General features: G+C 41.6%; 45 protein-coding genes and 1 pseudogene (2 of these 46 only partly in view). 13 read left to right on the top strand and 33 right to left on the bottom strand.

The features are described from left to right. The 6 genes and pseudogenes from MHI15_RS22360 to MHI15_RS22385 form a co-directional block, all read right to left on the bottom strand. Nucleotides 1-1,437: the 5' portion of a cache domain-containing sensor histidine kinase gene (locus MHI15_RS22360; RefSeq protein ID WP_341164899.1), read on the bottom strand. 330 nt of this gene lie to the left of the window's left edge; 1,437 of the gene's 1,767 nt are visible here — the first part of the coding sequence; the start codon lies at nt 1,435-1,437; the stop codon falls past the left edge of the window. Between the two features lie 104 nt (nt 1,438-1,541). After that, nucleotides 1,542-2,381: a carbohydrate ABC transporter permease gene (locus tag MHI15_RS22365; protein ID WP_341144302.1), complete on the bottom strand. Its 840-nt coding sequence runs from the start codon at nt 2,379-2,381 to the stop codon at nt 1,542-1,544. Further along, nucleotides 2,381-3,280: a carbohydrate ABC transporter permease gene (locus MHI15_RS22370; RefSeq protein WP_341144301.1), complete on the bottom strand. Its 900-nt coding sequence runs from the start codon at nt 3,278-3,280 to the stop codon at nt 2,381-2,383. The genes MHI15_RS22365 and MHI15_RS22370 overlap by 1 nt, the downstream gene beginning before the upstream one ends. Nucleotides 3,281-3,337: 57 nt before the next feature. After that, nucleotides 3,338-4,693: an ABC transporter substrate-binding protein gene (locus tag MHI15_RS22375; protein WP_340950914.1), complete on the bottom strand. Its 1,356-nt coding sequence runs from the start codon at nt 4,691-4,693 to the stop codon at nt 3,338-3,340. Between the two features lie 219 nt (nt 4,694-4,912). Then, nucleotides 4,913-5,242 (bottom strand): hypothetical protein, encoded by a 330-nt coding sequence (locus MHI15_RS22380; protein WP_341164900.1) that lies wholly within the window; start codon nt 5,240-5,242, stop codon nt 4,913-4,915. A 113-nt stretch (nt 5,243-5,355) separates the two neighbouring features. After that, nucleotides 5,356-5,562, bottom strand: a pseudogene (locus MHI15_RS22385) (formylglycine-generating enzyme family protein); the annotation flags it as partial. A gap of 154 nt (nt 5,563-5,716) precedes the next feature. Between MHI15_RS22385 and MHI15_RS22390 the strand changes: the two are divergent. Then, complete coding sequence (locus tag MHI15_RS22390) at nt 5,717-6,163, top strand: OsmC family protein (RefSeq protein ID WP_076125698.1); 447 nt, start codon at nt 5,717-5,719, stop codon at nt 6,161-6,163. A 134-nt stretch (nt 6,164-6,297) separates the two neighbouring features. After that, entirely contained in the window at nt 6,298-8,190 is a 1,893-nt protein-coding gene (shc, locus tag MHI15_RS22395; RefSeq protein ID WP_341164901.1) for a squalene--hopene cyclase, read from the top strand. Nucleotides 8,191-9,328: 1,138 nt separating this feature from the next. Here shc and spoVB read toward each other — a convergent pair. Both spoVB and MHI15_RS22405 read right to left on the bottom strand, forming a co-directional pair. Beyond that, a complete protein-coding gene (gene spoVB / locus MHI15_RS22400; RefSeq protein WP_341164902.1) occupies nt 9,329-10,879 on the bottom strand; it encodes a stage V sporulation protein B in 1,551 nt (516 codons plus the stop codon). A 46-nt stretch (nt 10,880-10,925) separates the two neighbouring features. Next, nucleotides 10,926-11,096 (bottom strand): hypothetical protein, encoded by a 171-nt coding sequence (locus tag MHI15_RS22405; protein WP_341164903.1) that lies wholly within the window; start codon nt 11,094-11,096, stop codon nt 10,926-10,928. 259 nt (nt 11,097-11,355) lie between these two features. On the opposite strand from MHI15_RS22405, the gene MHI15_RS22410 reads away from it, so the two are divergent. From MHI15_RS22410 to MHI15_RS22430, 5 genes are all read left to right on the top strand, one after another. Beyond that, complete coding sequence (locus MHI15_RS22410) at nt 11,356-14,835, top strand: sugar-binding domain-containing protein (protein ID WP_341164904.1); 3,480 nt, start codon at nt 11,356-11,358, stop codon at nt 14,833-14,835. Between the two features lie 493 nt (nt 14,836-15,328). Next, a complete protein-coding gene (locus tag MHI15_RS22415) occupies nt 15,329-16,015 on the top strand; it encodes a response regulator transcription factor (protein WP_076278442.1) in 687 nt (228 codons plus the stop codon). Continuing rightward, nucleotides 16,002-16,991: a sensor histidine kinase gene (locus MHI15_RS22420; protein ID WP_076280659.1), complete on the top strand. Its 990-nt coding sequence runs from the start codon at nt 16,002-16,004 to the stop codon at nt 16,989-16,991. Before MHI15_RS22415 ends, MHI15_RS22420 begins: the two co-directional genes overlap by 14 nt. Nucleotides 16,992-17,073: 82 nt before the next feature. Then, entirely contained in the window at nt 17,074-17,760 is a 687-nt protein-coding gene (locus tag MHI15_RS22425; RefSeq protein WP_076125710.1) for an ABC transporter ATP-binding protein, read from the top strand. Beyond that, complete coding sequence (locus MHI15_RS22430) at nt 17,757-20,345, top strand: ABC transporter permease (protein ID WP_076306443.1); 2,589 nt, start codon at nt 17,757-17,759, stop codon at nt 20,343-20,345. The genes MHI15_RS22425 and MHI15_RS22430 overlap by 4 nt, the downstream gene beginning before the upstream one ends. Nucleotides 20,346-20,574: 229 nt before the next feature. Here MHI15_RS22430 and MHI15_RS22435 read toward each other — a convergent pair whose 3' ends face one another. From MHI15_RS22435 to MHI15_RS22470, 8 genes are all read right to left on the bottom strand, one after another. Continuing rightward, nucleotides 20,575-23,364 carry a glycoside hydrolase family 3 C-terminal domain-containing protein gene (locus MHI15_RS22435; RefSeq protein WP_341164905.1) on the bottom strand — a complete coding sequence of 930 codons (2,790 nt, stop codon included), beginning with the start codon at nt 23,362-23,364 and terminating at the stop codon, nt 20,575-20,577. A gap of 180 nt (nt 23,365-23,544) precedes the next feature. Beyond that, nucleotides 23,545-25,026, bottom strand: a complete 1,482-nt coding sequence (locus tag MHI15_RS22440) for an Lsa family ABC-F type ribosomal protection protein (protein WP_076222543.1) — start codon at nt 25,024-25,026, stop codon at nt 23,545-23,547. Nucleotides 25,027-25,327: 301 nt separating this feature from the next. After that, the gene (locus MHI15_RS22445; RefSeq protein WP_341164906.1) at nt 25,328-26,236 is read right to left on the bottom strand and encodes an NAD(P)/FAD-dependent oxidoreductase; all 909 of its coding nucleotides are present in this window, start codon (nt 26,234-26,236) and stop codon (nt 25,328-25,330) included. Nucleotides 26,237-26,515: 279 nt separating this feature from the next. Next, nucleotides 26,516-27,028: a DinB family protein gene (locus MHI15_RS22450; RefSeq protein WP_076125721.1), complete on the bottom strand. Its 513-nt coding sequence runs from the start codon at nt 27,026-27,028 to the stop codon at nt 26,516-26,518. Between the two features lie 413 nt (nt 27,029-27,441). After that, entirely contained in the window at nt 27,442-27,987 is a 546-nt protein-coding gene (locus tag MHI15_RS22455; protein ID WP_341164907.1) for a CueP family metal-binding protein, read from the bottom strand. 212 nt (nt 27,988-28,199) lie between these two features. Then, a complete protein-coding gene (locus tag MHI15_RS22460; RefSeq protein ID WP_076184560.1) occupies nt 28,200-29,066 on the bottom strand; it encodes an SDR family oxidoreductase in 867 nt (288 codons plus the stop codon). Nucleotides 29,067-29,261: 195 nt separating this feature from the next. Beyond that, nucleotides 29,262-31,013 (bottom strand): sensor histidine kinase, encoded by a 1,752-nt coding sequence (locus tag MHI15_RS22465; protein ID WP_076309395.1) that lies wholly within the window; start codon nt 31,011-31,013, stop codon nt 29,262-29,264. After that, complete coding sequence (locus tag MHI15_RS22470; RefSeq protein WP_076217551.1) at nt 31,010-31,765, bottom strand: response regulator transcription factor; 756 nt, start codon at nt 31,763-31,765, stop codon at nt 31,010-31,012. The genes MHI15_RS22465 and MHI15_RS22470 overlap by 4 nt, the downstream gene beginning before the upstream one ends. 191 nt (nt 31,766-31,956) lie before the next feature. Here MHI15_RS22470 and MHI15_RS22475 point away from each other — a divergent pair, with 191 nt between their 5' ends. Continuing rightward, on the top strand, nt 31,957-32,988 hold the full coding sequence (locus MHI15_RS22475; protein ID WP_341164908.1) for a M23 family metallopeptidase: 1,032 nt from the start codon (nt 31,957-31,959) through the stop codon (nt 32,986-32,988). Nucleotides 32,989-33,188: 200 nt separating this feature from the next. Beyond that, nucleotides 33,189-34,064 (top strand): deoxyribonuclease IV, encoded by an 876-nt coding sequence (locus MHI15_RS22480; protein WP_076190399.1) that lies wholly within the window; start codon nt 33,189-33,191, stop codon nt 34,062-34,064. Nucleotides 34,065-34,108: 44 nt separating this feature from the next. Here the strand turns inward: MHI15_RS22480 and MHI15_RS22485 are convergent, their stop codons facing one another. The 10 genes from MHI15_RS22485 to MHI15_RS22530 all read right to left on the bottom strand — a co-directional run bounded on the left by MHI15_RS22485 (nt 34,109) and on the right by MHI15_RS22530 (nt 45,349). Beyond that, the gene (locus tag MHI15_RS22485; protein WP_036677934.1) at nt 34,109-34,432 is read right to left on the bottom strand and encodes a hypothetical protein; all 324 of its coding nucleotides are present in this window, start codon (nt 34,430-34,432) and stop codon (nt 34,109-34,111) included. Between the two features lie 84 nt (nt 34,433-34,516). Next, nucleotides 34,517-35,737 (bottom strand): GNAT family N-acetyltransferase, encoded by a 1,221-nt coding sequence (locus MHI15_RS22490; RefSeq protein WP_076184556.1) that lies wholly within the window; start codon nt 35,735-35,737, stop codon nt 34,517-34,519. A gap of 94 nt (nt 35,738-35,831) precedes the next feature. Continuing rightward, a complete protein-coding gene (nhaC, locus tag MHI15_RS22495) occupies nt 35,832-37,199 on the bottom strand; it encodes a Na+/H+ antiporter NhaC (protein WP_341164909.1) in 1,368 nt (455 codons plus the stop codon). 223 nt (nt 37,200-37,422) lie between these two features. Next, nucleotides 37,423-38,049 (bottom strand): HAD family hydrolase, encoded by a 627-nt coding sequence (locus MHI15_RS22500; RefSeq protein ID WP_076184554.1) that lies wholly within the window; start codon nt 38,047-38,049, stop codon nt 37,423-37,425. A 58-nt stretch (nt 38,050-38,107) separates the two neighbouring features. Beyond that, a complete protein-coding gene (locus MHI15_RS22505; protein WP_339174176.1) occupies nt 38,108-39,589 on the bottom strand; it encodes a DUF4179 domain-containing protein in 1,482 nt (493 codons plus the stop codon). A 17-nt stretch (nt 39,590-39,606) separates the two neighbouring features. Then, nucleotides 39,607-40,104 carry an RNA polymerase sigma factor gene (locus tag MHI15_RS22510; RefSeq protein WP_076125874.1) on the bottom strand — a complete coding sequence of 166 codons (498 nt, stop codon included), beginning with the start codon at nt 40,102-40,104 and terminating at the stop codon, nt 39,607-39,609. A 166-nt stretch (nt 40,105-40,270) separates the two neighbouring features. Then, nucleotides 40,271-42,655 carry a polyprenyl synthetase family protein gene (locus MHI15_RS22515; protein WP_339174174.1) on the bottom strand — a complete coding sequence of 795 codons (2,385 nt, stop codon included), beginning with the start codon at nt 42,653-42,655 and terminating at the stop codon, nt 40,271-40,273. 76 nt (nt 42,656-42,731) lie between these two features. Next, entirely contained in the window at nt 42,732-43,502 is a 771-nt protein-coding gene (locus MHI15_RS22520; RefSeq protein ID WP_076184551.1) for a flavodoxin family protein, read from the bottom strand. A gap of 165 nt (nt 43,503-43,667) precedes the next feature. Continuing rightward, the gene (cysC, locus tag MHI15_RS22525) at nt 43,668-44,234 is read right to left on the bottom strand and encodes an adenylyl-sulfate kinase (protein WP_076274453.1); all 567 of its coding nucleotides are present in this window, start codon (nt 44,232-44,234) and stop codon (nt 43,668-43,670) included. 35 nt (nt 44,235-44,269) lie between these two features. Then, the gene (locus MHI15_RS22530; RefSeq protein ID WP_341164910.1) at nt 44,270-45,349 is read right to left on the bottom strand and encodes a saccharopine dehydrogenase family protein; all 1,080 of its coding nucleotides are present in this window, start codon (nt 45,347-45,349) and stop codon (nt 44,270-44,272) included. 128 nt (nt 45,350-45,477) lie between these two features. Here MHI15_RS22530 and MHI15_RS22535 point away from each other — a divergent pair, with 128 nt between their 5' ends. Then, complete coding sequence (locus MHI15_RS22535; RefSeq protein ID WP_076190407.1) at nt 45,478-46,563, top strand: helix-turn-helix transcriptional regulator; 1,086 nt, start codon at nt 45,478-45,480, stop codon at nt 46,561-46,563. A gap of 79 nt (nt 46,564-46,642) precedes the next feature. On the opposite strand, the gene MHI15_RS22540 is transcribed toward MHI15_RS22535, so the two are convergent. Next, nucleotides 46,643-48,166: an MDR family MFS transporter gene (locus MHI15_RS22540; protein ID WP_340034517.1), complete on the bottom strand. Its 1,524-nt coding sequence runs from the start codon at nt 48,164-48,166 to the stop codon at nt 46,643-46,645. Between the two features lie 276 nt (nt 48,167-48,442). Here MHI15_RS22540 and MHI15_RS22545 point away from each other — a divergent pair, with 276 nt between their 5' ends. After that, nucleotides 48,443-48,865, top strand: a complete 423-nt coding sequence (locus MHI15_RS22545; RefSeq protein WP_248548335.1) for a MarR family winged helix-turn-helix transcriptional regulator — start codon at nt 48,443-48,445, stop codon at nt 48,863-48,865. Nucleotides 48,866-48,945: 80 nt separating this feature from the next. Here MHI15_RS22545 and MHI15_RS22550 read toward each other — a convergent pair whose 3' ends face one another. From MHI15_RS22550 to MHI15_RS22575, 6 genes are all read right to left on the bottom strand, one after another. After that, nucleotides 48,946-49,287, bottom strand: coding sequence for a DUF1801 domain-containing protein (locus MHI15_RS22550; protein ID WP_036677965.1), 342 nt, complete (start codon nt 49,285-49,287; stop codon nt 48,946-48,948). Between the two features lie 292 nt (nt 49,288-49,579). Beyond that, nucleotides 49,580-53,074 carry a discoidin domain-containing protein gene (locus MHI15_RS22555; protein ID WP_341164911.1) on the bottom strand — a complete coding sequence of 1,165 codons (3,495 nt, stop codon included), beginning with the start codon at nt 53,072-53,074 and terminating at the stop codon, nt 49,580-49,582. A gap of 290 nt (nt 53,075-53,364) precedes the next feature. After that, complete coding sequence (locus MHI15_RS22560; RefSeq protein WP_076217536.1) at nt 53,365-53,724, bottom strand: DMT family transporter; 360 nt, start codon at nt 53,722-53,724, stop codon at nt 53,365-53,367. Between the two features lie 17 nt (nt 53,725-53,741). Further along, complete coding sequence (locus tag MHI15_RS22565) at nt 53,742-54,068, bottom strand: DMT family transporter (protein ID WP_036677974.1); 327 nt, start codon at nt 54,066-54,068, stop codon at nt 53,742-53,744. 13 nt (nt 54,069-54,081) lie between these two features. Then, the gene (locus tag MHI15_RS22570; RefSeq protein ID WP_143759822.1) at nt 54,082-54,615 is read right to left on the bottom strand and encodes a TetR/AcrR family transcriptional regulator; all 534 of its coding nucleotides are present in this window, start codon (nt 54,613-54,615) and stop codon (nt 54,082-54,084) included. A gap of 117 nt (nt 54,616-54,732) precedes the next feature. Next, complete coding sequence (locus tag MHI15_RS22575; RefSeq protein WP_312149516.1) at nt 54,733-55,209, bottom strand: GNAT family N-acetyltransferase; 477 nt, start codon at nt 55,207-55,209, stop codon at nt 54,733-54,735. Nucleotides 55,210-55,332: 123 nt separating this feature from the next. Here MHI15_RS22575 and MHI15_RS22580 point away from each other — a divergent pair, with 123 nt between their 5' ends. Then, nucleotides 55,333-57,000 (top strand): ribonuclease J, encoded by a 1,668-nt coding sequence (locus MHI15_RS22580; RefSeq protein WP_254847604.1) that lies wholly within the window; start codon nt 55,333-55,335, stop codon nt 56,998-57,000. 231 nt (nt 57,001-57,231) lie between these two features. Next, nucleotides 57,232-57,671, top strand: partial view of a helix-turn-helix domain-containing protein gene (locus tag MHI15_RS22585; protein WP_340034514.1) — the 5' portion only. 427 nt of this gene lie beyond the right edge of the window; only the first 440 of its 867 coding nucleotides appear in the window; it begins with the start codon at nt 57,232-57,234; its stop codon lies off the right edge, out of view.

Here is a 57,671-nt window from a genome sequence, read left to right on the forward strand (position 1 = left end):
CGTCAATTTGGGTATCCGAACATACTCAGCTTCTTCCGACACCTCAATTTCACTGATGAAAATTTCTGGATAGCGAATATTTTGTATACTCAGATAACTTTTAGTGATCTCTACTTCTTCTCTTAACGTTACTACATCACTGCCCTTACTAAGACTCTGACGATAGAAGGCTGCAAGCTCAGAAATAATCTGGTACGCCTCATTATTATTTCCTGACAAAGTTAAATAGCCAGCTGATTCTAACGTGTTATATAAAAAATGTGGTTTAATTTGCTGCTGCAAAATATCCAATTCGAGTTTCCGAATCAATTTCTGTTCTTCTTTCTCCCGCTTAAGCGCTTGCTCAATGGTCATAATCATATTGTTATACCTATCTTTCAACTGGTTCAGCTCATCCGTTCTCGCCTCGTACCGAACCAAACTGAACTCTCCAATCTCCACTTTTTTCATGGATCGCAGCATATGTAAAATAGGTGTAGTAATGAATCTAGAAATCCAGACGGAACCTAAAAATATAGAAATGAAATTAAACAACATAATCATTAACAGCATCAGATTAAATTGACGATAGGGGCTTTCCCATTCCCCCAAAGGCTGAGCGCTAGTAAACCTCCAACCACGATCCATTGAAACCAGAGAAGAGATCAGATAATTATGATCTTTGATCTTTACGATTTTGCTACTGCCGAGCGGCACATCAAGCATAGAAGAGTTTGTATAAGTCGATAATTCAGGCCGTGTAAAATCAAGGAGTGTCTCATATCCAGTTTCGATCATTAAATCAGGTTTATTATCGTTGATCGAACGTTCATAGCTTTTTTTTAGCTCCTGAACTGTAATGTTCACGACTAATACTCCTATTTTCTTAGAAGTGTTCATGTCGTTTACGATGCGAATCAGAGAAATATATTGTGGATCCTGCTGGGGTTCCTTCGTCTCAAAATTGAAGATACCTCCGGCATTTTTCCTCCAAATTACTTTTCCGTCTAAGGCGACCGCCTCGGAGTACCATTCCGCTGACTCGATCCCATCCGTTCTGATCGGTTTTGCTGACTGCAAATCAATCGCAAACTTACGTCCTGCATTATCGAATAGATAGACAGAAGAGATAGAGGGCTCTGCGAGCATAAAATCTGAAAGAGCCACCTCTAGCTTGTAAGTTAAAATTCCGATGTCGTTACCCGCCAGATCACTGCCCAAAATTTCCTGAACCGCATTGTTCGACACGATCATCTTGGAATAATTATTCGTGCTGTCAAGAAGTGATTCGATTCCGGAATTCATGGCGTTCAAGGTTTGAAGCGATACCTCACCTACCTTTTCCTCGGTGAATTTCTCATTGATTCGTTGGTACATAATACCGCTTGCAATCATGGAAACCACTAATAAGGCCAAGTAGTAAAAAACGATTTGTGATCGGATACGTGCAAACCTCATCGGTAACCTCCTGGCCGACAATTAAGCGAATACGGACTTTTATTTATAGCTTCTTCAATACGACACTAGTATAGCATTTTTCGAAGGATTCCTATCCCATTGCTTTAACCCTTAACTGCCCCGGCAATAATGCTTTTTTGGACTTGGTTACTTAGGAACAAGTAGATAATGATCATGGGTAGTGTAGCCACAACCATTCCTGCGAACATAGGTCCAAATTCTGTGGCATAGGCACTTTTAAACGAATTGATGGCGACGGTAATTGTTGCTAAGTCAGGATCATTAATGAATGTATTGGCAAACATCAGTTCGTTCCAAGCGGATAAAAAAGTAAAGATGGAAGTGGTTACGATAGCCGGCTTTACAAGCGGAAGCATAATACGGAAAAAAACCTGATAAATATTGCAGCCGTCTACAACGCTGGCTTCTTCCAACTCCCCTGGCAGCGCTCTAAAGAAACCAATCATGATATAGATTGTAGTAGGAAGTGCACTAACGGTATAAGGAATGATTAAGGCCCAAGGCGTATTCAGCAAGCTTGTCATTTTTAACATCTGAAAGACAGGTAGCAGCGTAGCATGAACGGGGATCATCAATCCCAGCATGAAGAAAGTAAGCACCACATTATTAAGCTTCCACTTCATTCTTGCGACAGCAAAAGAAACCATTGCCGATAACAGAGCAGAAATAATGACAGTTACCGTTGTATACATAAGGCTGTTCAAAAAGTTACGTGCGATATTCGCCTTAAAAAGTGCGTAGTCGTAGTTCGCCCACCGCCACTCATTAGGCAAGCCCATCACATTTGAGCCTGTAATTTCTATGTTTGTTTTAAAGGAGGAAAATACAAGCCACACGAGCGGATACAGTTGAATAACTGCGAAGATTAGAAACGCAATCTGCAAAACAACCTTTGGCCAGCGGCGGTTATGTGTTGTTGTCATTAGCTCTCCTCCTTATCATCGTAGGTTCTGATCAGTTTTTGTAAAACTAAGTAGAAAAAGAGACATTCCACAACCATAAACACGGCCATCGCGCTGCCGTACCCATACATATTGCGATTAAAAATCGACGAATACATCAATGTACTTGGAACACTAGTTTCCGGTGTAGGGTAGCCATTGGTCATAATGAAGACTAAATCGAAAAACTTCAATGATCCCAAAACAGCAAATATGACGCATACCTTCAGGATCGGTGAAATAAGTGGAATAGTGATAGAGAAGGCGGTTCTTATACTTGATGCTCCGTCAATTTTCGCAGCCTCGTACAAATCTTCAGGAATCCCTTTGATGGCAGCGTACATTAGAAGCATATGGTAGCCGATATATTGCCAAACGATTGGAATCATAACACTTATTAGTGCAGTTCCGCTTTCCGTTAACCAATCATGTGTCCAGGAGGACAAGCCTAGTTGATTGAGTATCGTATTCAGCATGCCATATTCAGGCTGATAGATTTTCAGAAACATAACCCCGATGACAGAGGAGGATACCAAGACTGGAATGAAATACAAAGTACGATACAGCTTTTCACCCCACACCCCTCTGGCAAGAACCAGAGCGAGCACCAGAGCTATCGGAAGTTGCATGAAAACAGAAAGAACTGCCAGATACAACGTATTAAGTATCGAATGATTAAAATCCATGCCGTACGTATCTGCAAAAAATAAATCCTTATAAGAAGCTAAACCAATAAATTTAGCCGGTTGTATCCCATCCCAGTCCAGCAGACTGTAATACATAGACTGAAGGATCGGGAAAAAACCAACAAGAATGTATAAAATCAAAGCAGGAACAACAAATACGGCGATAGCCTTTTTGTTTCCGAATACTTGATGCATGCTTCACTCCACCTTAAATCGATCAGGCGGCGAACAATTCTCGCCGCCTGACGCAGATTATTGTCCTTGATTAACCTTGCTCTGTAGTTCTTTCGTGTAGTCTTCAGGTGTTGTTTTTCCGGCGACGAATTTCATCAGCGAACCGAACATAGATTCAGTGTCATTACCATTCAGCATTTGATCCCACCAGTAGGAGAAACCAGTTGCTGATGAGGACAATTCACCAATTTGCAGAGCCAGTGGATTCATTTGAGAAGTGTCACCTACATCAACTTTCCATGCTGAGGAGCCTGAACCAGCCAGAAATACTTCTTTAGACATGGTCTCAATAAAGAACTTGTATACTTCCCATATTCTTTCCTTGTTTTTCAGATCGGCATTGAGCACGAATGTTTCACCCGAACCTCCGAACCACTCGTCAGCATTTCCTTTCCCCCCTGGAATGGTTGGAAATTTAATCGGTACCACTTTACCTTTGACCAGAGAGTTATCATCTTCAATCTGTCCGTTGACCCAAGCGCCCATGAACATCATAGCTGCTTTGCCTGATAGGAACATATTTGTCGCGTCATCATAAGAAGTTCCAACAAAATGTTTGCCGAAGGAGTCCGCATCAATCAATTGTTTGTATTTCGCAGCAGCTTCTGTGAATTCAGCTGTGTCGAATGATCCTGTTTTCGTTAAAGCGGCATTTACAGCATCCACGCCTGCCATCCGGATGGCTAGAATCGCGTTCCATTGCATTGCTGGCCATCTGTCTTTAGCCCCAAGTGCAATCGGCTGAATGCCTTTTGCTTTTAGTGCTTCAATCGCAGCAACAAGCTCATCCCATGTTTCCGGAATTTTCGCTCCTGCTTGCTCAAATAGTTCTTTATTGACGTACATTTGAGCAGTAGCTATATTGATCGGCAGACCGTAAAGCTTGCTATCGAAGATGAAATTGTCTGTCGTACCTGGTACAATTTGGTCCAGCGTTCCATCTTTTGCGAGATCATCAATGGACAAAATCCGGTTCCCCGCTATAAATGGCTCAGAGAATCCGCCACCCCAGGTGTAAAAAATGTCGGGCAGCTCATTGGCGGCTGAAGCCGCTTTCACTTTCGTTTTATAAGATTCGCCTCCAACACCTACATGCTCGATTTCTACATTAGGGAATTTAGCCTTGGTTGCCTCAAGTGCTTTATAAAAACCAACAAACCCGCCGTCTTTAGAATTTGGATCCGCGAATTGGGACCACATGGTAATCTTGAGCTTCTCTTCCGACACAGGTGTTTTTCCCGTATTGCCTGCGTTTGCATTAGCCTCAGAATTCACTTTATTCCCGTTGTTCCCACCACAAGCAGTGATAAGCATGGACATAGCCATCAACACTGTTAAAGTTAGGTTAATCCTTTTTTTGTTGACTTTTTTCATTCTTTTTCGCCCCCCTTTTTATATTACTTACAGGACTAATTATATAAATCAATTTATCGAGTGAACATGAAAGCGTTTTACTTAATGATGTATTCTCTTTACATTAGACATTTTTCTTTATTAGCTACACATAAAGAAGACCTCTGATTTCTTCAGAAGTCTTCTTTTTTCATTCATATCAAAACCTAGGGCATGAACACCTCTATATAGCTGAGTGGCTTAGGTTCTATCTTCTCTATTATCAGAAGTTATCTCATGAATCTGAAACATATGTATGAACTCATCGATGATCGCTTCCGTAGCTTTTAGTTCACCACTAATGACTTGTTTTGTCGTTTCAATCTCTGACTCTTTTAGCTGCTGCTGCAACGCCGAACGATTAATCATTAGCTTGTCCAAAAATGCGATAGCCCTAGCACGACGAAAGGTCTGAGCGCTTTTGTGATGATGCTCCGAACCCTCCTTGACTCCATTTATATTCATTTCTCCATGCTCTCCGTATTCTCGATGCTCGTTATAACCGTGCTTATCTATGTGCCCTTCGCACATAATTATTCCCTCCTCTAATTCCACTTACAAATCCATAACTCATTAATAAGACCGGGCAAGATGGAAGCCGTCTGACTCCTTATCCCAAGTAATGTATATACCATCTTCACCTATATATTCACAACCGGCTTTAGATCTCCATGTGATGAGTTATTAATTATAGCATTGTATAGATCCTCAGTTACAGGATAGGGTGCAAGAAGAAACGGTTTGATTTCTGCTTTCCATCTACGCTTTATCCGATCGTCTCTTAATTCTATTTCTCCCCCTAAAATTTGCAACCTAGGATAGTCCAAATAGCTCTCAATTTCGGTCGACACTCTAGTTGCCTCCTAACTATTATTTTAATCATGTATTGACGGGTATACAGAATAGAACTATAATCTATACAATTCCTAGAAACATACTATGAATTACAAAAAATAAGAAACATTAAATCATCCTTAGTTTGTCCACAAGAAGGAGTGTAAACACATGCCAAATGTTCAAACTTTCAAAGCAACTGCTCATTTGCAAGACGGCGTAAAGGTCGTTACTAATGCAAGACAATTCGAGCTGGTCATCGATGAACCGACAAGTCTAGGGGGCACGGATACAGGAATGAATCCTGTTGAAGCTTTGCTCGCTTCTTTGGGTGCCTGCCAATCCATTGTAGCTCGGGTCTACGCCTCTAAATTTGAGGTGGAGCTTGAAGATTTCAGAGTAGATGTGGAAGGTGACTTGGATCTCGACGGATTCTTCAACCGCTCTGAAGTACGTCCTGGCTATTCCGATATTCGGTATACATTCTACATAAAGACTCCATCCCCTGCTGAGAAGGTCGAACAGTTCGTACAATTTCTGGAGAGCAAATGCCCTGTAGGTGACACCATTGCTGCTCCGGTTAATCTCAAGCTAAATCGTATTGTGATTGAAAATTAACCGTTTTATAATGCTAAGAGGGAATGTAAAAAGGGCTGCAAAGTTGCTTAAAAGCGACTAAGCAGCTCTTTTTCATGTCCTGTTCTCCGACTTCATATAATGTTAAAAATGATGACTTCGGAGGAACCCAAAACATGACGGATATACTAAGTAAAGTAGATGAAGAAATCGAACGTTTGACAACGTTCTTGCTACAACAGCAGAAGGATGACGGCTCATGGCATTTTTGTTTTGAGAACGGAATTGTGATCGATGCTTATATGATAATTCTCTTTAGAGTGTTGAACCTTCAGAATGAAACGCTCATTCGGCAACTACATGATCGCATTCTTGATGCACAACAGCGAGAGGGTTGCTGGCAGCTATATAAGGACGAAGAAGCTGGGAACTTATCCACATCAGTCGAAGCTTATTATGCCCTGCTCTACTCTGGGTACAGTAAGATAACAGACGAGCCAATACTGCGGGCTAAGCGTTATATACTGTCTAAAGGTGGATTAGGCAAAGTCACAAGTATCTTAACTAGAGTCATTCTCGCTGCAACGGGTCAAAGCAAGTGGCCTCTAGCAATTTCTTCGATTCCACTGGAGGTGCTTTTGTTTCCCTCTTACTTCCCTATTAACTATTTCGAATTCTCTGGCTACTCTAGGGTACACCTCACTCCTATGCTCATTATGGCCGATCGGCGATTTTCGATCACTACAGCCCATGCTCCTGATCTGTCAGATCTTATAGAGACACGATTGGATACAGATGAATCGCCTACCCGTGGATATCAGGAAATGCAGGATGTTATTCAAATGGGTTTGAGCAGATTACTCGGGAGTCCACACTACATACATGAAGCTGCCAAAAACAAAGCGGAGCAATATATGCTCCAGCGAATCGAATCCGACGGTACCTTTTACAGCTATGCCAGCAGTACAATTCTTATGGTTTTTGCCCTGCTTGCTCTCGATTATGATCGGCAGCATCCAATAATTACACAGGCCATTCAAGGTCTCACCGCACTGCAATGCCAATCAAATCATAATACTACAATTCAAAACTCTCCATCTACAATATGGGATACAGCGTTAATCTCCTATACTTTACAAGAGGCTCAAATTCCGGTTGATCACAAAGGAATAAAACACGCTGCATCTTATCTTCTGGATAAACAGCATCATAAACCTGCTGATTGGAGCATCCATAATCCGGATACAGTTCCCGGTGGATGGGGATTCTCTGAGACTAATACAATCAATCCGGACGTAGATGATACAACGGCAGCCTTGCGAGCCATCCGAAGGTTATCAACCATTCACCCTTCATATCTGGAATCATGGAATCGCGGACTGAATTGGGTCCTATCGATGCAAAATAACGACGGCGGCTGGCCGGCATTCGAAAAAAACACCAATAAAGAAATGCTCACATGGCTCGCTATCGATGGTGCTAAATCTGCAGCCATTGATCCTTCGGAAGCAGATCTTACCGGACGAACTTTGGAGTTTCTCGGAAACTTCGCTGGTTTAAATACACAACACGAGTTCATTAAAAGGGGTACGAAATGGCTGCTTCAACATCAGGAGAAGGATGGTTCGTGGTACGGAAGATGGGGTGTTTGTTATATTTATGGCACTTGGGCATCATTAACAGGCCTGCAGGCTGTTGGGCTCCCTATAAATCATGATACATTGCAAAAAGGAGTGAAGTGGCTCCTAAGCATTCAGAACCCGGACGGTGGTTGGGGGGAGTCTTGTCACAGCGACCGGCTTCTACAATATGTTCCTTTAGGAGAAAGCACACCTTCACAAACCGCCTGGGCACTTGATGCGATTATCACCGTTCAGCCAGAGCCAACAGCTGCGGTGGAAAAAGGAATTCAAAGACTAATCACGTCTATTCATGAAGAGGATTGGAAAACTTCTTATCCCACTGGCGCTGGTCTCCCCGGTAATTTCTATTCCAATTATCATAGTTATCGGTATATCTGGCCACTACTCACACTGAGTCATTACAGAAAAAAATACGGTCAAGGATAATACTCGGTAATACTCGGTAATAACTAGCGTTGTCCTATTCCACTTCTTAACTATCTCGTAAAGACTTGAATCGCGCCATTTGCCGTCCTTTACGACAAACTCTCCTTATCAGTACTTACTTAATAGTATACATCTCCATTATATCAGCTCCCCTACCCTCTCCAATAACTTGCTCCAGTACGTATTCATCTGTTCAAACTAAACTACATGTTTTCTTTCCATAAAGACCGCCTACTATTTCTTTTAGTAAAAAACAGCAGAGCAGCGATCATCCGTTATAGGAGAATTGTTGCTTTGCTGTTATGAACCGGGGGTCGAATGCTTTTATCCGTTGCACCTACCTAAATCACCCAGTCTTAATTAAGATTAGAGCTTTCGGACTCAGAAGACGCTATTTGCTTGTTTTTAGGCTTTTGAGTTAGGTTACGGACTCCAGTGCAATTATTCCTTAAAAAGAGAGCCATTTTTGGTGTTTTTCATGGTAATAACTGCGATGGGGTCCGTTAAAATTCCAAATGTAAGCTAAATCTGCTCTTAAGCTCAGCTGTGTCCGATAGCAAATACGTGTGCGCAAAATGTTACCTAATCAATCCAATTTGCTATTTGGAGCAGCCCTATAGAAATCACTTAGATTACTTATGAGATAGACTCCATTTTTGCATTGAGTCAATTGAGCGTAGTTCACACATAGTCAATCAGGCGCAATCTCCGATAATCAAGGATCGCTGACTGATATTTAGGATCACTGGCGTTTTGCCTGAGCAAATTATGACTGTAACTTCTGATATCCCCACTCCGTATATTTGTAGCGCAAGATTTTAACGCAATCTGATGAAATAACTGCATTTTATACACTTAATCCATATTGCTAGGGAATAACTCCGACTTTAACTGCATTCTATACAATTAAAATCAAGAGACATCACCTAATAGGCTTTAACTCGTGAGAATAGTTGTAAGAAATACAGCTATTTTCAATGCACAACTATTTTGAACGATTATAGCTGCACAAAATACAGTTAAACACCTCGCTGCTCCCCATCCATTACCTTCATCCGCCTCCATACTGTTACACAGAGGGTTGCATAATCAGTCAATTTACTTTTTGGAGCACGGTACCGGAATATCCCCTCCTCTTTCAAGAAACAGGTGTAATCGTTGGTGGTTTCGGTGCCCTTTCCCACGCATGGGTTACCTGCAATGTTGCTGCATAGGTGATTAACGAAACAAGCAACGCTCCGAACAGTTGAATAATCTGCCCCAGGTCCAATCGCTCCAGAATTCCGTGAGCCGCCAACCCGCTAAGCGCCATGACAATTCCTCCTGCTCCCACCTTGAATACAATACGAAAGTCAAAATAAAACCCGATCGTTCCTGCCACAGATAAAAAATTCAACAGTGTCAGCAGCAAGAGCCCCAGTCCGAATCCCATGGCCACCCCTTCGATTCCAATATTAGAACCTAGAACAAAGATCGCAATCACTTCAAAAATATTCGTAAGAATATGATTCCACATAACGGTTGATGCTTTCCCCAAACCAAGCAAAATCGCTTGCAGTGGCGCTCCGAAATAATAAAGAAAAAATAAGGGTGCAATTAACCTTAGCAGCTCGCCCGCTTCTGGCGAATGATAGATCATAGTTGTTAAGGGTACAGCCCATAAGTACAGTATGATTGTACATGGGAAACCTACTATAAGCGCGGATCGCATAGCCATATCCATCCGATTATGCATAAGCTTGCTATTGTTGCTCACACTTGCTTCGCTGATCGCCGGAATTAATGCAGTCGACAACGATTGTGTGAAGAAGCTGGGGAGAAACAACATGGGAAGAGCATAACCCGCCAGAAGTCCGAATTGCTTGGTCGCCATCTCAACACCCACACCAAACAGTACTAGACTTTTCGTAATCAGCAGTGGTAGAAAGGCATGATAGAGAGAATGAATAAAACCGCTGCCTGTCATCGGTAAGCCGATGCGCAGCAAATCTCTCAACGTACTGTCTCCTTTAAGTGAAATTCTTGACGTAGGTGGTGGAGAGGTTTTGACCTTACCTCGATTTGCCCATTTGAAAACAGCAAACAAATAGAGCAAACCAAAACCTTCCCCAACAACGGAGGCAGCCATTGCGCCAGCAGCCGCATAGGCAATACCGTAGGGCAACAATACGTTGACAACACCGATAATGACAATGATTTGCGCCAGATTCTCAATAATATCGGAAAAGGCAAGTGGGTTCATGTTCTGTTTTCCACGAAAATAACCTTTCAGTACAGCAGACATCGCAATAATTGGAATGATCGGCGTAATAGCAACCATAGCATAATACGCCCGCTGATCGGCCAAAAAAATCGATGCGATCCATTTGGAGCCAAATAGAGCCACTAAAGTTAATATAATACTCAACGTACCCGTAATGCTTAAGGATACTGTGAGAATACGCTTTACTCGGGCTTCATCCTGCTTAACCTCAGCTTCCGATACAAGCTTTGAAATCGCAACAGGAAGCCCCAGCTCTGTTAGCGTAATAAATAAGGGAAGCAGTGGATGAGCAATCATAAGCAGCCCTACTCCCTCTGCTCCCAAAAAACGTGCCAGCAAGACTCCGTTCAAAAAACCAAGCCCTTTTGTGAAAAATGACGACACGGTTAATATGAACGTGCCACGAATAAAACTTTGTTTACGCATCCCCATTTATACGCATCTCCACCTATGGTTTGTCCTGTCCTTCTTTCTAACTTATTCGAACAAACGCAAGTACATGCAGACAAGTATTTGTAAAGTATTTAATCAGCAATAAGCCCGACACATCTAAGACGGTATACCAGGCATTTTCCTCACTTTCATTAGCTTCTGTAGCAATAACATCTTTCATAGACCAGAGATACTTCTCTGTATTGTTCATTAGTACTGTTTTTGTATAAATTTCATCCTCCGCAATAAAAGATATATTAAGAAATAAATAGATAATTTACCAATGGCATGTTATCATTTTGAATGCGATTTCAATAGCTTTGTTATTACAGTTTTTTTACTCTTCTTCGTGAATGTCTTTTTGCAAAATCTTTGATATGATAAAAAAGAGTACAAAAGTCTTTACGGAAATCATTCACATCGTTAATAACCACTTCTAAATTTTCCAAAGATAAAGGAGAACTTCATTCATGAGTCAGAAAACAAGATTAAATAATGACTGGTTATTCAGCAAACAGCCGCTTAAGTCCACTTTAGAATCGGTGATAGCAGCTGATTCGGAGTGGATCGACGTAACCTTACCCCATGACTGGCTAATTTTTGATACACATAATCTATATGAAAGCGGAGAAGGCTGGTACCGTAAAAGCATAATTATAGATGAGAAAGTGCCAAATAGTCGTGTCTCGCTTCGTTTTGAAGGCGTATACATGGACTCCACTCTCTATGTGAACGGCCATATCGCAGGCGTCTGGAAAAATGGATACTCCACTTTTGAAATAGATATCACGCCATACATTATTGAAGGTATCAACGAAATCTATGTTCAAGTGGTTCATGAGTCTCCTAATTCACGCTGGTATTCCGGTGCGGGCATCTATCGCAGTGTATGGCTGAAGACGTATCCAGGGACACATATTGTGCCTGATGGTATTTATATCTCTACTCACAAAAAAGAGGATTCCTGGAATGTTGAGGTAGATACCGAAGTCTTGTGCAATGATCTATTGCAAAGCGCAAAGCACTACATAATTCGTCACAGTATACTGGACGCTTCAGGTATCTGTATCTCTCATGCAGAAAATGAAAGTCCAGTACAAGTCGGGTCTGCTGTATCCAGCTCTGCCCTCTTATCCGTCAATAATCCAATGCTCTGGGATATTAACCAGCCTTACTGCTATTCCCTAAAAACTGAACTGCTGGAGAATGATCAGGTAATTGAAGAAGAAATCCAAACCTTCGGATTCCGTACGATGGAGTTTGACAGCCAACAAGGTTTCTTTTTGAATGGCCGAAAGGTGAAGATTCATGGCGTATGCCAACATCATGATTTGGGATGTTTGGGGGCTGCGGTGAATAAGGCAGCTCTAAAAAGACAGATTATCCTCCTGCAGGAGATGGGCGTAAACGCTATTCGTACGGCCCACAATATGCCAGCCGTTGAACTGATGGAATTAGCGGATGAGATGGGCGTGCTCATAGTTTCCGAAGCATTCGATATGTGGGAACGCAGTAAAACTCCTTTTGACTACGCCAGATTTTATCCGGATTGGTGGAAACAAGATATTGCCAGCTGGGTACGCCGGGATAGAAATCGCCCCTCCATGCTCATGTGGAGTATCGGAAATGAAATATACGACACCCATGCCGATGAACGCGGCCAAGAGTTAACCATAGAATTACGTGATCTGGTGCAGGTTCATGACCCTAAAGGAAATGCAGTGGTTACTATCGGTTCCAACTATATGCCATGGGAGAATGCACAGAAATGCGCAGATCTAGTGAAGTTCGCAGGGTATAACTATGCCGAAAAATACTATGACCAGCATCATGAGGAACATCCCGACTGGATTATTTATGGTAGTGAAACTTCGTCTACTGTACAGAGCAGAGGCATCTACCACTTCCCTTATGCTCAGTCTGTATTGTCTGACGATGATGAACAATGCTCAGCCTTAGGGAACAGTTCTACTAGCTGGGGTGCCAAAAACACAGAAGCTTGCATCATCGCAGATCGTGATGCGACCTACTCACCTGGACAATTTATTTGGACTGGATTTGACTATATTGGGGAGCCGACTCCGTACTTCACTAAAAACTCGTATTTCGGTCAACTGGATACCGCAGGATTCAAAAAGGATTCCTATTATATTTATCAAGCAGAATGGACGGATTACAAGGTCGCCCCGATGATTCATATTTTTCCGTACTGGGATTTTTCTGAAGGGCAGCTTATTGATGTGCGAGTATGCTCCAACGCACCACAAATCGAATTGTTCTTTAATGATCAATCCATGGGCACGGTTAACATTGACCATAAACATGGTAAAAAGCTGCTTGGGGAATGGCAGCTCCCCTATAGCAAAGGTACTCTCCGAGCAGTCGCTTATGATGAACACGGAGTACAGATCGCTGATGATACGGTAACTTCTTTCGGAGATTCGGCCACTGTGGTCATGAATCCTGATAAAACTCAGATGACTGCTGACGGATCGGACTTGGTATTTGTGGAGATCTCGACCCTCGATCAAGAAGGACGTCCCGTGGAGAACGCCAATAATCGTATTCAAATCTCTGTAGAAGGACCGGGGCGTCTTGTTGGTTTGGATAATGGTGACAGCACTGACTACGATTCATATAAAGGAACAAGTCGCCGGATGTTCAGCGGCAAATTGCTTGCGGTCATTGCCTCTTCATTGGAGTCAGGTACAATCGTTGTACGTGCATCTTCCCATGGCTTACAGTCTGCTGAGCTTACACTGACTTCGGAAGCACGAGAGCTAGATCATTCTAAGGACGAAGAGCTTGTACTTTATCAACACTCATCACAATCACTATCGGATGTGAGCGAGTTATCCCAAAACTATTTATCAGATGAAATTCCCGTTCGCAAGCTGGAAATCATATGCCCGCAAGGAAATCAACTAACGAAGGACACCCGTTCACTTCCGGTTCGTGTGCAAATTCATCCAGAGAACGCAACCTATCAGGAAATTGAATGGCGAGTTACGAATGCTGCCGGTATTGACGCTAATATAGCCGTTCTTGAGGCAAATGGGCATGAAGCAGTAATTTCGGCTTTGGGAGACGGAGACGTCTATGTACGGTGTGCAACGAAAAACGGTGCAGATCAAGTGCGCCTGTATTCGCTTATGGAATTCCATATTCGAGATATGGGAGCTGCCTTTTTGAATCCTTATGAGTTTGTTTCCGCTGGTTATCATAGCAATACGAGCCGGAACTTAACAAATGGGAATGAACGCGGAGTGGCTACTGCAAGAGAAGGAGAAAGCTGGATCTGTTTTGACAACATCGATTTCGGTGATTATGGAGCTACTGAACTTACCCTTCCTATCTTCGCGCTAGATAACGATAAATATACGATTGATATATGGAAAGGTACACCGGATGCTCCAAACGCAGCTCTGCTGACACAGGTAACCTATCAAAAACCATCCATATGGAATGTATATCAAGAGGAGACCTACCCATTACCTGAGCGAATAAAAGGTGTCACCACCCTTTGTTTTGTTCTTCATAAAAAGATTCATCTCAAGGGCTTTCAGTTTAACAAGCCTTTAAAAGCGTACGAACAACTTAACGTTCTGGAATACAATCAGATTTATGGGGATTCCTTTACGCTGACAGATGGACAAATCAAAAATATTGGTAACAACGTCTCTCTCATCTTTAAAGATATGGACTTCGGTCATACTGGAAGCACTAAACTAACCTTATGCGGGCATTCGCCTATCGATAAAAATACTCTGCATATTCTATTTAGCGGACCAGAGGGTGAAAAGAGACAGCTTGTGGAGTTTACACAGTCAAGTGATTATTGCGAAAGAGAATTTGTATTGGAGCGCATAACCGGTCCGCAAACTGTCACCTTTATATTTCTACCGGGGAGCCAGTTTGATTTTAAGTGGTTCCAGTTCCAAGCAGAGTAAGGTATTTTCAACTTTAAACTAGATGGATAGCTTTATTACAGAACAAATCCCCTGCGCATTTGTCACGGTTCAATAAGGATGTTTTCGGCTTTTGAGATTTGCCGTAGGATTATCAAGTCCTACGGCTTTTTTCTTGTTTTAAACCTTTTATCAGACATTGCTTTTGAAATTCATCCTTAATTTGCAGACTCTTTTCTTTCGAGAGATTTCTTCCTGTTACATTTAGCTTCATACTATTTAACCCTATTACATTTTAGCGTTCATATCTCTGCCTTTAATATAAGTTTACACACCCTTTATTTTTTGTTTATACCTCGGACTGTATGTTTCTGTCAAAAGAAATATAATAGATCTAAGGAGGTGTTATGCATAGATTATATAACGACAAAGGAATCAGCGAAAAAATGGGAAATACTTGCCTTGTTCCAATTGACGCTAAAAACCCGGCTAACGGACGATATAGTTGCAGTAAAGTAAAGGACGGTGCAAATAAATGAACCAGATATTTTTGGTTGAGGACGATAAGACAATCGCTAAAAACCTTGTGCTTCTGCTCCGCTCAGAGGGATTTACAGTCTCTCATGTCCCTACGCGGAGTGAAGCCCTTACCGCGCTTGCCGGAAATAAATTTGACTTGGCGTTGATTGATATTTCTTTGCCTGATGGAAATGGCTTTGCGGTTTGCACGGAAATCAAAAAAACGCAAGATATTCCCATAATCTTTCTGACGGCTTCTGGCGATGAGTCAAGTGTTGTTACCGGGCTGAACATGGGCGCGGACGACTATATCACTAAGCCTTTTCGTCCGCGTGAATTGATTGCACGAATTGGAGCCGCCTTGCGAAAAAGTGGGCGTTCCATATCTGATTTTAAAATTCACGGGCTTCATGTCGATATGGCAAGTGGCATTGTGGAGAAAAACGGTAGCGAAGTCTTTCTTTCAGCATTAGAATACCGCTTGTTGCTGATGTTTATTAGCAATTCGAAAAGTATTATCACGAGAGGCAGGCTGCTTGACGAATTGTGGGACGCTGCAGGCGAGTTTGTCAATGACAATACACTGACCGTGTACATCAAACGTTTGCGGGAGAAGATAGAGAACGATCCAGCAAGTCCGCAAATTATTCTGACTGTTCGTGGGACGGGATATAGATTGGGGAACGAGTATGCTTCGGAATAGAGAGTTTCGACATTTTGTCATTTTGTTCTCCTTAATTGCCACCTCCGCTGTGACGCTGGGATTTGCAATCAATATGGCGGCGGGAATCCTTACCACTACCTCTACCGCCGCTTTTGGCATAGCGTTTTTCGTGTTTACCAAAGCCCGATACATAAGCATTGCACGGATTTCACATCAAATCGACCTTGTGCTTCATAATGCTGACCTTCTGTACATTGAAGAGTCGGACGAGGGCGAGCTTTCTATTCTGCACAGCGAGATAACAAAAATGCTACTGCGCATTCGGGAGCAAAACGATGCGCTGAAAAAAGAAAAAGAACATCTTGCCGATTCGCTGGCCGACATAGCCCACCAACTCCGAACCCCACTCACATCAGCCAACCTCATACTGTCTTTGTTAGAGAATAGCCCTAATGAAAACGAACGGAAAGCATTTATACGAGAAACAGAAGAATTGCTTGTGCGGATGGATTGGCTGATTACTTCTCTACTAAAATTATCTCGCTTGGACGCGGGCATTGTGGTATTCCAAAACGAGCAGATAGATGTAGATAGCTTGATACGCTCCGCCCTTCGCCCGTTCCTAATCCCAATAGAACTGCGCTATATTGATTTGCAAATAGACGTGCCGAAAGTAGTACTTATTCAAGGCGATCCAGGTTGGATTTCGCAAGCAATTCAAAACATCCTCAAAAATTGTATAGAAAGTGCAGGCGAGCACGGGAGGATTGAGATTGATTGTACGGATAACCGGTTATTTACCGAGATTGCCATCCACGACAGCGGTGCGGGTTTTCAGAAAGAAGATTTGCACTGCTTGTTTGACAGGTTTTATCGCGGGAAAAACCCAAACGCTACAGGATACGGGATTGGATTGGCTCTCTGCAAGATGATTATAACGCGGCAAGGAGGAACGATTACCGCAAAAAACCACCCGCAAGGCGGCGCAATCTTTACCATTCGTTTCTCAAAGTGACAGATCTCTCACCTGAAAGTCACAGAGATGTAAGTTGAAGGTTCTATTATATGGGTAACCCATCAGAAAGGAGACTCACATAATGGAGTTTTTAAAAATTGAAAATTTATGCAAAGTCTACGGTAAGGGAAATAATCAAGTTACTGCGCTTGACCATGTTTCACTTACAATTGAAAAGGGAGGATTCACCGCAATCATCGGTTCGTCCGGCTCGGGCAAATCTACATTGCTTCACAGCGTCGGGGGCGTAGACGTACCGACAAGCGGAAAGGTATATTTGAACGGGCAAGATGTATATAGCCAAAGCAATGAAAAACTCGCCATCTTCCGCAGACGGCAAGTTGGACTGATTTACCAATTTCACAACCTCATTCCCACTCTGAATGTAGTGGAAAATATCACTTTGCCTATCCTTATGGACAAGCGCAAGGTCAACGAGGAAAGGCTAAATGACCTGCTCGAAATGCTTGGGTTGCAAGATCGAAAAACGCATTTACCCAATCAGCTTTCAGGTGGTCAGCAACAGCGTGTTTCCATAGGACGCGCTTTGATGAATGCCCCGGCGGTCATGCTTGCCGACGAACCCACGGGCAGCTTAGATAGCCGAAATGGACATGAAATCATCAAGCTGCTCAAAGAAAGCAATAAAAAATATGGGCAGACCCTGATCCTCGTCACCCATGACGAAAATATTGCCCTGCAAGCAGACCGTATTATCGGTATAACAGACGGCAAAGTAACGCGGGATGAACAGGTGGTTCGGCCATGAATATTTTTAACAAAGTCACACTGCAAAGTATGAAAAAAAGCCGTTCCCGAACGATTGTCACGGTGATCGGAGTTGTTCTGTCCGCCGCCATGATTACGGCTGTCGCTACCTTTGGCACTTCCCTGTTAAATTATCTGGTAAACGGTTCTATTGCGAAATACGGCGGTTGGCACGTTGAGTTTTTGGATGTTGATTCCTCTTTCGTGCAAGAGAGAACCCATGACAGTAAAGTTGCAAACAGCGCAGCATTTGAAAATATCGGTTATGCAACGCTTGAAGGCGGGAAAAGCCCTGAAAAGCCCTATCTTTTCATCGCCGGATTCAGTGAGGAAGCCTTTGATACCTTACCCACAAGCCTGATTTCCGGCAGGCTTCCTGAAAATAGCAAGGAGATTCTCGTCCCGTCTCACGTTACTGCAAAGGGCGGTGTTAGATTTAAGTTGGGCGACACACTTTCACTTTCTGTTGGAAGCCGATTGAATGGAAACAAGAATCTCGGCCAACACGACCCTTATCAGACCGGGGGTGAATCGGGAGAGGACAAAGAAACCCTTGTTCCAAAATCAGAGAGAACCTACAAGGTTGTAGGTATCTGCGAAAGACCCAGTTTTGAGGAACATTCCGCACCGGGATACACCTTGATAACGAAAGCAGATCCTAAAGACCAAGCGGACAACTTCAGTATATTTGTCACACTGAAAAATCCGCACGGTGTAACGGCTTACGCAAGCAGTACAGTCGGAGCAGGAGCTTATGTCTTTAACGATGATGTACTGCGCTTCATGGGCGCTTCGGACAATAAACTGTTCAACACGCTTCTGTACTCAGTTGGCGGCATTTTGGTTGCCATAATAATGATAGGCTCGATTTTTCTGATTTATAACTCGTTCAACATCTCGCTGAACGAACGCACACGCCAGTTCGGGATTCTCGCATCAGTGGGTGCAACGGCAAGGCAACTGCGAAATTCTGTGCTATTTGAGGGACTTTGCATTGGTGCAGTCGGCATACCTATTGGCATTATGGTCGGCATAGGCAGTATCGGACTTGTAATTCCTATGGTTGCCGAGAATTTCGGGAAAACTTTCCACAGCACCGTGCCTTTAACCCTATCGTTGTCTGTCCCCGCAATTGTCGCAGCTACAGCAGTCAGTTTAGTTACCATTTTGATTTCAGCCTATATCCCGGCCAGAAAAGCTGCAAATACTCCCGTGATGGAGAATATTCGTCAGACCAACGAGGTCAAAACCGAATCGAAAGCGGTAAAAACATCAAAATTTGCACAGCGTATTTACGGTTTGGAGGGTACACTTGCGTTAAAAAACTTTAAAAGAAACAAAAAACGTTATCGCAGCATTGTGTTATCGCTCACTTTAAGCGTCGTGCTGTTTGTATCGGGAAGTGCTTTTGGAACAACTCTAAAACGACTTTCAGAACAGTTGATAATGGATATGGACTATGACATTCTTTTTACCACTCAGGTGACGGACGACAGCGAAATGATCCCGCTTTACAACAAACTTAAAACCTCTGACGGGGTTTATGAAAGCTCGTACCAAATCGTTTATATGTATACATCCGTAATTAAGGCAAGCGATTTTTCAGACCGTTACCGGGAATACGCGGGGTATACTACGCCGGACGAAACGGTTCAACTACCCATGGACATCCAGTTTATTGAGGACAGCAAATATCTGAGTTTTATCAAAGAATTGGGTTTGTCTGCAGATGAATATACCGGGCAGGACGCGAAGATGATTGCCGTTGCCAAAAAGCGGATTGATAATAATGAAAGGCCAAGCGAAGTGTTTAATATGTTTGCAAATCATTCCATGACATTTAGTGTCGCCCCCCAAACAAATGACAAGCAAATGATGGAACAGGGGCAAAGCATAAACATTACGTTTGTCGATACGTACCCGGTGGATCCGCCTCCAAGGCAATCTTTAGAGCAGCGGCCATACGTTTTTATGGTGGTAGCTCCCTATTCACTCAAAGAGAACTTTAAAAGCCCGGATACCCATGCGGAAATGGGCCTGGCCTTTCTTTCAAATAATCCCTCGCAATCGGTGGCTGAAATGGAAGCGATCATTCAGGACACGGGAATGATGTCTGCTTATACCCTTTACAATGTCCATACAATAGTTGAACAATACCGCAGTTTAATATTTGTTATTGATGTGTTCACCTATGTTTTTGTTATTATGATTTCCCTGATTGCGGTTGCAAATGTATTCAATACTATTTCCACAAATATCAGACTGCGCAGGCGGGAACTTGCCATGCTCCGCTCGTTGGGGATGTCCGACCGCGATTTCAATAAGATGATGAGTTTTGAGTGTTTCTTTTATGGGATGAGGACGTTGCTGTTCGGAATTCCAATAGCGGGAATCATCTCGTGGCTGATTTATGAAGGGTTAGTGGCCGTAGAAAGGATAGATAACTTTAATTTTGTGTTCCCGTGGGGCAGTATGGCAATTAGCGTGTTTGGCGTAATCTTTATCGTGTTTATTACAATGTTGTATGCCATTAGCAAGATAAAAAAAGAAAATATCATTGACGCGCTTCGGGATGATTTGGCTTGATTTTAATACCGATATTAAGATCAGGTTTTACTGCAAAATTGTGGACATACGGCTTTCTATGTATTCAAATTTAAACTTCACCAAAAAGTAAATCCTCCAATATAGATTATTTACAATTCAACAGTAATCGTTCGGCTGTGTGCCTAAACAATTATGTTTATCGTAAACATCCTTATTGGAGGATTTGCATTAGCGCAGGGTTTTTCCTTTAACTTATATTTAGAGCTACTTAGTCAACTTTATTAAATTCGATCCAGTCGATCTGTAAACCTGGTTTAATGAATTCCAGTTTCATTTCATAAAGACCTGCTTCGAGTTCTACTTTCACAAGCTTTTGTCTAATCCATTGACCTTCTGTCCCGTTGGTTTGAATGGTTGTCATCAATTGATCATTCAAATTAACATTGCATGCACTTTGAGCCAGCTCAGGTTCTGTTGACATGATATGCACGAGGATCCGATATTGTCCAGCTTGGCCAACTTCAAAGAAAGTCGATCCTTCAACGGCTGGCTTAACCTGTGGATTTTGAGATAAGGATTGTACTTGTTCTGCAGTAAGTGAAGGATTAGCCTTAAAGGACTCAACTGTTTCAACAATTTGCTGTTTTCTCGAGAATACTGGAGCATGTATGATGAACTCACAAATATTCATTGCAGAACGTTGCAGCTCTCCTCTAGTCAAAGATCCATTTTCCAAGGATTCAATGGTGTTGTCATTCCATCCATTAATTTCGGCGCCATAGTTAGCTACAACCATGTACAGGTCATTTTGTGCACGGACCATCCAATTTGTAAATTTCCGGTCTGCAGCTCCACCATTAACGACATCATTCATGATGGCCCACCAGTCTGTCATGACAATACCTTTGAAGCCCCATTCTCCGCGGAGAATTGTAGTGTTCAAATCGTAATTTGAAGCGGCCCAATGTCCATTAACAGGGTTATAGGAGGTCATAATTGAATTCGCTCCACCCTGCTTCACTGCAATTTCAAAACCTTTCAAATAAATCTCGCGAAGCGCACGTTCCGACACAACAGCGTCCACTTTACTGCGATGTTTCTCCTGATTATTGCAGGCAAAATGCTTCAGCGTGGCATTAGAGCCACCTTTCATAATCCCACGTGTACATGCAGCCGCAAACACCCCAGAGATCAAAGGATCTTCAGAAAAATACTCAAAGTTGCGGCCATTAAGCGGGCTGCGACGAATATTTAGACCTGGTCCAAGCAAGGTGTCTATGTTGTTTCGTACCAACTCTTGTCCTTCTAACACATACAGCTCTTCGACTAATGCGGCATTCCAAGTAGCTGCAAGAAGCGTTCCGATCGCAACCTGAGTCGCTTTTGCTCCACTATCCATACGAATTCCTGAAGGACCATCTGCCGTACATGCAACAGGGATTCCTAAGTTATATAGACTATCACTTACTCCTCCAAATGCAGAAGCTGTACCCGGTGTAACCAATGGGCTGCTCATACCTTCACCCCGTACAATGGCAGCCAAATCATCGTCACTAAGCTGGGCAATAAAAGCTTCCATACTAACTTTTTGTTCAAATACATCTCTTAATTTATGCCCTTGATTGCCTGTCTGGGAGATCGTTGTTGGTAGATTGCTCTCGATCCGTTCTGCTAACGAAATCTTGCGTGTTGGAACCTCTGCATAAACAAGTTCATATGAACCGTCTGATTTTTGAACACCAGGTTGCATTCTTGTAAAGCTTTGCGTGGGTGCAAGAGCTTCTTGTAACTGTTCCACAACTTGAAGAGTTTCCACGACATAGCCGCTATTCCCTTCAACCTTGACTTCCTCCACTTTTTTAACACTCGTTCCCACAAATATGCGGTACGTGCCTTCTTCTAGCACATAAGCGGAAGCATGCCCTGACACACCAGCATCATCATAGGAAGCCATTGAATGAACAGGGAAACTCACGGTAAGACGTTGTGCTTCGCCTGGCTGAAGGACTTCTGTTTTTGCGAAGGCTGCCAAAGCTTTAGCAGGCTGTCCCAATTTTCCTTGTGGAGCTTCATAATAGACCTGAACAACCTCTTTTCCTGCAAAGGTAGTTCCTGTATTAGTTACGGTTACGCCGACTTCAACATTAAGTTCGCCAGCTTTGTAAATAAGTTTAGCTTCTTCTGGCTCGAGCTTAAACGTGGTATACGATATTCCATAACCAAATTCATATTGAACCTTTTCTGGGCAAAATGTCTCGAAATAACGATAACCAACATAGATATCTTCCTGATAAAGGTTTGTAAATTCATTACCGTAGTTGTGTGTTGACGGGTAATCGTTGATGGAATATGCGATCGTGTCTGTTAATTTTCCGCTTGGAGTTACTTCTCCAGCCAGCACGTCCGCAATTGCATTACCACCTTCCATTCCCCCCTGCCAAGAGTAGATGACAGACGAAATCGGTTTTTTATAGCTTTCATCGTTCAGCCAGCTCATATCAATAATATTAGAGACGTTCAGTACAACAATCGTTTGCTCAAAATATGTAGTTACCTGCTTCAGCATCGCTTTTTCATCAGCTGTTAGTTGGTAGCTTCCTGAACCATCGACATTATCCTGATCTTCTCCTGCTGTACGTCCGATTACAATGATTGCTTTGTTCGATTTACTTCTAGCCTCAGCTACCAATTCGTCGGATAAAAGCATTTCCTTCTGGTTCCATGGCTCTGCAGCCCAAACGCCGCCACCATTATCAAACGGATTTTGCTCAATCCACTTCTCATATACTGCTGCCAAATCTTCGTTGACCGTAAGGTTCTTTTTACTGCGAAGACCGCCCAGCAGGTTGGTCGTATAAGTAACATGAACACTACCGCCCGAACCAGTACCACTGCGATAATAATTCACTTGAGTTCTGCCAAAAACAGCAACATTATCACTTTCAGCAAGCGGAAGCACCTGATGATCATTCTTCAACAGTACCGCACCTTCTGCTGCTACCGTCCGGCTAAATTCTGCAAAACCTTCTAATGGAATTCCCACACTCTGTGTACTCAACTTGTTTCCTCCTGTTGTTCAATTCTATAGGTTGTTTCTTTAGGCATCAATTACATATCATAAAGTTTAACTATACCATTATAGTACATTGGATAACTGTAATATATATAATAATTATCTTTATTAATATAATAATATTGGTCTGTTAGAGTTGGAAATTTTCAATCGATGTTAAAAATATCAGCTAAGTTCAATGATCTTCGTGGCAACATTATGGCAAAATTCGCGATCATGCTCCACAAAAACGAGTGTTGGTGTATATTCAAGCAATAGCTCCTCAATTTGCATACGTGAAATAACATCAATAAAATTAAGCGGTTCATCCCATATATACAAATGAGCTTTTTCACTAAGACTTTTGGCGATCAGGACTTTTTTCTTTTGGCCGCCACTGTAAGTGGATATATCCTTATCAAATTGAATTCTGGAGAAATCAAGCTTTCGCAGAATAGATTTAAAAAGACTTTCATCTATCCCATTCTCTCTAGCATAATCTGTTAAATCGCCCCGTAGATCTGAAGTGTCTTGTGATACGTAGGAAATGATAAGCTGGCTATCCTTAGTGAAGGTGCCGGTATAATCTATATCCTCACCGCAGATCAATTTGATGATACTTGATTTTCCGGAACCATTTTTACCCGAGAGTGCAATTCTCTCCCCCTGCTCAATGGTAAAGCTTACTTCTGAACACACCCTTTTCTCTCCGTAAAAAACCGAAACATTGTCCAGCTCCGCAAGATGACGTTTATGATAAGCAAGTTGCGTAATCTCTAAGTTCTCAGAATTTTCGATGTTTTTAAGAAGCTTAGACTTTTCGTTGATGGCAGATTGCTGTCTCTGCTCGATGGCTTTAGAGCGTTTCATCATTTTAGCGGCCTTGTGTCCAACATAACCTTTATCTAACTTAGATCCAGAATTTCTAGTTCCATTTTTAGTTTTTTCCACCTCATGTGACCAGTTACCTGTTCGTTTAGATGAGGCTGACAAGCGTTTGATATCTCTTCTAAGTTTTTCGTCTTCCGCTATCTCAAAGTTATCTTGTCTGACTTTATTCTCCCACCAGCTAGAAAAATTGCCCTTTTGAATCTCTATATTGGTTTTGTTAATTGACAAGATGTGGTCCACACAATTATCAAGAAAGGATCTGTCGTGAGAGACCAGAATATATCCACTTTTCGTATTGAGGTAATCACTGACAAGCTTTCTTGCCGTCATATCCAAATGATTTGTAGGTTCATCAATCAACAGGAAGCTATTTTCCTTAATGAATAATGTGGCTAACAGCACTTTCGTTTGCTCTCCGTTAGACAATGAATCAAAGGGACGATATAACACATCCTCAGAAACCTTTAGCAAAGAAAGCTCACGCATTAACTTCCAATGAATATAATCCGGAAAAATCTCGCTGATCACATCTATGGTGTTAAGCTCCTTGTTATTCACCTGAAAGGGGAAATATTCAAAGCTGACATGAGCAGAAATATTACCGCTGTATTCATGCTTTCCAAGCAATAAGCTAAGAAATGTAGTCTTTCCTCGACCATTTCTCCCTGTAAAACCTAATTTCCAATCGGTATCGATTTGAAAGTTTACGTTCTCAAATATGTTATCGTAGCTGCCTTCATAGGCAAAGGTTAGATTTGTGACATTTATTAATGACATAAAATAATCCTCCTGTATTTTAACAAAATAAAAGCCACAAGAAAGTTACTTTCTTGTGACTCAAATAAATACAGCAAATCCAGCCCCAAATGGAGTTAGATATGGATATATTTTCGAGTGAAAAGAAGTAGTAACTTTCTTGCATACAAAGAATAAAACAAACGAAATAAACCATTGTTGTTGTTTTATTCATCATGGGACGCAAGAATAATTACTACACTATACTTTTCAACTCCGATCATTAATTTGTAATTATGTTATCATGCATATTTATTATTTTCAACTTCCTACCCATAATTCGTTAAAAAAGTTCAAATTCTTCTTCTATAAGATCCATATTTACACTCATAGCTGTCCGACTCCCGTCAGCCGCGGCAAACACTAACTGAGAAGGCATAAAATAAGAAACATCTCCAGCCGAATATAATCCTGGAATCGAGGTTCTCCCCGACCCATCCGTGCTAAACCCACCAGAATCATTCCGCTCTACAGTCAAATGATCTACCATTGATGCCTTTTGGATCAAATTCGGAGAAATAAACCCTCCCGTTCTTAAGATCTCAGTACCATCTGCAAAACGAACCGCCTGAAGTTGCCCGTCATGCCCTATAAACGAGGAAATTGTTTGTTCATTGACTACAACCCCCTTGGCCTCAAGACTTTTTTTCTGTTCATCTGAAAGGAATGTCTTGCCGTTCGTGCAGATAACCAAATCTTTACTCCAATTGAGCAGCATTTTAGCCATATGAAAAACATGTGGATTTTCGCAAACAACGACAAGGGGTTGATCTCGTAATTCCCAGCCGTCACAATACGGGCAATTAAACAGACTTTTTCCGTATAATGGTCGTAAGCCCTCTATCTCAGGAAGGACCTCTTTTAACCCAGTCGCCAAAATCAATCTGCGAGCTTCAATGTGACGACCAAACGAATCATGTACCGCAAATCCAGAATCAATTTTGTTAATCGAAATAATCTCAGTCTGGATATGCTCAACAGACGGATAACGTAGTACCTCCTCATACGCAATGCGACGAAATTCGGCTGGTGTAACCCCGTCTCTTGTAATAAAACCATGTGATGCATGGGTAACAGCATTCCTTGGCTGATTATTATCAATTAAAGCTATTTTTCTTCTTGCCCTACCAAGAACAAGGGCTGCGTTCAAGCCTGCGGGTCCACCACCAACAATAATGCAATCGTAAATCATATGAATCATCTCCTATATGCAGATATTAAAGACTCTTTTTGTCTATTATTAAACCAAAAAAATATTTGCCACATCATAGACTTAATGAATCTATAATATCTCCAAATTAGCTAAAGTGTCAACCCAAACTTTCCGATCCTCCGTGAGTTTTATTTAGTGTAATACTAGAAAAAAGTAAATAAGCCCATTACCGTATGTTTGGAGGTAACTTAATACTCCAATATATCAGGTAAGAGCTATATGTTGAACTTACTTGGCAGTGCAGGTCTTCCTCACTTATCAACCTTCACCGTTTGCTAATTCTAAATCATCAGCCGAGGGTCCGTAAAGACCAGGTACCGGCACGTCAAGCAGCCGCAGATAAACTCCAAGCTGCGCCCGGTGGTGAACCATATGATTCAATCCGATGGTACGAAGCGCAGCTGCCCGTGTCTGACGACGGATGATCTGCTCCCCGTTCCGCAAGGTCCACTCCGCGCCGAGCATCTCCACATTGCTTGCAGTAATTAATTCCTCAATCTCACGAGCTTTCAGGTCGAACTCTTGTAGAACCGCGTCGGGACTCTCCAGTGCTTCTCGTCGATATGCCACAGATGCCAAATCAAACTCCGAGTAAAGTAGAATTGCAGATTGCCAGCTCAGAAGGTTAACGAGGTGTGTGGCCAGCCCACCCAGGCTCATTGACTTAGAGTGTGGTTTCCATGTCATATTCTCTTGAGGCAGCTTCTCCAGTATCCGACGTGTACCAGCCAGCTCTTGCAAAACATCCCCAATGATCAGCTCTTTAACCATTCATCTCTCTCCTCTCTTCTGTAAAGCAATTTCTTTTGATCATTCGTGTGATACTTTTGATTTCTTTTCCCAAACACTTTCTAACTCTCCGCTAGATCGGACCGAGGTGCACTTATTTCGTAGATTTATAGCATTTCACGAGGTTATCGGACCCAGATGCAGTTATTTCCCTAAATACACTCCAATTCTGTGCCATTACAAGCCAATAAGAGCTATGCAGTCCGATAAACTTGAAAAATGCAGCGAAAATCTAAAATAGCTGCAATGGAGTCCGATACGATGGACATTTGGCGAAAGTCCAATACAGAATACATCAGAAGGAAGATCTAATTGGACTATGAATAACGACTTCGACATCGCTTAAGAATCATCCTGCTGAGCATTCGTTTTTCAAGTCTTCTCTCTGCAACTTTTTAGATACTTTCTGCCAATTGCATAGTGGTAACACATGTATTATCACTCTTAAAAGTGGAAAGCTCAGATTTTGCTGCTTTTCCATCCTGCTCAATGGTTACGTTATATTTTTTGTCCCGGGGTAACCAAAGATCAATAAATCCGTTAGATAGCGATTTCATTTCTTGATCCACAATCACATTGCCTTCGCTGTCTTCGATATATACTTTAAACTCATCATCCGTTAATTCCCCTTGGCAGCCAGTCAAGCTATGTGTTGCGCAAGGATGCGTATTCTCCACATATGGAGCTATAGAAACAAAAAACTCATCTTTAGGCAAGTCGTAAGTTTTCTCTTTATTGTTACTATCGGTTACAATAAGTTGCTCAGAAGTGATAGACGCGGACAGGTTTTCCAGACTGCTTGAACTATATTCTTGCACTAATTGCTTAATGTCGGTTGTATCTTGTGCTGAAGGCGTATCCTTATCGATACCTCCCAATAACAAATACGCACCTAATGCAACAACCGCCACTCCCGATACCACCAAGATATTTCTTTTCATTTGTAATCATCTCCTTCGCTTATTCGCCAGATTATGTACTCACTCAAAGTATCTTCCATTTCTTTTAGTATAACTAGTTAAACTAAACTAACACAATTATGAACAAGGCAAAATAGTGAAAAGTTATGTATTTGATTCATCCTCTATCAACACAAAAAAAGGCCTCCTCACTGGTTTTCCAACCTCGAGGAAGCCTTTTATCTTTTATATTATTATGCTTGTAAATTACCGACCATAACACGAATGACATCCGCAAGAGGAGTAGCTGAACGTTTCAGCAGTTTCTCTAAATCGCTACTTTCAATATTAAGCCAACCTTCACGAATCCCACGTTGTATAGCTACAACTATTGGAAGCGCAGCTTCTGGGACACCCACCTCCGACATGGTCTTGGCATAAGCCTCGTCGTCAACCTGGATTACTTTGATTTCTTTACCGATTACACTGCCTATGATCTCAGTCAATTCTTCTTGTGTTAAAGGGTTGCCAGACAATTCATACACTGTGTTCTCATGTCCGTCACCTGTCAGAACATTTGCTGCAGCTTCTGCATAATCTCCGCGTGTAGCCCAGCCAACTTTACCATTCCCTGCTGAAGTCACCCATGGGGCACCTGCTAGAGCACCTTGAATGGAGCCGATCTCATTCTCCAAATACCAGTTATTACGGAGGAAGCTGTAAGGAATGCCAGTTGCGCGAATAGCTTCTTCGGTGATGCGGTGAACTTCAGCAAGAAATAGCTCACTCTTGTCTGCTTGTCCTACACTTGTGTAGGCAATGAAGCCGACGCCTGCTTTTTCCGCAGCAGCAACAGCTGCTTTATGTTGACGAATCCGGGTTTCATTATCACCATCTGCAGATACAATTAATAATCGATCCACACCGGCAAATGCTGATTCCAGCGTCTCAGGTTGATCAAAATCACCATGACGGACTTCCACTCCACGTGCCTGAAGATCACTTGCTTTTTCTGGGTTCCGCACACTAACTACAAGATCACCTGCAGGTACAGTTTTAAGTAAAGCTTCTATCACCAATGATCCGAATTGACCTGTTGCTCCTGTTATTGCTATTTTCATTTTTACTTCCTCCTCAAATTAGGATTATAAATTTATTTTAACCACTACCTGTAACTATTGTAGTTACAATAAGTTTGGATGTCAACTTATTTATGATCCCAACTCTGGCTGGATAATAAACAGGAGAATTAAAAAATTATATTCAGAACAAAAAAACCACCGTCATTTCCGTTAGGAAAAACGCTGGTTCTATGATCAGCTCCAACTCAACTTAATAATGGTCCCTTGTCCAGGGCTACTCTCAACAGCAATCCTGCCCTCCATACATTCGATTAATCCCTTGGAGATCGCCATGCCAAGGCCGGATCCGTTGGAGCTAGATACGGTGTCCGTTCCTCGATAATAACGTTCAAATAATCGGTTAAGTGTGACTTCATCCATTCCATCGCCATCATCGGAAAATTGAATAGTAAATCCACTGTCCAAATCATTCATAGTAAGCGAAACCGTTAAAATCGTATCCGAGGGGTTATGAAGTAAAGCATTCGCAGTCAAATTGTTCACAACCCGCTCTAGCCATGGAGTATACAATCGGGCTCTCACTTCTTTTGGTGCCGGCACAAATATAATTCGCTGCTTCCCGTATTCGGGATTTGCAGCAGCTTGATCAAGGGTTTGATGTAACCAAGAGTTCAATTCCACTTCCATCAGCTCTGGTGGCTTGATCCCTGTTTTTAGCCGATAGGTCATGGCAAGATCACTGATCAGCATGTCCATATGGGCTGATTTATCCAGCATCGTCCTTGTAAACTTGCGAACTTCCTCTTTCGACCAATCATACGAAGGCTCCGCCAGTAAATGAGCATAACCAGTTATAGAAGATAAAGGAGTTTTTAAATCATGTGTAACACCTGCGATCCATTCTTCCCTCAAATTCTCTGTTTGTTGCCGCAACGTCTGATCTCTCTGCAAATTAGCAGATAATTTCTCTATGGAGACCATTACATCAGAAAAAACCCGGTATCTCCGCCTCCATTTACCTACGTGTGTTCGACTACGACGATTTCCTTTACGGTCCAAAGGCTCTGTATATATGGCATTTCCAATAGAATCGAGCCATACAAGCATATGCAGCATTGGCGCTCCAAACCTATGAGCTTGCCATAAAGATAGCAATATAAATGCAAGCAATAAAGCCGCGAGCATTGCTAATGAGCCTTTAATGACAATTTTAACCTCTTCAGGTACCCATACCTTTTGTCCTGTATCTGCACCCTTTACGTTCGGTTGTCCAACGATCCATGTTTGGCCCGTTTGTTTATCAAAAGAAGATCGGACATGATAGCCGTAACGTTCACTGTAGAGAGTGCGTAGTGCTAGCTCTGGCACTGAGTACTTGGTGGGAATCATCTTTGGCCTATTATAGGAGAGCAGCTCCGTACCCGATGAATCGATGAGTTGAACAAACGCCTGTGATGATTTAATTTCTCTTTCAATCGAATCAGGCAGAACCAGATCTCCATCTACTGCATCAAATGTACCATCGCTCATTTTTTTTAACAGAGGATCTAGTATATTTGGCGCGCCATAAAGAAGCGTGAATTGTCTCCCATTTTTCTCTTGAATCCATACAGCCAGAGTATACGGAAAAGGCTGAGTCCCTGTCCAATAGGCGACTACTTCACCCGGTCCATATTGAATTGGGACATCTTTTGGAGTGTTGTAGGCACTTTCAACTTTTCCATTTTCATCGATATTTTGCAGCCAGCCCTTATTCTTCTTCACTTGCTCCAGCAAGCTCGGGGAAAATTGAATGCCCTTCTCATCGATTTTGGAGGATTCAACCAGTTGCTCTAAGCCAACATTAGCAAAATCACGCGTAATACTGATATCGAGAAAACGCAACAGCATCCAAGTAAACGTTACTGCTGCAATAGCGAGAACAACCATTCCCGTAATTGCTAGCTGTAGAACGAACCTTAACGTTAACCGACGTTTGATATTCATGGCATGGACAACTCCTGGCGGTCTACCTTCACCAGCTTATAACCAAGACCCCTAACGTTAACAATAAATTTTGGATCGGACGGGTCTGCTTCGATACGTTCTCTAATTCGATGAATATGAACCATGACCGTATTATCATCGCTCAGTGCTTCATCGCCCCATACTTTCTCATATAACTCACTTTTGCTGAAAATCTGATTAGGATGTTTGCATAAGAAGACCAGCAGTTGAAATACAAGTGCCGGACAAGCAACAGACTGACCCTCTACCAGGAGTTCTCCCGCTGTCTCATCTAGCTTAAACCTTCCGTAATCATATACATTTGCAGATTTATTGGGGACTATTTCTACACTCTTGCCAGTAGCCTGTTGGTTAGCAGAAGCAAAATATCTCCGCAGTTGTGCTCTTATACGAGCCACCACTTCAAGCGGGTTAAAGGGCTTGGTAATATAATCATCTCCGCCTATAGCAAATCCCGTTAATTTATCGAAATCAGACGTTCGAGCAGTCAGAAAAAGAATAGGGGCATCCGTCGTCTGACGGATAAAAGGGCAGATTTCGATACCACTTCGTCCGGGCAGCATTACATCCAGCACAATTAAATCATATTTTTTGGATTCACAGGCACTTACTGCTTCCTCACCTGTTTGCACTGTATCTATATTGGCGTAGCCTTCCTTACGCAGCACTGTCTCCATAATGTCTAAAAGCGATACCTCATCATCAACCAATAAAATTGAAGCCTCATTCATATAAATTTTCCCTTTCACAATAGACGTTTTTAACATCATAGCATGATTTTTTTGGCTAGCAATCTTACTAATCTTAACGGAAGCTTAATTCGTATTCATTAAATAGCTAGTAAATTATGTAAGTGTTAATATAGAATTTCAGAAGAGCTAAGGATAGACTGCTACAATCGTAATACTGGGAGGCGATATATATGAACAAAAAACCTAAAAAAATCATTCATAAAGTTATTTTGAATACAAGAACTGCATTGGCTGTAGGGTCATTGTCTTTATTAATGGCTGCCTGTGGAGGAGAGAATGCAGATGTGCCGACTACTGAAAAGGCGGAGCAGACAACAAGCCCGGCCACAGCTGCCATTCTGAGCGGATTTGCTCCAGATGAACTATCAAAGATTCTACTGGACGGGAAGTACAAGGAGTTGTATGCCCGCTTTAATCAGCCTTTAAAAGATGAAATAAGTGAAGCAGAATTAACAGATACAGGAAAAGAATTCACTAAGGGTATCCATGCATTGGAAAAGGCATCGACCATGCAGCTTAATGGATTTGATCGACGCACATGGGTTAGTGATGCTGGCAATAAGGGGCTTGTCGGGATGTTTGATCCGGATGGGACGATTACATTAATTCAAGTTCAAGAGCTTACCCCTTCTCCTGAAACCGACAATGTACTAAGCAAACATGAATACGCACTGCCGTTTGAGGGAGATTGGTATGTATTTTGGGGTGGTGAAAATGTGCTTGTGAATTATCATTATGAGTTAGAAATCCAGCGGTACGCTTACGATTTTATCCAAACCAAAGATAACTATTCCTATACAGGAGATCCACTAAAAAATGAAAGCTATTATGCCTTTGGCAAAAACATTCTCGCTCCAGCGGACGGCACCGTTGTATCGGTTGTGAATGACATTAAAGACAATGAGCCAGTTGGGGTCATGAATCCGAATCAAGCTACCGGAAATATCGTTGTCATTGATCATGGCGGGGAATATAGTCATTTGGCGCATCTCAAACATGGGTCAGTTACTTTAAAACCGGGGGATAAAGTCGAAAAAGGTGAAGTTATTGGCTTAACAGGTAATTCTGGTAATACGAGCGAGGCCCATCTACACTTCCAAATCTCAGATGGAGCTGATCTATTCACTTCCCGGGCAATCAGAGTTAAATGGGAGCAAAATTTAAAACCAATTCAAGGTGAGACTATTTCCGCTGCTAATTAGCGCTAAATTCCGGGTCGCTAAGGTTGTCTCTCATAAATAATAAATCAGATGAGACAACCTTGATCTTCCCTAAAAAACATCCTACTTTCTTGTAATACCAATACATATAATCCGGGTAATTCACAAATAATAATAGACATATAGGATATATAGTGACTAAATATGGCTCTCTTTTCAGAGGAAAGGAAGTGTCAACCCCGATGTCTTTACTCCTAGGCTCTCATGTGTCTATGACCGGAACAAAAATGCTCCTTCGAGCTAGTGAAGAGGCAGCCTCTTATGGAGCGACCACCTTCCTTTTTTATACCGGAGCCCCACAAAATACACGCCGCAAACCCATTGAAGCTTTGAATATTGAAGCAGGACATGCTCATATGAGAGATAACGGTATTTCTAATATTATTGTACACGCTCCATTTATTGTTAACTTAGGAAATACACTTTCGGCACAGGTCTTTGAGCATAGTATAGAGTTTCTTCAATCAGAAATCATAAGAACAGAAGCTTTGGGTTCAACCCAAATCGTCCTACATCCTGGCTCCCATGTTGGTGCTGGCTCTCAAGCTGGAATCTCTCGGATCGTGGAAGGCTTAAACGAAGTGCTAACAGATAAACGAAATGTTCAGGTTTCATTAGAAACTATGGCTGGAAAAGGTAGTGAATGTGGAGTCTCTTTTGAAGAACTCGCAGCTATTATTGATGGAGTGACCCATAATGAGCGTCTATCAATTTGTTTGGATACTTGCCATATCCATGATGCCGGTTATAACGTAAAAGAAGATTTTGATGGCATATTGGATAAATTTGATCGATTGATCGGAATAGAGCGCCTAAAAGTCATTCACATCAATGATTCAAAGAATATTATGGGCTCACATAAAGACAGGCACGAAAATATAGGGTACGGATATATCGGCCTTCAGGCGCTAAGATATGTGGTCCACCATCCTCAACTAACAACTATCCCCAAACTCCTAGAGACTCCCTCCATCGGTGAAAAGAAATATGTAAACGCACCCTATAAGCATGAGATTTCCTTGTTAAGGGGAGAAACAAATGAGCTGGTAAAAAAATAAAAACCGCCAATTACGCGGTTTTTCATCTGTGCAGCCATGATCGACTATCCTTTTGTGGAATCAATTGTAGTAGGTGCGGTTCCATTTACCTGGAGTTTTTTTAACGAGTTTTTCTTTGCTGTTAATTCTTTGGAAAGATCAGCTTGCAGGCGATTCATGTTCTTAATTTCATCGTTAAGCTTTTTGATTCGCGTCATTTTACTGCTCAAATCTGTGTGAGACTTGCTAAATTTCATATCCTGTTCTAATTGATTAATTTTGAATTTGGATTTTTCTTTTTTGTTCTTCACGTTTTTGAGCTTGCTCTCTACCTCTATGATTTCTTGTTCTAACCTTTGGATCATTGGTTTGGTGAAATTAATCGCCATTCTTACACCCCATATCATTTAGTGTTGCCGAGAATCAATTCTACTATAAAAGAAGAAAAAAGCACACTCATTAGAGTATGCTTTTTAAAAATAATCAGAGAAATAAGGATGTTCTGGCCTGATTAACCCTTCCAGAAATTGAACTGTAGCTTCATCTGCCTGGATCCGACCGATCCTAGCCAAATAGGTAGGTCGCTTATAGCCCATTAACATCGTGGTTAAAGTAGGAATGTCAATCAACAAGGAAGGGTTAGTCCCTCCTGCGTGCAAAACACCTGTTCCATCCTTATCCACATTAAGTGTAAATGTACCCCGGTTCCATTCCAGCATCGGATCACTCAAGGTGAAGATAAGGCAACCATCTTTATCCTGTTTTTTAAACGGATACTGTTCGATAAATAATTGAACATCCACTATCCGGGCCATAAAATAAGGAGCAATGGTTTCCTTGATGTCACCATCATCTAAAACGAAGGAAAGCGGCTCCCCTTTATAAATATCCCCTTTGACAAGAGTAATCATCGAAAAATGTGCACTTATAAAGTTCCATAATCCCACGCGAGCTTCTTCGTTAATATATACCATTTCTTTGATGTAAAAGATCTCCTCAGCAACCCAATACAACAAATACCCCGTGGGCAAATCATCATTGTTATAGTAGATGCCCACTGTCATTTCATCCAGATCCCAGCGTAAATATTCTTCCCAAGCCAACTTATTTCGAAGCATAGCTCCATGATGCTGCATGGAGAACTGATCATATATCTCCTTGATATCTGGATGTTCAATAGTTACCCGCTCCACGTTCCCAGGAACTTTTTTAGTTTTCGGCAGCTGGGTATCCGGAACTTCAAATGAGATTTTATCGGTAATGATCTCCCAGCCTTTCCGCCTATAATACGGAATAGAATACGGAAATAGATAAGAAATTGATTGCTTGCGGCCCCGCATTTTAGTTAATGCATGCAACATCAGCTTATTCATTAAACCTAAATTAGCATATTCGGGATAGGTTCCAACACCCGTCAGGCCACCCATCTCATAAATTCGCCCAAAAATATTTACTTGAAATGGGTATACTGCTAACTGTGAAATCAATTTATCACCATCAAACCAACCGACCACATCAGCATACTTTAGAACTGGCAGCTTCGCTTGGGTGATTTCACGATTTTCCCAACCAAAGATTTGTAAATCACGATTCGTCACTTGAAATACATAACGTAATAAATTATTAAATTGCTCTGCATGTTTAGTCTCGACATTTGCTAACCTGATTCTATCCTGCAACTTATTGCGACTCACTAGCAATACCCCCGCTGAATTCCCCAGATATAAATCAGAAATCACTCTTATTATTCTTTATATCCGTTCAATAAATACATTCTTTCAGAGAAGGTTAGCCTAGCGTATTCTTTTGCAGCTGCGGGATCAAAGCATACGCAAACGTGATGAATGGGCTTAACCACAGAAGGGTGGCATAAGGTATATATTCAATTACCGGCACACCTAGTGTAGCAGCGAAAAAAGCACCGCTAACTCCCCAAGGAATTAAAGGATTAACAAGGGTTCCACAATCCTCTAACGTACGGGATAGTGTCTTTGCTGGAATGCCTCGGCGATTATATTCATCTTTGAACATTTGACCAGGCAACAAAATAGAAAGATACTGTTCACCAGTCATCCCATTAACCGCAATGGATGATGCGCCGCTCATAAGCACGATACTGCTTTTACGTTTGAGGGGTTGAATGATTTTGCGAAAAAAAGCCTCTATGACACCACAATGTTGTATTAGCCCGCCTAATGATAAAGCAATCAAGATAAGTGAAACGGAACTCATCATTGATTGCATTCCACCTCGGTTAACGATAGAAGCAACGGTTTCATTGGCAATAGTACTTTCGTATCCATTCTGCATCACACTGAACCAGACACCGATTTCTGCCTGCTGCTGAATAATAGCGGTCACCAGAAGACCAGTAACAATGCCAACCATCAGTGTAGGAAGGATTGGGATTCGTTTGATTGAGCAAATAATAACGGCAAGTGGTGAGATCAACGTTAACCAGTGGATACGAAATCCATCTTGTAGAGCAAACTTAATCCCCTGAATCGACGATAAATCAATCGCATCGGCTTTTGGTGCGAACAAGAAAAAGACAGTAGTTATTATAAGCGCCGGAATCGTTGTGTACATCATATTACGAATATGTGTGAACAAGGATATACCTACCACTGCAGGTGCAAAATTTGTAGTATCAGATAAAGGTGACATTTTATCACCAAAACAAGCTCCGCAAATGATCGCTCCAGCAGCAAGTGTGGGAGAAATCCCTGTCGTCAAAGCAATACCCATCAAAGCTACGCCGATCGTGCTAACGGTGGTGAATGAGCTTCCAGTAAACATAGAGACGACAATTGTGACATATAACGCGCTTACTGCAAAGTAGTTCGGATTAATATAATCCATACCATAAAATAAAAGTGTAGGCACCGTACCACTCATCATCCATACAGCGATCAATATTCCGATCAACATGAGGATAAGAATGGGCATTATAGCTGTTTGGATGCCTTTAATGATAGCTGCCTCAATATCTTTCCATGACACGCCAAATAAACCCAATAAGACTGCTGTGCCAACTGTGGTTGCGAGAAGAGGGATATGAGGTTCTGCTTTCAATAGGAAAATAGATACAAAAAGAAGTGCAAAAATAAAAGCGATAATAATCATACTTTTTGAAAAACTAAGCTGACGGTCCATAACGATAGTGCTCCTTAACATTGTGATTGGGATAAAATTCGGAGATTGCGGTGCTTCCTTACTTTTAAGCTTTTAAGCTTTTAGGCTTTTGGGCAATGAAGCACAGAGGTAATATTAACGATAAGATAGAGAAGAGTCAATGTTAAGAACATACAATGAAGGTTTTTCCATTAAAAAAACAGAGGGCAAAATGCCTCTCTGCTATATATTCACCCTATTCACTTTACAATTGCAGCTTTAAAATATCCTGCGGAGTTTCAAATTTATATTTCGCGGGAATATGCTCATGCTGCTTGCATCCCCATAAAGCTAATCCAAAATCGACACCAGCATCTCGTGCACATTCATAATCATAAATCGTATCCCCTATGTAAATAGATGATTCAGGGTTTGCTTTTGATACTCTAATAAATTCTAGCAAGGGGTCTGGATGTGGCTTATGCTTTGCTGTATCTTCTGCGATAACGGTATATGATAAATATTTAGTTAAGCCAAATGGAACGAAATCATCATTTAGCTCAGCTCTTGTCTTGGAAGTCACAATTCCTTGAACGATCTCTTTTGACTGTAATGAACTCATTACATCTACAATTCCGTCAAAGATGTTAATAGTATCATAGAAATCTTTCATGAAAACATTCCATCTCTCATTGCCCTCATGAATATCTTCGATCCCAAGTTGTGGTAATGAAGCTGAACCGGGAATACCTAACACAAAATAGAGCTCTGACAATTCATACTCTCTGTTATGATCCACCTTTAACATCTTTTGCAGAGAACTCAGAACAGCGATTTCTGTATCAATTAAGGTTCCATCCACATCAAAGATTACAGTGTTATATTTACGCATAACTACCTCCTATAGGATTACAACAAATACAAGATTATTAATCGTTAAGCTTAATCTATTACTTAGAAAATAACTCTACGGCTTGTGTATCCATAATCGGATTGATATATTTCTCTAGCGTAATCGTTAGGGGTTGAGGATAATCTTTCGCTCCCTTTCCAAAAGTATAACGCATTTCATCCACGGCTGTACCCTCCTTTGAAGTCATGTAGCCACCGAAGTTTCCTGCCGAAGTTGTTTTGATTGCTCTTTTATGCACATTTCCTTCCGCATCAGTAAAAGTCTCAGCAAGTCTAGTATAGTATTTTAAATATTCGGCATCAGTAATTGTATGCCGTAACAAGATCTCTCCTTCATCTGCATAATTCTCTTGCGTTGGAGAAACAAGCTCAAGGCCGCTTCCCGGTGCTTCAATGATTTGCTGCTTATTGAGATCGACAACAATTTTCATTTTATTCTTTTCCACTGCCGAGATACCAAAGGTTTTTAATGAAACGGTGTCTGGCTGACGGTTTAGGCTGCTCTGGCTGTTCCTGAACACCAGCGTAAACTTGGTGTTGTCCGAATAGACTTCAGAATTGTCAGAGTTGACGATGTCGGGGTAAAATAATTTTTCGGTAGCTCCCCCATTTGTATTAATCAGAACTGGATTAATCAATTGAAAAATTTGTTTATCATTGTTCAGATCATACTCCAAATCTACATAGGTACTAAGCGGTGTATATTGCACTAGATTCACTTTAATCTTTTGCCCGTCAACTGTCAGCGTTTTATCCGTTTTTAGAATTCTTTCCTGTGCTTTGAGCATATCAGGATTAAGTTCGAAAGCAACATCCAGATTAGTCCGGTACTTATTACTACTGGATTGTAGCGCCTTATCTGAAGTTTCAGTGATAATGACATTATAGTTTACTTCCTTTGGATATTTAACCGTTGGTGAAAGACTAGTAGTGTATATAAAATCCTTAGACTGGCCTGGTTGAATTCGGTTATCGCTGGCAAGCATACTTAGTGCAGCACCTTTATGTAGATTCGACTCCTGTATGCCTTCATATTGAAGCGCAAAATTCGCATGTATAACTTCTTTGTCTGTATTGTTCTGAACACTGTATAGAATATACACCTTCCTTCCATCTGTTACTGCACCAGTTACATCTACTCGGTACCCCTTGTTTTCCGCGCTCTGACCCACCGGCATCACGAGATTCTGTTCCAGAGCACTAGCAAGCGCTGGTTCTAACCTTGAAAATGAACGATACGCTGCAAAATCATCTGTATTTTTAGGGCTGGCGGTTTGAACTGAAGGTTGAGCCACTTCCTTGGCCGGTAACCCGATTGAAGAGTATGTAAATAATAGGGCTGCGGCTGCAGCTGCGATCACTCCCAAACCTGCGGTAAAAACGCGGCGTTTCTCACGTTTTTTTCCTTCCCTAATTCCCTTTCGCATCGCGTTATAAATTTTCATTTCCTGTAAAGTTTCAGTATTCTGATTCATTTCATCAACATTTTTCTGCAAAATACGATCTTCTTTATCTGTCACTCTGTTCACCTCCCATATCACTTCAACACATTACGAAGCTGTTTAAGTCCCTCGCGTAACCAGGTTTTGATTGTACCTTCAGGTTTTTTTAGCACTTTTGCGATTTCGATTGTAGTCATGTCATTGTAATATTTAAGAAGTACCACATGCCGATATTTGGGCTTTAATCGGTTCAGAGCACGTTCCAGATCAATCCGGTCGTTACTTTTCATTTCCTGAGTTGCAACCTCTGCCAGCTTCTCCGTAGGAATCACTCGTTTTTTTCGTCGTAGTTCATCCATACAGCAATTGATCGTAATTCGAATCAACCAAGGTGTAAATGACTGTTCATCTTTAAGCTTCTTACGTTTCATCCAGGCTCGACATGAAGCCTCTTGTACAACTTCTAACGCGTCCGCTTCTGTCCGTAGATAACTATAAGCGACGGTGTACATTTTCCGATGCTCCACATACAGGCGTTTAAAGAAAACTTCCTCATCCATTCGGGCAAAATCAACCATTCTGACCTCGTCCATCGTCCTATCCACCACTCACCACACCCCCTCTTTTTTTGTCAGTGTCGGTATTAGGATAAAGTCATCGTTCTGATGTTCTTATAAGTAAGACGGAGTTGAACGTAAAAACGATTGATTTTTTTCATAAAAAAGTGCTGGCAAAGATGCCAACACTCCATTTTCATATTTATCGATTACGATTAACCATATAATTCAATAGATGTTTTAAAAAATTGATATTGCGGGGGATCTCTTTTAGCGCCTCCATGGCAAGACAATAGTGCTCCCACATCTCTTTTCTAGCGCCTTCTGAACCCAGAATGGAGACAAACGTTGCATTGTTATTCTCAACATCCTGCCCTGTGGGCTTACCCAGTAATTGTAAATCCCCTTCCAAGTCGAGTAAATCATCTTTAATCTGAAAAGCAATCCCCGCATGATAAGCGAATTTCTTCAAAGCTTCAATTTCTGTCTCCTTAACCTGTGCGAGAATCGCTGGCATAACTAGTGAAGCTTCGAACGCAATGCCCGTCTTATAGAAGCAAATCATATTTAATTGCTCTAGCGTCAATGCTTTCCCTTTAGAATTCAAATCCATCGCTTGCCCCATGCAGGTATCTTCCGCCTTTTGAGCTGAATATTGCATTAAAGCAATTACGGATTTAGCATCGAATGTAGAAAGGGATGCCTGTTCCTCAATCGACTTCTGAATTAGAAAGAGTCCTGTCAATTCCGCCGTTGCGCTATTATACACCTCATGTAGAGTTGAACGGCCTCTTCGAGTGGGGGCATTATCCTGAGAGGGCAGATCATCGAAAATTAAGGATGCAGTATGCATATATTCCAAAGACCTCAAAAGCGGCACAATTGCCGCGCTGTCTAATCCGTATTCGTTCACCCCCATAACCCAAGTCAGAATAGGTCGTATTCGCTTGCCATCACCCTCTAAACTATAATTGGCTGCATCAATTAACATTTCTTTCATAGCTGGTGTCCCAACAGGTTTATTAATCGGCAATTGATTGTTGATTTCACCACGAACCTTTTGAATCGTATTGTGAAAATCCACCTTTTCCTGCTTGTTGTTTTTTAAATTCGTAAGCATTTGATCTCTTAGTAGTTTGTCAAAAAAATCCACATCATCAGCTTTCAACACCATTTGCTGCACGAGTCGATTAAATTCGGGTTGACCCGAAGCAAAGATCTCCATAATCTCTTTATACTTTTCAGTACCCACACGTACTTTACAACGCTTCAAACCGTTAATTGCTCGATCTAGAATCACTTCACGGGTTTTGGCATCGGAGTGATATACGGAATGGATTAGATGAGAGATGACGGTCCAGTATAATTCAAAAGGGTTTATCAAATCTGAACGTTGATCACGGTATTTCAGAAAATAGGTATACGGCGTTACCGCTCCCTCTTTCATATCGTCAAACATATCTGCAAAATCATCAGCCAGTTGATTGTAAAGACCATAATAAAAAGTGCGTTGATCAAATCCATCATCTGTAGGTGCACTAATAACGGATCGGACAATTAAACGGGAAGAAGAGGATTTTAAGATAATGGGGATATAAAGCTCTTCATTGGTGTAATTAGCGTTGGAAAGTTCCTTAACACGGTCCAGCTCCTGAGATTGAAAAAACACAAAGGATTGCTCGAAAAATATGTTCTGCATTTCTGGACGTTGATAGCTTTTAATATATTCGAAAGCTTCACTAAGCTCCGAATGTACGTATCGAATGAATTCCATGTTCTCTCCGGACCATTCTCCAAGCTCAGGCACAGATCTAGTAAGGATAGCGTCGCGTATCATGAGGGAAAATTGCTCTTTTTCTTGAACCGTTAAGACACTGGAATCGAGAAGATCATCAATAAAAGGGTAAGTCAGCCCATAAGAATAACCAAGTCTAATGGCTTCACTAAGCTTCTTAGAACGTTCCAAAGGTGGGGTACTCTCCCCCATTTCCTCCATTACATGCAGAATGACCCCGATAATGATCTTAATTAACTTACGCTGTGCTTGTTCGGCATTCATTTCCTGCGGAATATGGGTTGATACGTTCTTTAGCTTGTCGATCACCCAGATGGTGGCGGTCTCGACGCCTTCTTTCTGCGCCCAGCGATATACTCCTGCCAAGCTCATAAATTCTGATTGATCTCTTATCGTTGTTGAATCGTCTGGGATCAATTGAGATCTAATGTCAGCAACCATTCGCTGAATCCTGTTTTGTGTATCAGTAGAATCCAAGGCTTTGCCCAGATCCCTCATATATAAATAGGACACGCTGCGATCTAAATAATCATCCAATTTACCGTTAAGATTCAGCCAGCCTATATACCTATGATAATCCTGCGAATCAGGTTTCCTTTTCCCTCTAGAGAAAAATGACAACCATGAGCGGCGATGAATATGATGTTTTTTCCATAATTGAATATCTTCAGTGAGAGTAGATACATAAGTTTTTTCTTTGAACTGCATGTGCAGTGAAACAAAATACTGAGCCGCCCTCTGCTCAGCTAGCGAATAGGCTGAATCGGCATGATCGGTTACATTCACATTCATAGGTGGATTACCTCAACTTCTCTTTTGGTTAATTGTCGGTCATGTTCATATCTTATACGGAGAAGTGTCTTTATGGTTACGAATTCTTCGCCATACGTTTCCCAATAAAGTCAAAGATCAGACCCGCTGTCCTTTTTATAGGACCCAATGAAACAGGATAATAATAACCCGACTCAAACCAGCCTTGTTCTTTGTAATAACGATAATCCTTGGAATGATCATCAAGCATTGTTTTTATACTTGTACGTGACATTCGAAACAGCATTAATCTGAGAAAAGAAGGAACTGGAGTCTTGGGCGACATAAGGTCCTTATAGAATCTTTCGGAGGCTTTCTTTATTTCTCTCGTCATTTTTTTCTGCGCAACTTCTGTTCTTGGCTCCAAAGTAGTCAAGACACAGCCTTTTGTAACTTGAAATCCGAAATTCTCGCCCATATTACTAAGGTATTTCACAATTTTGCTGCCTCCAAAGATCCCCTGATTGACAATAGCCGTGAAGGTTTTCCCGAAGAATCGAGGTCTATGAAATACAAAAGCAAGCCGGTCCAAGAGGTTCTTCATCGGTGCCGATACATGAAATGCATAATTAGGCGTGGCGAAAATAATTCCGTCAGAATGGATCATTTTCTCCATCAATACATCGCGATCATCCTTTAGTGGACAATATTCCTCACCTTTATTGAAACATATCTTGCAGCCCCGGCAATATTCAAGCCGATAATCTTTTAAAAAGACATACTCAAATTCAATATCACCATATGCTTTTAAATTATTGCCAAATTCACAAACCGCTTCAAAGGTCGCATGCTTTTGTTGATTCCCAATAAATGCAGTAACTTTTTTCATTTGAACCCCTCCATATATGCATATTTTGAATAACACCCATCAATATGAATGAATATTTTTTTATTCATTCATATTGTAGCACCTTGATCCCTTTTATGCGATATAATTCCATTTGAGAATGCAAAAAAAGAAGCCCGACTTGACCAGGCTTCTGTTAACTTCCCTCTATATCTTTTTAGCGTAATTATGTGTAACAAAATCAACTAGCAGATTCACACTGCTCTCCATATCGTAAATCTCTGTGTTAACTGTCAATTCGGCATGTTCAGGGGCTTCATAAATAGCATCAATACCTGTAAACTCACGAATTTCACCTTTTCTAGCTTTCTTATACAGCCCTTTAGGATCACGTTGTTCGCAGGTTTCTAATGAACATTGCACATAAATCTCTGCAAACTCGCCAGACTGAAAACGATATCTAATCGCTTCTCTAGCAGCTGAAGAAGGTGAAATCATCGGGACAAGCACTATAAAGCCTAGTTCCAAAAACATAGATGCTACTTCGGCTGCGCGACGCATGTTTTCTTTACGATCCTCTTCTGAAAAGCCTAAATCAATATTCAAACCTTTTCTTAGCTGGTCGCCGTCGATCACAGCACATCGGATGCCTTGCTTAAACAATTCTTTTTCAGCTTGTTGTGCTAGTGTACTTTTTCCTGAACCTGATAATCCTGTGAACCAAAACACGCCCGCTTTATGACCGTTCAACAGCTCCCAATCTTTTCTATTCATTCTAAAACGCCCCTTTCTATATGATTAATATTATACTAGTTTACCGCAGTCTTGAGAGAAATGGCTGATCCTAATTCCTTCTGTATATACGCTATATCAGTCATCTGCTCAATATGGCAAACTCCACCTGGGGGTGGTGAATCATATAGATGTTTTGCTACTGCCGCTGTTACTTTTGCCGTAATGATAGATTGATTCTTTCCTTGTAATAAAAAATCCGCATGAAGTATTTTACCTTCTGAATTTCTTCCATGTGCTTCAACCTTAATAGCGAACCCATCATCCCCCAAATGCAGCCGCCCCATAGCACGAACAATTGAATTCTTCAGCCAGCCTATTTGTAGTAAGCGAACGGCTCCAGTTCTTTTCGTTATTGCCAGTATTTTAGTAACTACAGCTGAATCAAGACAAAATCGTGTAGAGATAGACGATGATTTTAGTGTTCTGCTAAGTGTCTGTTGATCTGAGAATGGAAAACGGTAAGCATATCGGTTACCCATCTCATCACCAAAATGATACAACCTTCTGTCTGTAAAGCTCTCCACCTCAACCTGGCGATTATCCTGCTTCACTTCGAACTTAGCTGCTAAACTGTCAACTGTCCATTCTAGCGCCGCTTTGCCATGAGAATCACCTAATCCGAGCATAATCGCAATTTCTATCTCCTCAATCTGATTCATCTGCCGCTCTGCTTCAAGGGCCAGGAGATTAGTGATGCCGGGAGCAAGTCCTACACTTAAGACAGCACTTGACCCATTGTCTTCAGCCTCCCTCTTGTATTTCTCAATTTCATTCAAAAACAAACCGTTCGCAGATACATCCACATAATGAATACCGCTTCGAAACACAGCTCTTATAAAATCCGTATCCGTTTGATCTAAGCACATAATGATTAATTTCACTCGTTCTAACTTATCAGTAGGTAAAGGTTTATTAATATCCAACTGCATCGGCTTAATTTTCCCATCAGTTGCTTGACTGAATTGCTTTGCTTTTACAAGACTTCGCCCTGCAGCATATACTTTTCCAGGATATTTTTTCTCTAAGATTTCACAAATGGTACGCCCTACATGGCCATATCCACCGACGACTACAATATCTTCTTTTCTCTGCATTTTATCACCGCATCCTATATAATAGAAATAATTAAGAACCATTCTCAATTATACGGATATGGTTTACATTCACTATCCCATAAATGTGGGATACCTGTTTTTATACTCCATGACTAGAGGGCTGACCTATGAAAACCATAAGACAACTTAATCATATTAAACAACAAATCATACGGTTAGGTACTGTTTCTGAATCTTCACATAGCTACCGTACTTCATTACTGTCGATTTTACGCGAGGCTGTACCCTTTGATGCTGCCTGCTGTACCCATGTTGATCCACAGACACTACTCTCGACAGGTGCGGTTACAGAAGATAACGTGGAATCCATTCATCATCACTTGTTCCAGATCGAATACGGTGAAGACGATATTAATCCCTATGAGCAAATGGTTCATAGTAAAGTGCATGTAGCTACTTTATATGAAGCAACCGAAGGGCAGCCAGATTTGAGTGCCCGCTATCAAAAAGTACTGTCTCCGGCAGGATTTGAGGATGAATTACGCGCTGTACTTGTTCATGGAGATGCGTGTTGGGGGTATCTGACACTTTACAGAAAGTCGGGTCAGCCTGTATTTTCACAGGAAGATTGTGTACGGATAGCCTTAATGCTTCCTGAGATTGCCGCAAGAATGCGGGCTTTCAGTCTTGAGTTGCCTGAGAGAAATCAGACTTGGCTGGAAGAAGATTACGGTTCCGGAATTGCCGTCCTTTCTGATCAACTAGTGCTCCTCTCCTCCAATCCTACAGCAGACCGCTGGTTAGAGAAACTTCGTTCATTAGAAAAAATTGATCACCATATCCTGCCACGACCAATTCGGGCGGTGAGCACACAAGCAATCAATAGTCCCTCTGAATCTTCGGGGATGGCAAAGTCCTGTATCCGGATGTCAGACGGACCTTATCTAGTGATCCGGGCTAGCCGGCTTCATGCATACGACGGTCAGACGCAAATTGCCATTTCATTCGAGCCTGCACGTCCAGCAGATATGCTTCCTATCATTGCAGAAGCGTATGATCTGACGAAACGGGAACAGCATTTACTTGAAGGAGTAATTCGCGGATTATCTACTAAAGAATTGGCTGCTGAATTACATATTTCTGCTTACACGGTTCAGGATCATTTAAAATCCATTTTTGCTAAAGCAGGTGTCAGCAGCCGTAGAGAGCTTATCTGGCATTTACATTCTCGTTATAGCATTTCAGAGAAATAGGATCGCCGAGCTTCTTATCAAAAAAGCCCAAGCCTTTATTAACAAAGGACTTGGGCTTTAATTTTTATCTTTTATTTCCTTAATGCGATGCCGTAAATTCTTCCAGCTCAGTAGCAGGGTCAAACTTCTCCCTGCTCATCACAAATGCTGCCATTAGAGCTATAACTGATGGAATAATCGCCCAAGCAAAGGTATGAACAAGAGAAGAAGATAATCGTTCGGTGATTTTATCAAGAACCTCAGAGGGAATTTTGGCCCGTGTGTCGGGAGTCAAAATTGTACTTGGATCACTTAGATTAACACCTTCTGGTGCCGCGCCTCCCTTACTGAACACGGAAGCTAGTTTATTCGAAAAAATGTGACTTTGAATAATACCAAATACCGTAATGCCAAGTGTCATTCCCAGCTCCCGTGTGAAGCTAAGTGTCGAACTTGCAGAACCCCGTTGTCTTGCTGTAAATCCATGAATCGCTGCATTGCTTAGAACAGAAAATGATGAACCTATGCCAAGACCCACCAGAAACATAAAAATAGTGACCATAAACCGGGAGGAGTCTGGTGTTAGTGTGGTAAGTAGAGCCATACCTGCTACAAGGAGTACTAACGTAGAAATCATGATCGTGCGATAATTAAATTTAGAGAGCAAGAATCCTCCGCCAGCAGCAGTGATAACAGAACCAATCATCATCGGAAGTAGAACAAGCCCCGAATTTGTGGCAGACCCGCCAAGAACCCCTTGAATATAAATTGGAATGTACACCGAGGCTGTAATAAATGCCGCTCCGCTAAATATCGCCATAACATTACTCGTAGAATAGAGACGATTCTTGAACATGCCAAAGGTAATGATTGGCTCTTCTGCACGACGTTCGATAACAATAAAACCAATTAAAAACACAACAAAAGCCATAAACAATCCCAGAATCATTGTCGAGTCCCAAGCATATTTCTTACCCCCGAGCTCAATCGCAAACATGAGACAAAGGATTGAAGCTACAAGTGTAAAAGCCCCAAGATAATCAATTTTTTCTTTGGAATGCTCAACAGATTCTTTGTAGAAAAAAGCGATCATAAAGAATGCAATAACACCAATGGGTAAATTGATATAAAAGACCCAAGACCAATGAATATAATCCGCTATATAAGCGCCAATAAGAGGACCAAAAATACTGGAAATACCATAGGCAGCACCGAATAACCCACCGATTTTCCCCCGTTTTTCTGGGGCCACTACATCGAACATAATCGTGAATGCAATAGGAACGAGTGCCCCTCCACCAATACCCTGAATTGCCCGATAAATACTAAGCTGAACAATAGAATTTGCCGTACCACATAAAGCTGAACCAATCATAAAAACAATAATACCGAAAATAAAAAATCGCTTACGTCCATACATATCCGATAATTTACCGAAAATCGGCATACCCGCCATCTCAGCTATCATATAAGCGGACGTAACCCACATCAATTTGTCAAAGCCGCCAAGGTCACCTACAATGGTTCCCATTGCGGTTGCAAGTATAGTATTATCCATTGATGCCATAAGTGTAGCCAACAATAGAGCTACTATAATAACCCCAACTTTATTTTTCTTTTCCATGCTCCTTTTTCTCCTCCACTTTTCCCAAATGTTTAGTTCTACTCTAATTGTTAAAGGATTGTGCACAGGCTTCATTCCAAACCACGTGATGTTATACCCTTTGCAAATTAGTGAATAATTCGATAAAATCAAGACAATTAATTAGGTGTTCATCAAGCATCTTGTTTATTAATTATCTTGACTATCAAGATATAAACATTTTAAAAGGAGGGTCCTCTTTTGTCAAGAGATCGACACAATCAAGTTACAATTCAGCAGGAAGACTTAACTTTACGCATGCGGGGCCTAGGCAGCCGAACGGTTTTGTATCAGCAAAAAGTAGCAACTTCTCTAGGGTTATACAATAACGATTTTCTATCTATAGATATCCTTCATGAAAAAGGTCCTATCACCGCCGGCGAGCTATCCAAATTAACTGGACTTACTACAGGCAGCATTACCACATTAATTGATCGACTTGAAAAAAACGGCTTTGTTCGCAGAGAACATGATCCCAATGACCGTCGTAAGGTGATCATTGTTCCTTTATATGAGAATAACGAGGTTGGAAATGCCTACCTTCCTTTGCACACTAAGATGGTTAAACTGGCGTCTTCCTTTACTGAGCAGGAGCTTGAGCTTATAACAACATTTTTAGGCAAAGCAAGTACCATCCTGGAAGAGCAGATTCACTATCTCAGCACTACAACGAGTAACTAAGACTGTATAATCGTCAAAAAGGACGATATCCCATGAAGTCAAATGACTTTGAGATATCGTCCTTTTAATATAAGTATGGCTCAAAGAGAAGCTGAAGCTTGAGCAACTAAAGAGACCAATTGTGCAGAATCAAATGTGTCTCCTTTTCGAAGCTTCAGGGTTTTCCTTTCAGGTGGTCCCTCAAATGCTCCCTCTGGAAGCGTTAGCTCGGTTGTATTAAAGATTACAAAGCTGACTGCGTCTTTTGATGTCGAGATGGCCGCAGCGTATTTTCCATTTTTCAAAAAATGAGGTTTCTTATACTGAATACGTTCCTGCACATCCGGTATAGCCTGATGAACAACCTCACGTAGTGAGGTGGACAACTCCACCTGCCATGATTCTTTTAGCGCTTCAATAAAATCGATTACTTCCTGATTCATTTTTCATCTCTCCCTTTAAGTAATTAAATGGTTTGCCTGAATAAGCGCAGTAAGTTGTTTAACAAAATCAGGAGGTCCTTTGAGATCCGACGCATCTGCTATGACGAACATAAGATGATGAAATCAACACATCCGCAAAAGAATTTCAAAAATTTAATAGTTTAAATTCCCCTTATATTAATTTCTTGTTCATGTAGTCATTATCCTTCTGGCAATTTAGAGATATCCAGCTCGTTACAAGCTAAAAAGGGAAAAGCTCCTAAGAGCTTCTCCCTTAACCTCGTACATAAAATTAATGAATCGTTAGATTAAAACCGCTCTGAATATAATTCAGATTCGGATAAGCAATGTTGGAGGTTGTCAGGTTATTAAAGGTTGCAGCACCATTGCCTGTATAGGTGTAAATAGCTGCACCTTTATGTGGACCTGAGAACCGTGAAGTTGTTATTCCATCAAGTCCTGTACCGTTAATATTGATGTTGTTGAACACGATGTTCTCGAATCCACCACCATATCCAAATTGAATCGCATCACGCTGGGTATTAATGATGTCTATGTTATTAAATGTAACGTTCTTGATAGCATCATTTGATGCTTCAAGATCAATTGCGCCACGTTCACCCCCATAAAGATCTTTACTCGTGCCACTGTTAATAATGGTTGTGTCTGAGAAAACTACACCCGTATTATTCTGGAAATGATAACCTGGAAAAACGGTATTCATACGTATGCCGGAACCACCAACTGTATCAATGATATAGTTATGATCAGCCTTATGACCACTTCCTCCAAAGAAAGCAATCGCTGCCGCACGCCAGTTATTCTCAATGGTGTTATACGAGAAGGTATTATTCACACCAGCAGGTGCACCATTTGTGTTACTGGTCCATACTGCAAGACCATCGTCACCATTATTTCGCACACTGCTATTGCGTACAATTGAATTGCTAGTTCCTTGCGAGAAGTTGATGCCGTCTGCAAGATTGTTCCGAATCCGACTGTTTTCAACTACCAGCCCGGTAGCATAAATCGCAGGTGTATGAGCGTAGTCGCCTACCCACATTCCGCATTCAAAATGCTCTACCCAGACATCATGGATAATAGAGTTGGTTCCAAAGTTATCCATAAAACCTTTGTAAATTGCATTTTGTCCATAACGTGAGCGCAAATTAGAATTCATATATACATTACTGAAATCTAGCTTACCTGAAATACGGAGTGAAATACCACCGCCCGCAGCATTAGGATTGGTGAACTGAATATTGGTGTGCCAGAGACCAGCACCAGTAATAGTGAGGTTATTGATCATATTACTAGCAGAACCAATCTCCCACATACTGCTAAGATTAAAGGTTCCTGCTGGAATATAAATAGACTTTCCGCTTGCCACGGCTGCATTTACAGTAGCTTTAAAAGCTGCCAGATCATCTTGTCCGTCGTTTGCCACAGCACCGTAATCTGTTACAGATACGGAGTTAGCTGGGCGGGCAATTGCTGTTGGAACAGATTCAATTTCAAGGAAATCCACACCATATTCCAAGCTATCTCCATTGTTCTTCTGGATTCGAATCTTGTCCCCAGGTTGGAGGGGTGTATCCATCTTCCAGTGAACTTCATCAAAACGGAATAGTGGACGTCCAGCACTAGGTGTATCGCCAGGCATATCACCTGAGAAATACTGCCAGCTGTAGTATGAGGTTAAGGAAACTGTTTTTACTTTCGCTCCATTCACATACACATCCAGTGAACCATTCAATCCCATCCCATCTGCAGAGTCAGGCATTGTAAATCTCATAGTTACACCTGCGCCGCCTTGACCCTGTCTGACCGTCCACTCTAAGTTCGAACCATTCGAAGGAAGAGCTATATAACGCTGGCCAGAAGCTTCAGAAGCGATTAATGCTTGATCAAAGGTTGGCGCCGATTTCAATATCGCGCCACCCCCGAGTGTAGCATCCTCGGTATCATATCGACTATACGGCATGCTTGCACCACGCGCAGCATAGACAACGAGATTAGAAACACTTACATTATTCGCTTGCTTGGCAGCTATCTCATTAGCATCCACTTCAACAGTAGTGGTGACTGTGTAGTTACCATTAATCGCTGTCCAAGTCCCTGGAATCGCTACATTAACTATTGCCCCCGCTGCTAAGGCACCGTTATAAGATCCATTATAGGTTTGAATAGTGGAACCCGCAGAGTTTTTAAGAACAACGCTTATACCATGTGAACCACTTGCAGAGGCAATGGTTCCTTGATTCTTAAGATTTACATTAAACGCTACATTGTTATTAGCAACAGGATTACTTGGTGTCCATGTAACAGTTCCCACTAAGTCAGAGCTGGACACTGGAGCGATAATAAGTGACGCTGGGTTCGTGTAGCTGTTATTCGCTTCATTTTGTTCGATAACTAGGTTGTCTTCATCAACTTTGGCACTAACTGAATACGTTGCGGCAGGCTTAACTCCTGCGGTAAGTGTCATCGATGCTGTTGTCGATGCTCCAGTTGCTAGTACACCTACCGGAGCTGAGCCTACAAGCTCATTATTTAAATAGAAATTAACAGTAGTAGCTGGAGAGCTGGCATTGCCGATATTCTTTACGATTGCGTTCAGCGTAATCGCATTAGACTCAACCGGATTCGTTGGTGACCAGGACATGCCAGTAATCACCAAATCCGGATTCGGAGCTGGAGTACCGTATACTTCAAATTCGGCGATCTGTCCAGCTGGAGCACCCGAGTTGGCAGTAATATTAAGCTGTAGACGTTTGACAGTTGCGGTAACAGGAATGGTTACTGTATTTCCTGAAGCTGGATTAAACGAATACGATTGTGCTGACACCAGATTCCCAAATGTCGTTGTGTTCTGATTGTGACCGAGCACTTGAATCGTTTGGGTACGTGCTCCCCATGCAGCGGCTGGATTTAACTTTAGAACGATGGAGGAAACGTTGTAGTTTGACCCCAGGTCAAGTATCAATGAACTAGGATTACTGCCACCTTCCCAGTATGTGTTGGTGTTGTTGTCATTAGCATTTGCTGCCACAAATGATTGCGTATTAGAGGATGCGGTAATCGATTTGCCAACCGCGATATTACTGCCCGCAACAGGTGTGGCTGTTGGCGTCGGTGTGGCTGTTGGCGTTGGTGTGGCTGTTGGCGTTGCAGTCGGCGTGGCTGTTGGTGTTGGTGTTGCTGTAGGCGTTGGCGTTGCTGTCGGTGTGGCTGTTGGCGTTGGTGTGACTGTTGGCGTCGGTATTGGTGTGCTAGCTCCATAAATTTCGAATTCAGATACTTGCGCTGCCGGCCAACCCGTATTGCCTGTTACATTCAGGCGTACATAACGAGTGCTGGTTGCTGAAAAATCAATCTTAACGGTGTTCCCTCCTGCTGAAGGATTGAACACATAATCAGCTGAACCAACAATGTCAGTGAATGTAGATCCATTTGTGCTGCCTTGAACGGCGAGTGTTTGTGTACGCATCTCCCAGCCCGTTGGCAGCTTCAATACGATTTGGTCAATACTTGTCTCTGTACCGAGATCTACTTGGATCCATTGCGGAAATGCATTATTGCTGCTTTCCCAATACGTCTCTTGATTGCTGTCTTTCACATTGTTTGGACTATACGTTTGTGATTGACCACTAGCCGTCACAGTTTTGCCCAGCGTCAAATTCGTGCCACCAGAGGCACTAACAATTGTGAACGGACCCGCTGCCAGGTATAAACTTGAGATCAACAGGGTTACTACAAGCGACCATACGACATACTTGTTGCGCATTATAATCCTCCTCTTAATGTAGATACTCACTAACGTGTCGCCTTATCGGAGTGCTCAAATGATAGCGTTTACAATCAAATTCATCTCAGAGCACATTAAATAACAACCGATCCTCCTTTCAATGTGAGACACTCTCATTATAGAGAAAGAGCGGATCAAGCTATAAGATGTAATTCTACGGAAAAGATATGTGATACCAATATCGCGAAACTACCCTAAATATGGAATCTATTAACATCACGTCCATCAAATAAAGGCCTGATTTCTCAGGCCTTAGTTTTTTATGAAGATTAACTTGTGGTTTTAAGTTCTTTTTCATTAGCTGAATCTGGAGAGTTTAATAAAACCACACCTCCAACTATTAATACTATGCCTGCAAGTGTAAGCATACTAAATGGATCCCCCCATATTACGATACCAACGATGGCGGTTAGAACTGTACCTACACCTGCCCAAATCGCATAAGCTAGGCTTAAAGGTAAAACTCTGAGACTTATGGACAAACTATAAAATGCGATAATAAAACCAATAATAACACCTATAGTAGGCAATATTTGTGTGAACCCTTCTGACATTTTCAGCATAGTTGTACCTATTACTTCGCTTATAATAGCTACCCCCAGTACCCAAAAACCCTTATTCTTGTTCATAACATTTCCTCCAAGCTCTAATGAGATCCACCAGAAAGTTTCATAATGACTACTCCACCAATGATAAGAATCAGGCCGAGTAGTTTTTTCAGATTGAAGTTTTCTTTATAAATGATGACTCCAATTAACGCAGTTAAAGCCGTACCTACCCCCGACCAAATAGCATAAGCCGTCCCTAGTGGAATCGTTGAAAGCGCTAAAGAAAGACAATAAAAGGCTGAACCCATGCCGAGTACGACTCCTATTGAAGGTAAAATCTTTTTAAACCCGTTAGAAACCTTAAGCATGGAGCTACCAAATACCTCGCAGATAATCGCTGTTGCCAGTAACACATATGAATTCAACAATAGCCCCTCCTTACTCCGTCATGTTTATTAATTCTTTAATTACTTTATCTCGTAAATCCTTATCTAAAGCTCCTAATCCGAACATTTCTGAATACCATAAACCGTCCGCTGCCAGCCTGACAATTGTGGAACGTACAGGATCTATTCCATCGTTCTCTATATTGTTTTGCCATACTGAGTATTGATCTTGAAATTTCTTAAGGATATCCGGATTCGTAAAAAGAGCAGCCGAAAGCGCGGTGCTAATCTCTTGCTCTTCCTTAAGATCGTCGTCAATCGCCTGAACAAACGCTCGTCCCCACTTCCCCGTTTCTCTAGATGTATTCGCTACTCTTTCTTGAACATTACTGAAAAAATCACTTGTTAACTCTTCCACCATACTTTTTATTAAAGCTTCCTTATTCGGAAAATGGTGCAGCAGTCCACCTTTACTGACCCCCGCTTCTTTGGCAACGGCTTCAAGCGTAAGCTTCTCCACCCCATTATTTTTAACTACTATAGAAGCTGCTAATAAAATACTACTTCGTTTTGAATTACTGTTCACGATAATCACCTCTGTTATTTACTATACCGTCTGGACGGTTTTATTGTCAAATAAAAAATCATTACCTTAGATCAAAAAAAGCCTGGTAATCCAGGCCTCCAACATTTTTAAAGCAATTCACATTAAATTTTTAATATACCAAACATCACAAGCGAAATGCTCCGACCCCGCAAGCGGTTCATCCAAAAGCTCAAATCCATTTTTCATATAGAAACGGTTAGCTGCGTGCATGTTTTGAAGTGTCTCCAAATAACATTGGTTGTAATGAAGCTTAGCAAAGTCCAACGCTGTATTTAAAAGTTCTTTGGCTATCCCGTTACCTCTAATCGACTGAGATAAATACATTTTTTGCAACTCACATATCTTGTCATCATTCCCGAAAGGAGCAATGCCACAACCCCCTAATACTTCCCCTCCCTCTTCGACAACCCAATAAGCCCGATTCTCACTATGATTATAATCATCTGATAAATGATGCAGGCTGTCATCCTCCCAGGCTAGACCCGAGCGATTCCCGCCAAACTCAATTAGGCAGTCCCTAATGACCTTTTCAATGGAGCTATTATCTTTCATTTGTAATAGTCTGATATTCATGAGTAACGTTCTCCTATCTTTCGATTAGCTTTCTTCAGTTATTATATTGTATCAAGCTTCAGAATGGATAATTATAATGGGATTCAAACATAATATAGAGAAATTTATTTAGGAGGGGCTTCAATGAAAATGGCAGCTAAGCAGCTCTCGATTGCAGCATTAGGCGGGGTTCATGAAATCGGTAAAAATATGTATATCCTGCAATACGCAGATGACATTGTCGTTATTGATTGCGGCTCTAAATTTCCAGATGAAAGTCTCTTAGGGATTGACCTAATTATTCCTGATGTTTCGTATTTATTAAATAATATTGATAAGGTACAAGCGTTGGTGGTGACTCACGGACATGAGGATCATATCGGCGGGATTCCTTACCTGCTTAAACAGTTGAATATCCCAATATATGCTTCCCGTTTAACCTTAGGATTAATCGAAAATAAACTTAGGGAACATGGAATTTTACGACAAACGAAACTCCATTGTATTAATTCAGAATCTACGTTAACCCTGGGAGCCATTACTACAACATTTTTTAATACAAATCATAGTATTCCAGATTGCCTTGGCGTAGTATTCGATACACCTGAAGGTACCGTAGTTCATACAGGAGACTTCAAATTTGACATGACGCCTGTCAACAAGCAGTATCCAGATATACATAAAATGGCCGATATTGGGAAAAACGGTGTAAAGATCTTGCTGTCAGAAAGCACTAATGCTGAGCGTCCTGGCTTCACCCCTTCTGAAAAGCTTGTTGGCGCTCACATAGAAGAAGCCTTTTTAAAAGCAGACCGTAGAATTTTTATTTCTACCTTCGCCTCAAATGTACATCGTCTACAGCAGATCATTGATGCTTCTCATTTAACTGAACGTAAATTGACCTTACTCGGCAGAAGTATGGTAAATGTAGTCAGAGTGGCCCAAGAACTCGGTTATTTGAACATTCCGGACGATATGCTGATCGAACCTGCAGAAGCTGCTAAGCTCCCTCCGGCACAGGTAACTGTTTTATGTACAGGCAGTCAAGGAGAGCCCATGGCCGCACTATCCCGCTTAGCGAACTCAAGCCATCGATTGATGGAGATCCAGGCTGGGGACACGGTGCTGCTCGCAGCCAATCCCATCCCGGGAAATGAACGGAATGTTTCAAGGATTGTCGATAATTTATATATGCTGGGTGCTAAAGTCATCTATGGTTCACGCAGTGAGCTTCACGTCTCCGGGCATGGCAGCCAAGAGGAGCTTAAGCTAATGCTGACTCTAATGAAACCTGAATACTTTATTCCGATTCATGGTGAATACCGTATGCTGCATCATCACAGCTTGTTAGCGGAGGCGGTAGGCGTCAAACCGGAAAATATCTTTATTCTAAAAAATGGAGACATCGTTGAGTCATCGTCTGGTGTTGTCCGCCAATCCGGTCGAGTGACTGCTGGGCAAATTCTAGTAGATGGCCTTGGGATCGGAGATATTGGAAATGTTGTGCTTCGCGATCGTCGCCAGCTGTCAGCAGACGGCATTCTGATTACAGTGATTACACTGAGCCAAACCGATGGACGTCTATTAAACGAGCCAGACACTATTTCCAGGGGATTCGTTTATGTCCGTAACTCCGATAATTTAATGGACGAGATCAACCAGCATGTAACATCGACCCTTAAAAAAATGAACGAAACGGATCTCGGCCAATGGAATATCATCAAGCAGACCATCAAAGAATCATTAAGTAAGTTCCTATACGAAAAAACGAAACGACGGCCAATGATTCTTCCAATCATCATTGAGGTTTAATGTAGGAATGCAATCGAATAGATATTGGCGAATTCTTACTCCATTATGAGTAAGAATTCGCCTTTTTTGTGTTTTATAGTTTTATACTCTCCTTTTATATCTTCTGCTGATAGTATTAGGTTCAGATGCAAATCTCTACATACTGAAGTACAACTAAGCAAGAATTATCAAAATCCCTTTAAATAGGTGAGGTATATTAATACCAGGGAGGTGATTAGGCTGTATTACAAGATGATTCACAATAGTATTGAATTTATTGAGAACCATTTGGAAGAAGAATTGAATCTGGACGGAATTGCGAAAGTGGCTGGATTCTCCAAATATCATTTCCACCGGCTCTTTCAGAAATATGTCGGCAAAAGTGTAGCTGAATACATTCGTTCCCGTAGGTTGAGTTCTGCTGCCCAACTGCTGCTCTATTCCGAAGAACGCATTCTAGATATTGCACTGCTTTATGGTTTTGATAGTCAAGAGGCTTTTACAAGAGCTTTTAAAGGACTTTATGCTCTCCCCCCAGCCCAATACAGGTCGCAGATAAAACTATTGATTCAGGAAAGAGAGGAATTTACCATGTCCGAAATTAAAGGTTGGTTCATCACCGGAACATCCCCCAGCAAATATAAGGCATCATTAGATATGCAGATTTACCATAAGGGAAGGAACTCTGTATC

This window comes from Paenibacillus sp. FSL H7-0918 (assembly GCF_038007025.1).
Lineage (GTDB): Bacteria > Bacillota > Bacilli > Paenibacillales > Paenibacillaceae > Paenibacillus_AQ > Paenibacillus_AQ odorifer.

What these genes read in the sequence shown, in the direction of transcription:
- MHI15_RS22365 (WP_341144302.1), bottom strand. Translation starts at nt 2,381, where the DNA reads ATGACAACAACACATAACCGCCGCTGGCCAAAGGTTGTTTTGCAGATT.
- MHI15_RS22370 (WP_341144301.1), bottom strand. Translation starts at nt 3,280, where the DNA reads ATGCATCAAGTATTCGGAAACAAAAAGGCTATCGCCGTATTTGTTGTT.
- MHI15_RS22375 (WP_340950914.1), bottom strand. Translation starts at nt 4,693, where the DNA reads ATGAAAAAAGTCAACAAAAAAAGGATTAACCTAACTTTAACAGTGTTG.
- MHI15_RS22380 (WP_341164900.1), bottom strand. Translation starts at nt 5,242, where the DNA reads ATGTGCGAAGGGCACATAGATAAGCACGGTTATAACGAGCATCGAGAA.
- MHI15_RS22390 (WP_076125698.1), top strand. Translation starts at nt 5,717, where the DNA reads ATGCCAAATGTTCAAACTTTCAAAGCAACTGCTCATTTGCAAGACGGC.
- shc (WP_341164901.1), top strand. Translation starts at nt 6,298, where the DNA reads ATGACGGATATACTAAGTAAAGTAGATGAAGAAATCGAACGTTTGACA.
- spoVB (WP_341164902.1), bottom strand. Translation starts at nt 10,879, where the DNA reads ATGCGTAAACAAAGTTTTATTCGTGGCACGTTCATATTAACCGTGTCG.
- MHI15_RS22405 (WP_341164903.1), bottom strand. Translation starts at nt 11,096, where the DNA reads ATGAACAATACAGAGAAGTATCTCTGGTCTATGAAAGATGTTATTGCT.
- MHI15_RS22410 (WP_341164904.1), top strand. Translation starts at nt 11,356, where the DNA reads ATGAGTCAGAAAACAAGATTAAATAATGACTGGTTATTCAGCAAACAG.
- MHI15_RS22415 (WP_076278442.1), top strand. Translation starts at nt 15,329, where the DNA reads ATGAACCAGATATTTTTGGTTGAGGACGATAAGACAATCGCTAAAAAC.
- MHI15_RS22420 (WP_076280659.1), top strand. Translation starts at nt 16,002, where the DNA reads ATGCTTCGGAATAGAGAGTTTCGACATTTTGTCATTTTGTTCTCCTTA.
- MHI15_RS22425 (WP_076125710.1), top strand. Translation starts at nt 17,074, where the DNA reads ATGGAGTTTTTAAAAATTGAAAATTTATGCAAAGTCTACGGTAAGGGA.
- MHI15_RS22430 (WP_076306443.1), top strand. Translation starts at nt 17,757, where the DNA reads ATGAATATTTTTAACAAAGTCACACTGCAAAGTATGAAAAAAAGCCGT.
- MHI15_RS22440 (WP_076222543.1), bottom strand. Translation starts at nt 25,026, where the DNA reads ATGTCATTAATAAATGTCACAAATCTAACCTTTGCCTATGAAGGCAGC.
- MHI15_RS22445 (WP_341164906.1), bottom strand. Translation starts at nt 26,236, where the DNA reads ATGATTTACGATTGCATTATTGTTGGTGGTGGACCCGCAGGCTTGAAC.
- MHI15_RS22450 (WP_076125721.1), bottom strand. Translation starts at nt 27,028, where the DNA reads ATGGTTAAAGAGCTGATCATTGGGGATGTTTTGCAAGAGCTGGCTGGT.
- MHI15_RS22455 (WP_341164907.1), bottom strand. Translation starts at nt 27,987, where the DNA reads ATGAAAAGAAATATCTTGGTGGTATCGGGAGTGGCGGTTGTTGCATTA.
- MHI15_RS22460 (WP_076184560.1), bottom strand. Translation starts at nt 29,066, where the DNA reads ATGAAAATAGCAATAACAGGAGCAACAGGTCAATTCGGATCATTGGTG.
- MHI15_RS22465 (WP_076309395.1), bottom strand. Translation starts at nt 31,013, where the DNA reads ATGAATATCAAACGTCGGTTAACGTTAAGGTTCGTTCTACAGCTAGCA.
- MHI15_RS22470 (WP_076217551.1), bottom strand. Translation starts at nt 31,765, where the DNA reads ATGAATGAGGCTTCAATTTTATTGGTTGATGATGAGGTATCGCTTTTA.
- MHI15_RS22475 (WP_341164908.1), top strand. Translation starts at nt 31,957, where the DNA reads ATGAACAAAAAACCTAAAAAAATCATTCATAAAGTTATTTTGAATACA.
- MHI15_RS22480 (WP_076190399.1), top strand. Translation starts at nt 33,189, where the DNA reads ATGTCTTTACTCCTAGGCTCTCATGTGTCTATGACCGGAACAAAAATG.
- MHI15_RS22485 (WP_036677934.1), bottom strand. Translation starts at nt 34,432, where the DNA reads ATGGCGATTAATTTCACCAAACCAATGATCCAAAGGTTAGAACAAGAA.
- nhaC (WP_341164909.1), bottom strand. Translation starts at nt 37,199, where the DNA reads ATGGACCGTCAGCTTAGTTTTTCAAAAAGTATGATTATTATCGCTTTT.
- MHI15_RS22500 (WP_076184554.1), bottom strand. Translation starts at nt 38,049, where the DNA reads ATGCGTAAATATAACACTGTAATCTTTGATGTGGATGGAACCTTAATT.
- MHI15_RS22510 (WP_076125874.1), bottom strand. Translation starts at nt 40,104, where the DNA reads ATGGACGAGGTCAGAATGGTTGATTTTGCCCGAATGGATGAGGAAGTT.
- MHI15_RS22515 (WP_339174174.1), bottom strand. Translation starts at nt 42,655, where the DNA reads ATGAATGTGAATGTAACCGATCATGCCGATTCAGCCTATTCGCTAGCT.
- MHI15_RS22520 (WP_076184551.1), bottom strand. Translation starts at nt 43,502, where the DNA reads ATGAAAAAAGTTACTGCATTTATTGGGAATCAACAAAAGCATGCGACC.
- cysC (WP_076274453.1), bottom strand. Translation starts at nt 44,234, where the DNA reads ATGAATAGAAAAGATTGGGAGCTGTTGAACGGTCATAAAGCGGGCGTG.
- MHI15_RS22530 (WP_341164910.1), bottom strand. Translation starts at nt 45,349, where the DNA reads ATGCAGAGAAAAGAAGATATTGTAGTCGTCGGTGGATATGGCCATGTA.
- MHI15_RS22535 (WP_076190407.1), top strand. Translation starts at nt 45,478, where the DNA reads ATGAAAACCATAAGACAACTTAATCATATTAAACAACAAATCATACGG.
- MHI15_RS22540 (WP_340034517.1), bottom strand. Translation starts at nt 48,166, where the DNA reads ATGGAAAAGAAAAATAAAGTTGGGGTTATTATAGTAGCTCTATTGTTG.
- MHI15_RS22545 (WP_248548335.1), top strand. Translation starts at nt 48,443, where the DNA reads ATGCGGGGCCTAGGCAGCCGAACGGTTTTGTATCAGCAAAAAGTAGCA.
- MHI15_RS22550 (WP_036677965.1), bottom strand. Translation starts at nt 49,287, where the DNA reads ATGAATCAGGAAGTAATCGATTTTATTGAAGCGCTAAAAGAATCATGG.
- MHI15_RS22555 (WP_341164911.1), bottom strand. Translation starts at nt 53,074, where the DNA reads ATGCGCAACAAGTATGTCGTATGGTCGCTTGTAGTAACCCTGTTGATC.
- MHI15_RS22560 (WP_076217536.1), bottom strand. Translation starts at nt 53,724, where the DNA reads ATGAACAAGAATAAGGGTTTTTGGGTACTGGGGGTAGCTATTATAAGC.
- MHI15_RS22575 (WP_312149516.1), bottom strand. Translation starts at nt 55,209, where the DNA reads ATGAATATCAGACTATTACAAATGAAAGATAATAGCTCCATTGAAAAG.
- MHI15_RS22580 (WP_254847604.1), top strand. Translation starts at nt 55,333, where the DNA reads ATGAAAATGGCAGCTAAGCAGCTCTCGATTGCAGCATTAGGCGGGGTT.